This is a genomic window from Commensalibacter sp. Nvir, from assembly GCF_963921845.1.
Lineage (GTDB): Bacteria > Pseudomonadota > Alphaproteobacteria > Acetobacterales > Acetobacteraceae > Commensalibacter.
This window is the reverse complement of the sequence record NZ_CAWUGZ010000034.1, coordinates 1-47,145: the sequence shown is the minus strand read 5'-3', so window position 1 is coordinate 47,145 and position 47,145 is coordinate 1. Positions and strand designations below refer to the sequence as shown.

Annotated in this window: 39 protein-coding genes and 2 tRNA genes; 17 read left to right on the top strand and 24 right to left on the bottom strand. The window is 36.6% G+C overall.

What is annotated here, in order from left to right; genetic code table 11:
* Positions 1 to 115 precede the first annotated feature (115 nt).
* The 3 genes from AABE15_RS02690 (at position 116) to AABE15_RS02680 (ending at position 2,868) form a co-directional block, all read left to right on the top strand.
* Positions 116 to 835 (top strand): response regulator, encoded by a 720-nt coding sequence (locus AABE15_RS02690; RefSeq protein WP_338329739.1) that lies wholly within the window; start codon positions 116 to 118, stop codon positions 833 to 835.
* Positions 828 to 2,216 carry an ATP-binding protein gene (locus tag AABE15_RS02685; protein WP_338329738.1) on the top strand — a complete coding sequence of 463 codons (1,389 nt, stop codon included), beginning with the start codon at positions 828 to 830 and terminating at the stop codon, positions 2,214 to 2,216. The genes AABE15_RS02690 and AABE15_RS02685 overlap by 8 nt, the downstream gene beginning before the upstream one ends.
* Before the next feature lie 73 nt (positions 2,217 to 2,289).
* Positions 2,290 to 2,868 carry a YqaA family protein gene (locus tag AABE15_RS02680; protein ID WP_338329737.1) on the top strand — a complete coding sequence of 193 codons (579 nt, stop codon included), beginning with the start codon at positions 2,290 to 2,292 and terminating at the stop codon, positions 2,866 to 2,868.
* Between the two features lie 48 nt (positions 2,869 to 2,916).
* Here AABE15_RS02680 and AABE15_RS02675 read toward each other — a convergent pair whose 3' ends face one another.
* Genes AABE15_RS02675 through AABE15_RS02665 form a run of 3 tightly spaced genes read right to left on the bottom strand, consistent with a single transcriptional unit; the run spans position 2,917 to position 6,181 of the window.
* Positions 2,917 to 3,474, bottom strand: a complete 558-nt coding sequence (locus AABE15_RS02675) for a hypothetical protein (RefSeq protein WP_338329736.1) — start codon at positions 3,472 to 3,474, stop codon at positions 2,917 to 2,919.
* Positions 3,475 to 3,524: 50 nt separating this feature from the next.
* Positions 3,525 to 4,421: a 4-(cytidine 5'-diphospho)-2-C-methyl-D-erythritol kinase gene (locus AABE15_RS02670; RefSeq protein WP_338329735.1), complete on the bottom strand. Its 897-nt coding sequence runs from the start codon at positions 4,419 to 4,421 to the stop codon at positions 3,525 to 3,527.
* On the bottom strand, positions 4,421 to 6,181 hold the full coding sequence (locus AABE15_RS02665; protein WP_338329734.1) for a tetratricopeptide repeat protein: 1,761 nt from the start codon (positions 6,179 to 6,181) through the stop codon (positions 4,421 to 4,423). The genes AABE15_RS02670 and AABE15_RS02665 overlap by 1 nt, the downstream gene beginning before the upstream one ends.
* Before the next feature lie 59 nt (positions 6,182 to 6,240).
* Between AABE15_RS02665 and AABE15_RS02660 the strand changes: the two genes are divergently transcribed.
* Both AABE15_RS02660 and AABE15_RS02655 read left to right on the top strand, forming a co-directional pair.
* Positions 6,241 to 6,981, top strand: coding sequence for a uracil-DNA glycosylase (locus AABE15_RS02660; protein WP_338329733.1), 741 nt, complete (start codon positions 6,241 to 6,243; stop codon positions 6,979 to 6,981).
* 111 nt (positions 6,982 to 7,092) lie between these two features.
* Positions 7,093 to 8,952, top strand: coding sequence for a transglycosylase SLT domain-containing protein (locus AABE15_RS02655; protein ID WP_338329732.1), 1,860 nt, complete (start codon positions 7,093 to 7,095; stop codon positions 8,950 to 8,952).
* A 62-nt stretch (positions 8,953 to 9,014) separates the two neighbouring features.
* Here AABE15_RS02655 and AABE15_RS02650 read toward each other — a convergent pair whose 3' ends face one another.
* On the bottom strand, positions 9,015 to 10,307 hold the full coding sequence (locus AABE15_RS02650) for a hemolysin family protein (RefSeq protein ID WP_338329743.1): 1,293 nt from the start codon (positions 10,305 to 10,307) through the stop codon (positions 9,015 to 9,017).
* Between the two features lie 327 nt (positions 10,308 to 10,634).
* Positions 10,635 to 11,822, bottom strand: a complete 1,188-nt coding sequence (hpnH, locus tag AABE15_RS02645; RefSeq protein WP_338329731.1) for an adenosyl-hopene transferase HpnH — start codon at positions 11,820 to 11,822, stop codon at positions 10,635 to 10,637.
* Between the two features lie 399 nt (positions 11,823 to 12,221).
* Here hpnH and dxs point away from each other — a divergent pair, with 399 nt between their 5' ends.
* Genes dxs through hpnK form a run of 5 tightly spaced genes read left to right on the top strand, consistent with a single transcriptional unit; the run spans position 12,222 to position 18,475 of the window.
* Positions 12,222 to 14,234 (top strand): 1-deoxy-D-xylulose-5-phosphate synthase, encoded by a 2,013-nt coding sequence (gene dxs, locus AABE15_RS02640; protein ID WP_338329730.1) that lies wholly within the window; start codon positions 12,222 to 12,224, stop codon positions 14,232 to 14,234.
* 42 nt (positions 14,235 to 14,276) lie between these two features.
* Positions 14,277 to 14,933, top strand: a complete 657-nt coding sequence (locus AABE15_RS02635; protein WP_338329729.1) for an ABC transporter substrate-binding protein — start codon at positions 14,277 to 14,279, stop codon at positions 14,931 to 14,933.
* Between the two features lie 13 nt (positions 14,934 to 14,946).
* Positions 14,947 to 16,134 carry a bacteriohopanetetrol glucosamine biosynthesis glycosyltransferase HpnI gene (gene hpnI / locus AABE15_RS02630; protein ID WP_338329728.1) on the top strand — a complete coding sequence of 396 codons (1,188 nt, stop codon included), beginning with the start codon at positions 14,947 to 14,949 and terminating at the stop codon, positions 16,132 to 16,134.
* Between the two features lie 58 nt (positions 16,135 to 16,192).
* On the top strand, positions 16,193 to 17,623 hold the full coding sequence (gene hpnJ, locus AABE15_RS02625; RefSeq protein ID WP_338329727.1) for a hopanoid biosynthesis associated radical SAM protein HpnJ: 1,431 nt from the start codon (positions 16,193 to 16,195) through the stop codon (positions 17,621 to 17,623).
* Between the two features lie 6 nt (positions 17,624 to 17,629).
* A complete protein-coding gene (hpnK, locus tag AABE15_RS02620; protein ID WP_338329726.1) occupies positions 17,630 to 18,475 on the top strand; it encodes a hopanoid biosynthesis-associated protein HpnK in 846 nt (281 codons plus the stop codon).
* 4 nt (positions 18,476 to 18,479) lie between these two features.
* On the opposite strand, the gene trxA is transcribed toward hpnK, so the two are convergent.
* The 4 genes from trxA to tsaE are packed head-to-tail and all read right to left on the bottom strand — an operon-like array spanning position 18,480 to position 25,933.
* The gene (gene trxA / locus AABE15_RS02615) at positions 18,480 to 18,809 is read right to left on the bottom strand and encodes a thioredoxin TrxA (protein ID WP_338329725.1); all 330 of its coding nucleotides are present in this window, start codon (positions 18,807 to 18,809) and stop codon (positions 18,480 to 18,482) included.
* Positions 18,810 to 18,863: 54 nt separating this feature from the next.
* Positions 18,864 to 22,385, bottom strand: coding sequence for a double-strand break repair helicase AddA (gene addA / locus AABE15_RS02610; RefSeq protein ID WP_338329724.1), 3,522 nt, complete (start codon positions 22,383 to 22,385; stop codon positions 18,864 to 18,866).
* Between the two features lies 1 nt (position 22,386).
* Positions 22,387 to 25,437, bottom strand: coding sequence for a double-strand break repair protein AddB (gene addB, locus AABE15_RS02605; protein ID WP_338329723.1), 3,051 nt, complete (start codon positions 25,435 to 25,437; stop codon positions 22,387 to 22,389).
* A gap of 25 nt (positions 25,438 to 25,462) precedes the next feature.
* Positions 25,463 to 25,933, bottom strand: coding sequence for a tRNA (adenosine(37)-N6)-threonylcarbamoyltransferase complex ATPase subunit type 1 TsaE (tsaE, locus tag AABE15_RS02600; protein WP_338329742.1), 471 nt, complete (start codon positions 25,931 to 25,933; stop codon positions 25,463 to 25,465).
* Between the two features lie 195 nt (positions 25,934 to 26,128).
* On the opposite strand from tsaE, the gene AABE15_RS02595 reads away from it, so the two are divergent.
* Both AABE15_RS02595 and alr read left to right on the top strand, forming a co-directional pair.
* Entirely contained in the window at positions 26,129 to 27,145 is a 1,017-nt protein-coding gene (locus tag AABE15_RS02595; RefSeq protein WP_338329722.1) for an NAD(P)/FAD-dependent oxidoreductase, read from the top strand.
* Positions 27,146 to 27,167: 22 nt separating this feature from the next.
* Positions 27,168 to 28,298 carry an alanine racemase gene (gene alr / locus AABE15_RS02590; protein ID WP_338329721.1) on the top strand — a complete coding sequence of 377 codons (1,131 nt, stop codon included), beginning with the start codon at positions 27,168 to 27,170 and terminating at the stop codon, positions 28,296 to 28,298.
* Positions 28,299 to 28,394: 96 nt separating this feature from the next.
* Here alr and AABE15_RS02585 read toward each other — a convergent pair whose 3' ends face one another.
* From AABE15_RS02585 to AABE15_RS02575, 3 genes are all read right to left on the bottom strand, one after another.
* Entirely contained in the window at positions 28,395 to 28,697 is a 303-nt protein-coding gene (locus tag AABE15_RS02585; RefSeq protein WP_338329720.1) for a hypothetical protein, read from the bottom strand.
* Between the two features lie 300 nt (positions 28,698 to 28,997).
* Positions 28,998 to 30,821 carry a translational GTPase TypA gene (typA, locus tag AABE15_RS02580; RefSeq protein WP_338329719.1) on the bottom strand — a complete coding sequence of 608 codons (1,824 nt, stop codon included), beginning with the start codon at positions 30,819 to 30,821 and terminating at the stop codon, positions 28,998 to 29,000.
* A gap of 103 nt (positions 30,822 to 30,924) precedes the next feature.
* Positions 30,925 to 31,956, bottom strand: coding sequence for an adenosine kinase (locus AABE15_RS02575; protein ID WP_338329718.1), 1,032 nt, complete (start codon positions 31,954 to 31,956; stop codon positions 30,925 to 30,927).
* Positions 31,957 to 32,202: 246 nt separating this feature from the next.
* Here AABE15_RS02575 and AABE15_RS02570 point away from each other — a divergent pair, with 246 nt between their 5' ends.
* On the top strand, positions 32,203 to 32,736 hold the full coding sequence (locus AABE15_RS02570) for a polymer-forming cytoskeletal protein (RefSeq protein WP_338329717.1): 534 nt from the start codon (positions 32,203 to 32,205) through the stop codon (positions 32,734 to 32,736).
* A gap of 60 nt (positions 32,737 to 32,796) precedes the next feature.
* Here the strand turns inward: AABE15_RS02570 and AABE15_RS02565 are convergent, their stop codons facing one another.
* From AABE15_RS02565 to AABE15_RS02555, 3 genes are all read right to left on the bottom strand, one after another.
* Positions 32,797 to 33,318, bottom strand: a complete 522-nt coding sequence (locus AABE15_RS02565) for a GcrA family cell cycle regulator (RefSeq protein ID WP_338329741.1) — start codon at positions 33,316 to 33,318, stop codon at positions 32,797 to 32,799.
* Between the two features lie 71 nt (positions 33,319 to 33,389).
* Complete coding sequence (gene rnd, locus AABE15_RS02560) at positions 33,390 to 34,565, bottom strand: ribonuclease D (protein WP_338329716.1); 1,176 nt, start codon at positions 34,563 to 34,565, stop codon at positions 33,390 to 33,392.
* Between the two features lie 289 nt (positions 34,566 to 34,854).
* Complete coding sequence (locus tag AABE15_RS02555) at positions 34,855 to 35,682, bottom strand: glycosyltransferase (RefSeq protein ID WP_338329715.1); 828 nt, start codon at positions 35,680 to 35,682, stop codon at positions 34,855 to 34,857.
* Positions 35,683 to 35,785: 103 nt separating this feature from the next.
* Here AABE15_RS02555 and queF point away from each other — a divergent pair, with 103 nt between their 5' ends.
* Positions 35,786 to 36,253 carry a preQ(1) synthase gene (queF, locus tag AABE15_RS02550; protein ID WP_338329714.1) on the top strand — a complete coding sequence of 156 codons (468 nt, stop codon included), beginning with the start codon at positions 35,786 to 35,788 and terminating at the stop codon, positions 36,251 to 36,253.
* A 37-nt stretch (positions 36,254 to 36,290) separates the two neighbouring features.
* Here queF and atpC read toward each other — a convergent pair whose 3' ends face one another.
* From atpC to AABE15_RS02520, 6 genes are all read right to left on the bottom strand, one after another.
* On the bottom strand, positions 36,291 to 36,698 hold the full coding sequence (atpC, locus tag AABE15_RS02545; protein WP_338329713.1) for an ATP synthase F1 subunit epsilon: 408 nt from the start codon (positions 36,696 to 36,698) through the stop codon (positions 36,291 to 36,293).
* A gap of 21 nt (positions 36,699 to 36,719) precedes the next feature.
* A complete protein-coding gene (gene atpD / locus AABE15_RS02540) occupies positions 36,720 to 38,222 on the bottom strand; it encodes a F0F1 ATP synthase subunit beta (RefSeq protein WP_408870243.1) in 1,503 nt (500 codons plus the stop codon).
* 35 nt (positions 38,223 to 38,257) lie between these two features.
* Positions 38,258 to 39,178: a F0F1 ATP synthase subunit gamma gene (locus AABE15_RS02535; protein ID WP_338329712.1), complete on the bottom strand. Its 921-nt coding sequence runs from the start codon at positions 39,176 to 39,178 to the stop codon at positions 38,258 to 38,260.
* A 13-nt stretch (positions 39,179 to 39,191) separates the two neighbouring features.
* Positions 39,192 to 40,730 (bottom strand): F0F1 ATP synthase subunit alpha, encoded by a 1,539-nt coding sequence (gene atpA, locus AABE15_RS02530; RefSeq protein WP_338329711.1) that lies wholly within the window; start codon positions 40,728 to 40,730, stop codon positions 39,192 to 39,194.
* Positions 40,730 to 41,320, bottom strand: a complete 591-nt coding sequence (gene atpH, locus AABE15_RS02525; protein WP_338329710.1) for an ATP synthase F1 subunit delta — start codon at positions 41,318 to 41,320, stop codon at positions 40,730 to 40,732. The genes atpA and atpH overlap by 1 nt, the downstream gene beginning before the upstream one ends.
* Positions 41,321 to 41,958: 638 nt before the next feature.
* Positions 41,959 to 42,032 (bottom strand) — tRNA-Gly (locus tag AABE15_RS02520).
* Positions 42,033 to 42,241: 209 nt separating this feature from the next.
* On the opposite strand from AABE15_RS02520, the gene AABE15_RS02515 reads away from it, so the two are divergent.
* The 3 genes from AABE15_RS02515 to nusG all read left to right on the top strand — a co-directional run bounded on the left by AABE15_RS02515 (position 42,242) and on the right by nusG (position 43,162).
* Positions 42,242 to 42,318, top strand: a tRNA-Trp gene (locus tag AABE15_RS02515).
* A gap of 112 nt (positions 42,319 to 42,430) precedes the next feature.
* The gene (gene secE / locus AABE15_RS02510) at positions 42,431 to 42,625 is read left to right on the top strand and encodes a preprotein translocase subunit SecE (protein ID WP_338329709.1); all 195 of its coding nucleotides are present in this window, start codon (positions 42,431 to 42,433) and stop codon (positions 42,623 to 42,625) included.
* A 6-nt stretch (positions 42,626 to 42,631) separates the two neighbouring features.
* Positions 42,632 to 43,162, top strand: coding sequence for a transcription termination/antitermination protein NusG (gene nusG / locus AABE15_RS02505; protein WP_338329708.1), 531 nt, complete (start codon positions 42,632 to 42,634; stop codon positions 43,160 to 43,162).
* 53 nt (positions 43,163 to 43,215) lie between these two features.
* On the opposite strand, the gene AABE15_RS02500 is transcribed toward nusG, so the two are convergent.
* Genes AABE15_RS02500 through AABE15_RS02490 form a run of 3 tightly spaced genes read right to left on the bottom strand, consistent with a single transcriptional unit; the run spans position 43,216 to position 46,947 of the window.
* Entirely contained in the window at positions 43,216 to 43,845 is a 630-nt protein-coding gene (locus AABE15_RS02500; RefSeq protein WP_338329707.1) for an ABC-type transport auxiliary lipoprotein family protein, read from the bottom strand.
* A complete protein-coding gene (locus AABE15_RS02495; RefSeq protein WP_338329706.1) occupies positions 43,842 to 45,524 on the bottom strand; it encodes an MlaD family protein in 1,683 nt (560 codons plus the stop codon). Before AABE15_RS02495 ends, AABE15_RS02500 begins: the two co-directional genes overlap by 4 nt.
* 46 nt (positions 45,525 to 45,570) lie before the next feature.
* Positions 45,571 to 46,947: a paraquat-inducible protein A gene (locus tag AABE15_RS02490; RefSeq protein WP_338329705.1), complete on the bottom strand. Its 1,377-nt coding sequence runs from the start codon at positions 46,945 to 46,947 to the stop codon at positions 45,571 to 45,573.
* Positions 46,948 to 47,145 lie beyond the last annotated feature (198 nt).

The following is a 47,145-nucleotide window of genomic DNA, read 5'->3' as shown; positions in this document are numbered from 1 at the left end:
TTACTATTCTATGGCTTTTACAGTTATAAATCACGATACGCTATTTATTTCCTTTTTTTCTCAATTAAATTTGGGTAACACTATAAAAATAAACTCATTGTTATGAACGTTAGAAATGGAAAATTCTGCTCATTTACTCATCGTGGACGATGATCGTGAAATTGTTGACCTACTTTCTCAATTTTTAAAAAAACATGGCTTTCAAATTAGCTTTGCATACAACGGGCAAGAAACAAAACAGAAATGGAAAATTAATAAGTACGACTTGGTTATTTTAGATTTAATGTTGCCCAAGGAAAATGGTTTGCAAATTGCACATTGGTTAAGACAACAAGCGGATATACCTATCATTATGTTAACAGCTATGGGCGAGGAAGCCGATCGTATTATTGGCCTAGAACTCGGAGCAGACGATTACTTGGCCAAACCTTTTAATCCTAGAGAACTTTTAGCAAGAATTCATGCCGTATTGCATCGATCTAAACGAAGAAATACAATAGAAATAAGTAAGACAAAACAAATTATGCAATTTGGCGAATGGAAGTTAAACCCAATTAACAGACAGTTAATTCATAAAAATTATAGTGAAGTTCCACTAACAGGCAAAGAATATAATTTATTACTAGCCCTCCTTCAAAATGCACCCAATATCGTCACTAGAGAAAAATTATCGATTATTTTATATGGTCACGAACTTTCACCGTTAGATCGTACTATTGATGTTACGCTGAGTCGCTTAAGGCGAAAATTACAAGATGATGGTAGACAGTCTCAAATTATCAAAACAGTACATCGGGGAGGTTATTTACTAGCACTGCCCGTACACTATGTATAAAACATTTACTAAGTTTTATAAGAAAATATGCCCACATTCCTTAGCCACTAAAACAGCCCTTTTGCTAATGGTAGGAATAGGGTTGGTTGAGGCTTGTGGCCTGATGATTCATACTATGGATCGTTTAAATTTTGATCGAATAACCCAGGAACAAGAAGCCATTAACCGGGCTACTGCAATTTATAGAGACATATCTGAAGTAGATAGCAAAGACCGCGCAGATGAAATTGCTGATCTTGATCCTATACACGGATTTACTATTTTCTTATCTTCTAAACCTGATTTACAAAAAGTGGGCCCTCAATCGGCAAAGCTAGAACAAACCATCACTCACTTGTTAACAACCATATTATTTCCCCCTGAACTTCGTCCCCTTAAAATTATTGCCGCGTTTGATAAATACACACTTAAAAGTGCTGTTGCATTTCAATTACCAGATGATAAAAAATGGCTAAATATTTCTTATACACTATTATCACCTAACCCTTTTAAAACAGCTACTTTTCCTATCGCTTTTTTTGTCATGGCTACTGCTACGAGCCTGATAACATTATGGGGCGTTAAGCGTTTAATCGCTCCTGTAGGCACCTTAGCAGCTGCAGCTGAGCGATTAGGACAGGATGTCAACTCTCCTCCGTTGCCAGAAAGTGGACCTTTAGAAGTCGCCCGTGCTGCACGCGCTTTCAACGATATGGCTCATCGAATTAATCGTTTTATTAACGATCGAACTCAACTTTTACTAGCTATAGGACATGATTTAAGAACACCTATTACCCGGTTAAAATTAAGATCTGAATTTATTGATGATATTCATCTTAAAAACAAGTTCATCGAAGATCTTGATGAACTTGAAAAAATGATTAATGCTACCCTTGCTTTCGGACGTGATTCGGCAAAACAAGAACCCATCATAACCCTAGAATTAACAACATTATTAAAAACTTTAATACGTGAATTAAAAGAAACTCATCCTGACAAGTCAAATACCATTAAACTTAACCCATATACGTCTAAAGTTATGATCAAAGCTAGACCAATTAATCTTAAACGGGCCTTGCAGAACTTAATGGAAAATGCTTTGTATTATGCAGGCAATGTTACAGTAACTTTAAGAATCGATTACACTCATCCCACCAAAATAAACCATAATAAAAGAATTCTCATATTCATTGAGGATGATGGACCTGGTCTTGACGAACAATATTTAAACTATGTATTTGAACCTTTTGTTCGCATGGAAACAAGTAGAAATAGAGCTACAGGGGGAACGGGCTTAGGATTATCCATCACGAAAAGTATCTTGCGCGGTCAAGGGGGAGACGTAATTCTTGAAAACCGTCATACAGGAGGTTTACGTGCCAAAGTAATTTTACCTAACTAATACTTTATTAGGTAAACTGATTAAATTTTACTTAAATTTAGTTTAATAGTCATTTTTTGAATTGATTTATCTCATGCTTCATCGTTTATATACTCGTGCTATCTCCTTTGCTCAGAGCCAATTTGCACCATTGTGGTTGATTATCATCTCATTTTCAGAAGCAAGCTTTTTCCCAATACCCCCAGATATTTTATTGTGCCCTATGATTTTAGCCAAAAGAAAAAACGCTTGGTTATATGCTTTAATCTGTACTGTATCCAGCGTAATCGGCGGTATACTAGGATGGATCATAGGGGCCTTTTTATTGCACTTTTTAGCAATGCCGATTGTCCATTTTTACCACGCAGAACAGCAACTAACAGCTTTACAATCCAAATTTAATACCTACGGCGTCTGGATCATTTTAATCAAAGGTTTGACGCCTATTCCTTATAAATTTGTCACCATTGCCTCAGGGGCTGCTCACTTTCCAATGATACCTTTTATAGCCGCCAGTTTAGCCACCAGAGGAATACGTTTTTTTATAGAGGCGTTGTTACTATACTATTTTGGACCTAAAATCCAAAACTTTATTGAAAAGAGATTGGTCTGGGTCACAACTTTATTTTGCATAATTTTGCTCGGCGGAATTATCGCTTTCAAGTATTTATAAAAGTCCTCATAATTTTAGAAAGTAAATAAACCATTTTAACGGTTTAACTTAAGAATTTTTAAGTTTTGATCGAGAACTATGTATTTTTTTCTTGGCTTTTGTTTTTATACGAGTATGCACATCTGTTTCAGAGATCTTTTCTAATGGTTGTTCAGAACCAGAACGTGAATTAGATGTTGTCATAATATTACGATCATCTTTACGAGATGATACAACTTTTGAATCTGTGTTTTCGACAGAAGGTAATTTCTTTATTTCAATAATTTTTTGCACTGCTTCAAAATACTCTTTTATTTCTTTGTCACCTAGCATAAATCCAACTGGTCCATAAGCAGGATGTTGAAAAGCCAGCAACGTGCTATCATTCCCCTCACTGACTTGTACTGCCCATTTTACCTGTTTTGCAGGTACTAATTTAGCTCCCGCAATATCAGGAATTTTTTGCCCTTCTGCCATGGCCCACCGCATCGTACCTAAAACACGGATAAAATCCTCTAGTTCTTTTTGAGAAAGTTCTATTTTTTTAGTTTCTAGTCCATCTGACAGAAAACCTAACGCAAGTTTCGTTTTATCTTCCGATATTTTAATATTTATATTTACGCTCATATTTTCCCCTTTTCGTATTAAGTAAAATCATAGCACTGTAAAAAATAATATTAAAGTTTAGAAAAAATATTTGTCCCCAAACCACCCCAGATCCACCACGAATATTGTTTGGCAAGTAATACTGACGCTCGATAAGCTTGTTCAGCGGTTTGAAATAAGGCAAAACAAGTAGCTCCAGATCCACTCATTCTTACCAAACGGCAATCGGGCAATTTTGATATAGCGGTGATGACTTCAAAGATTTTAGGACATATAGAGCACGCTGTTTCTTGCAAATCATTGTTGCACGAAGCAAGTCTAGTGACAAACGAATCAAAGTTCATACCCTCTATAGGGATCTTTACTTCCTGGGAAAATCGCTTTTTTCTCTTTCCAAACACGTCCGCTGTCGAAACATTTTCACCATGATTAACTAATAATATACCAAAATTAGGCAAATTGGATACAAAGCTTAATTTCTCACCAATTCCTTGCATGCGTTGAGGCACGGAATGTAAACATACAGGCACATCGGCCCCGAGTTCCAACGCTATTCCCATCAATTGATCTTTAGATATATTGATCTGCCAATAATTTTTTAACAAACGTAAAGTAGCTGCAGCATCCGATGATCCTCCTCCGATACCAGAAGCAATAGGCAAATTTTTTTGTAAACTTAACTGAACCGGCTTTAATAAATTACCGTTAAACTGTGCTAGCCGCTCAGCTGCTTTAATAACAAGATTATCACGGATGTCTTTATTTTGAAATTTTGTAGAAAAAAAACCATCAATTTTCAATGAAATCAATTTTTTTTGCGTAAGTGGTGCTGAAGTGACTGTAATTTTATCGTATTTATCAGGAAATATAATTAAGCTATCCAATAAATGATAACCGTTATTGTTTTTACCTGTAACGTGTAAGTATAAATTAACTTTTGCAAAAGCTTTTTCTTCCAAGCTCTTCATTATTCTTTATTTCCCTTTTTTTTCAAAAAATCTGCAAATTGACCTTTTTTTGATAAGGCTTCAAGAATAAGTTTTTTTTCTTCTGGTGTTGGTGAACAAGTCAAAGCAATATTCCATTGGTTAATAGCTTCTCTACGCCTTCCTGATTTCCAGTATGCAACACCAAGATGATAGTTTAATTCAGGATCCTGTGGAATTGACTCTGATGCGTGTTCCAATTGTTTTATAGCGCCTTTCGTGTCGCCATTTAACAACATAACCCAACCTAAACTATCCCTTATTGCCCCTTCGTCAGGGGAAATATCAACGGCCTTTTGCAACAAGCTTTGTGCTTCTACCAAATGTGTATTTTTTAACGCCCAAGAATAACCTAAATAATTTAATAACAGAGGTTCATTAGGGGCAAGCATAAGAGCTTTCTTTAAATCTTTTACTGCTTTATTCCATAATTTTAAATTTTCATAAGCAATCGCACGAGTAAATAACACGGGCCATAAAAATTTATCATTAATATTTGAAAGGCTCAAAACCTTAGAATAAGAAAAAATAGCTTCAACATATTTTTTCTGATCAAAATAAGTGTCCCCTAGAGATTGCCATACATCAGGCAAACGAGACTGTTCAGAAGCTATATCTTTTAATTGTATCTCTGCTTGAGTATATAATCCAAGTTGTTCGTTAAGCTGAGCAACCCTGAGTTGCATTAAGCTGTTTAATGGATCTTTATTTGCAATAGGTAGCAAAATATTTTTAGCTAACGAGAGCTGCTTTTCTTGAGACAAAACACCTGAAAGCATCAATTTTGCTGATGAAAGTGTTGGATCTAAGTTTATCGCTAACCTTAAAAATATTTGCTCTGTGTGCAAAGCAATTTTGTTTTCAAAAGAAGTTTTAAAATCAATATTTTTTTTCCCTAACAAATCTTGCTGTATTAACGAAGCAACGGCCACATAAATTTGAGCAATAGCTTGTTGGGCGTTTTTGACAGGTAATTGCAATAGACTGGTGCGCAAATCTTTCTCAGAAATAGATAAAAAAGGCAAATTATCAATTAAAACTCCAAGCAACTCATCGGCTTTACCCATTCTATGTGAACGAATTAACCAGTTCCCATACGCTTGCGTTAACAATAAATCAGGGCCAGGGAAATAAATAATAGCTTGTTCAAACTTATCACCTGCTTTTTTTTCCTCTTGCATTAAAGAATACATCAATGCTTGCTGTAAATAATACAGACCTGATAAAGGCATATTTTTGCCCTGCTGCTCTAACAAATTAATTGCTTTTTCATGGTCACCCAAACTAAAAATACACCAAGCTTGTAATAAGGGGTACGTCATCTGACTGAAGGAATCGGGAGGTGGGTTTGAAAAATAAATGAAAGCTTTGTTCCATTGGTTTTTTGTTAATGCATCATTTGCTAAAATTAATTTGGCAATAGGATCCTTTTCGGATGCGGCCAAGTGGATTGCAAGGTCATCCCCCGCAAGTACGCTATGATAGAAAGTAACCCAATGCAACTCGGGATTTGAAGGGTTTAATTTCATCACTTTGTTATACAATTGAGCAGCGATAGCATTATCATTTGTGCGCGCTGCATAAAACCCAGCTAAAAAATCTCCATACCCACCATTTTGATGAACAAACGGCACTATGGGCTCCGGATCATTACAACAATTTGAAGCATCTGCATTGGTTAAAAACGCTATCAATGTAAAAAACGATAAAAAAAAGATGCATAAAAAGCGTTGACGTTGCATAGTATACTAACTCTTCAATAGATAGGGTCTTTTATTAACAGATATGCTTGTAACCCGATATGAATAACACTTTATTTCTTTTACAACTTTATTCAGAATGGGGCATTAATGAAACACTTTCCCCTTTATGTACAAATCATTTGCAAAATGTAAAGCAAATAGCAAGAGACAAAAAAACAAAAAAAATATCTCTCTCAATTTCTGATGAGAAAAATATTCCCTTACAAGATATAAAAATTATTGAAGATTTAAAACAAATTATTCAAGCTTCAAAAAAAAATCCTCTCTATATGACGGCTATGAATACTGTTTTACCCGAAGGGAACCCCCAATCTCCGTTTTTTGTCATTGGTGAAGTCCCCGATGCAGAAGAAGACAGAAGTGGTCAGGTTTTTTCTGGTCAATCTGGAACCTGGTTAACACAAATGTTTGATAGCATTGGTATTAATATTAGCTCCTGCTTTCGTATGCCTCTTATTCCTTGGAGACCACCTGGAGGCCGTTCTCCTTCTAAGGAAGAACTTGCTTATTGCATGCCTTTTGTGTTTAAAGCCCTTGAAATTTGCAAACCTTCTCTCGTCATAAGCCTTGGACTTTTACCAGCACGTATATTAACCGGATCTACTTCTTCCATTGGACAATTGGCAGGGAATTGTTATGAATTTGCAATTCCTAATGTTGATATCCACCTGAAATTATTTTCTTTAAGACATCCTCTACAATTAAATACCAGCGTCAAAATAAAACAGCATACTTGGAAAAACTTGTTGCAACTTCGTAAATTGATCGAAAATCAATAACACAATCAAATAATTTTGATCAACTTAAATTAGGCTGTTTCAATATATTAATTAACAATTAATATTCATTAACCTTGATTTATTGTTTTTTTGATCTAAATAACATAGATTATGCAAGGGATCCAATTTATATCCCCCTTAGCTGTACGAGCCTTAGTGGCCGGTGCAACTTTATTTGCTGGTGTTTCCTTTTTCTCAGTAAAAGCACAAACGACCAAGCGAACAGATCAATATGAAGAGTCATCACTCGTGTCATCGACGTCTTCATCTACATCACTTGACGACAAAATTCGTTTTCCTAAGCCACTTAGTTTCGAGGACGAACAAAGAATACGTCATATCTTTGATCTGCAAAAACAAGGGGATTTCACGACTGCCCAATCTGAAACCGTTCAACTTTCGGATAATTTACTGCTGGGTGATATACTGGCTGAACGTTATTTGAACCCTCACTATACAGCTTCAAAAGGGCAACTTATCTTATGGCTTAAAAATTTTCCTAACTATGTAGAAGCTCCATTAATACTGAAAAAAATAAATCATCGTAACATTAATACGGATTTAAACTTTTCCTCTACGTCACAAGACCGTTTTTTTAAAGAATGCCAAAAAATTTCAATTACGCCTATATCACTGTCAAGCCCGTTTAAGAGAAATTCTAATCTTGATCGTAAAGTTCATATTGAAAGTAAAAGAGGTATTAAAGGCGCAAAGGCTGCTCTGTCGTTAATTAAATCTAGTCCTAAAATATCAGAGCTCTATGCTCTACAACTTGAAGCAGAAGTGGCTCAACAATTATTTTACGTACAAGAAAATCAACTTGCACTGGATATAGCTAAACAGTCTTTCATACACTCAAAAAACCGCATCGCTCTTTCTGGGTATATAGCGGGTCTGATTTGCTGGGAAAATAACGATAACGATCAAGCTTACGAATTTTTTTCAAAGGCCTCACGCGCAGATGTGACCTCTACAGAAATACAAACGGCAAGTTATTTCTGGGCAGCACGCACAAGAATTAAAGTAGGCGACGAAAAAAACTATAAACTTTGGTTAGAAAAGGCTGCAACCGCTCCTAGAACTTTTTATGGTATTCTTGCCCGTCATATTTTAGAAATTGATTTTCAAATACCTGAGAACAATTATAAAAAAATAAATACTTCCAAAACTTTAAGTGAGGAAGAATTACAAATAATTAACGATACTCCGTTTGGAAAACGTTTTTTTGCTCTACTTCAAGTTGGGGAAAGAAATAAAGCTGAAATAGTTCTTAGACAATTATATGAACAATCCGCACAGAACACTGCTTTTTCGCAAACCTTAAGGCAGCTTGCTCTGGCTGCAAATTTTCAACAATTAGCCAATCAATTTACGGTAATTTTACAAAAGAAAAACCAAGAAGCAGCTCATTATAAAACTTTACCTATTCCAAAACTAACCCCAAGAAATGGTTATAAAATCAATCCTGCCTTGGTCTATGCACTCACACGCTTGGAATCCAATTTTAACCAAAAAGCAACGTCTCATACGGGTGCGATGGGCCTAATGCAAATTATGCCAGTTACTGCACGCTATATTGCTAAAAAACAAAATAATTTGATTTTACCCCGGGTTAACGAACTTAAGAATCCGGCAATCAACTTAGAAATTGGCCAGTTGTATCTTATTCATTTATCTGGATTATACAATGAAAACAAAACCGAAATGTTTCCTAAAGGTGGAAGCTTACTTCATATGTTGGCCAGCTATAACGCAGGTCCTACTTTGATTTCTAAATGGATAGAAACGAACCATAATGCTCACGATCCTTTGCTATTTATGGAAACCATACCCCTTAAAGAAACAAAAAATTATTTACATAAAGCGATAACTTATCTATGGATTTACTCAGAGGAGCTGCACGTTCCTGCCCCCTCTTTACAGGCACTAGCAGATAATCAGTGGCCTAGTTTTGCAAGGGAATTAAATTAAAAAAAACAATTATGTTTTGCTATAAAACAAATTCAGTTAGTTTGATTCAAAAGGTTAAAAGTCTAGTTTTTGGCAACAGGTTGGCGACTAGTTTTAACCTTGGTAACGCGCCTCCCTTCCATTTCAAGGACTTCAAACAACCATCCAAAAAAAACAACTTTATCTCCTGCTGCCGGAACACGTTTTAATAATGTAAGTATTAACCCCGCAAGCGTATGATAACTCCCTGCAGCAGGAATATTTTCTAAATTAAGTTGGTCGATCACTTCATCTATAGGTGTAGTTCCATCCCAAACGTACTCGTCAACAATACCAGAATCTAAACGAGGGGCATCTACTGCAGCTTGGCTGATTTCTCCTACAATAGCTTTGAAAATATCAGAAACGGTTAATATACCTTCAAACGAGCCATATTCATCTAATACCAAGATAACCCCTAACGTATCCGACCTCAATCTCTCCAAAGCATCCAAAGCAGACATATTATCAGGCACAACTAAAGGGCGCTTTAGATAAGAGTCAATTGAAACATCTTCACCTTTTAGAACCATACCTAAAATATCGTTAATAGTAATAATACCAATGGGATTATCAATTTCCTTTTCACAGACAATTAATCGAGAATGAGGCGTGTCGAGTAAAATTTTGTAAAGATTATCTTTAGAAGCAAAACGATCAATCCAGTCAATTTCGTTGCGAGGTCTCATAACCGCTCGAACGGGTCTATCCGCCAAACGAAGTAAACGTTCAATCATATTACGCTCTTCAACCTCCAACACACCTGTTTGAGCGCCTTCAGCAATATATGCTCTTAACTCTTCTTCAGTAACTGAAACTCTAATTTTTTTATATCTACCTAATAGTTTCAATATATATCCTGAAAATTTCCCTAAAATCCACACACCTGGAGAAGCTATTTTAGAAAGTAAGTCGAAAATCCAAGCTAATCGAACCGCAATAATTTCTGGTTCTTGTAATGCTATTTGTTTTGGAACCAACTCACCAAATATAAGCATAAAAAAAGTAATCAATACAACTACGATAATAATAGATAAATTATCGGCAAATATACCTAAAAAAGGGATTTGTCTTAACCAACACCCCAGATATGATTCAACTTTAACCCCACCAAATGCTCCTTCTAAAATTGAAACCAATGTAATACCGATTTGTATAGTAGGAAGAAAACTTTGAGGGTTATCCATCAAACGCAATGCACGATCGGTTCCCCTAATTCCTTGACGTTGCATGGTGACTAGGCGTGTTTTACGACTGGATATTAACGCTAATTCCCCCATAGCAAGAATACCATTAAAAAAAATTAGACCTGCAATAAACAATATGGAAAACATAATTAAATATACTTCATAACAACTGAAACTAAAAAAATTTAAATAGAAACTAGTATAATAAAATATTAACAACAGAATCAAAAATAATCTACAAGTATTAGTAAATACTAATATTTCCCCAAGAATAAATAAATAGACAAAATTCTTTCCTTAATATTTTTGATTTTTTTAAAAATTTTCAGCACTTATACTCTGTTAAAAATCTATATATTCACAAAAAAACCCTTTTTTATAATTTTTATACCAATATAGTTTTATCGAAGGTCGCGATAAAAAAAAGCGCAAACTATTTAAAGAATGCGCTTTTAAAAAATACACTATTTTTTCCTATTAAAAGTTAACGGAAGCGCTTTCTTCCAGTTTAGTTTTGGTCACACGTCTGATAGCCAAAGAACGTTTATTCGGTGAATTTAATTTGATTTTTTCTAATAAATTTTCTACTTGTGCACCATAGACATAGTCAGCACGCCGTTGATGAGATAGATCAATTTCTGGGGCCATAGGCCCTTGAACTTTAGGACCTGTAAACGCAACTTTTGCAATATGCCATGGGCGCTGTACGGCATCTCTTACCGCCGTTGATTCATACCCAGAATGTACCATGCAGTTGGCACATTTTTCATAATTGCCCGTACCATATAAATCCCATTGAGTATCGTGCATAAGCTCAGCAAAAGTTGACGCATACCCTTCTCCCAAAAGATAACAAGGACGTTGCCAACCAAAAACTGTTCTTAATGGCTTTCCCCACGGAGTACATTGATATTGTTCATTACCAGCCAAGAAATTTAAAAACAATGGTGACTGAGTAAAACGCCACTTGTGACCCTTACCCAAACTAAAAATAGTACGAAATAACTGCTTTGTCTTTTTTCTATTCAAAAAATGCTCTTGATCAGGTGCACGTTCATAAGCATACCCTGGAGCAGTCATAATACCATCCACCCCCAATTCCATAACATAATCAAAAAAAGAAGCAACTTTTTCTGGATTAGCATTATCGTAAAGGGTACAATTTATTGACACGCGAAAACCTTTTGATTTCGCAATTTTTATCGCAAGAATTGCACGTTCATAAACACCTTCTTGACAAACAGAAGCATCATGCATGGATTGGTCACCATCGAGATGTATATCCCAAGAGAAAAAAGGAGAAGGATGATAATCGTCAATTTTCTTTTCCAATAGTAGGCCATTTGTACACAAATAAACGTAACGTTTACGAGCAATCAATCCTTGTACTATTTTAGGCATATCTTTATGAAGGAGCGGCTCTCCTCCGGCGACTGCAACAACAGGTGCACCACATTCTGCGTCTGCATCTAAACATTCTTGAACGCTTAACCGTTGATTTAAAATTTCAGCTGGATAGTCAATTTTACCACAACCGGAGCAGGCTAAGTTACAACGAAACAATGGTTCCAACATCAAAACCAGCGGGTATTTTTTACGGGCAGTCAGATGTTGTTTAACAACATAACTACCGACTCGAACCGCTTGCATTAAAGGGACAGCCATTTTACAGTACTCCTGAATCGTGCATTAAGAATAATTTAATAAACACAATAATGAATAAATTACTTCATAGAAAACAGCAAGAAATATACTTATTTTATAATAATATGCTATTTTTTGAATTGTAAATCTGGACTAAAATCATAGTTCTATTTAATACATTGTCTTAAAAGATAAAAATCGAAAAACTTATTTTTGCCTGATTATCATGACAATTTTGCCACAACCCTAGGAGGGTATCTTAAAAAACTGAAAAAAAACGAAACTAATTCCTCTATTTAAAGTAATTAGTATAAATGCAACTTTAAATCTATTATCAATATTCTCAATTAATGAATTTTTTTAACAACGAAATAGCAGAATTTATTATATCCCTGTGTAACCAAACGGATTAAATCGAACATGGATAAACAAACCACTATTACCCAGAATCCAAAAGATCTGTCTGATTCCAGAAAAACCGTACCAACGTATGGGCGTTTTCCTTTATTGGATCGTGTTCATCAGCCTGCAGATTTAAGAAATTTTTCAGTCGAACAACTTGAACAGCTTTCCCGCGAATTAAGAGCAGAAACTATAGACGCTGTTTCTACGACAGGCGGTCATTTGGGTGCCTCACTGGGTGTGGTGGAATTAACAGTCGCCATTCACGCTGTGTTTGATACACCAAACGATGCTTTAATTTGGGACGTAGGCCATCAAGCTTATCCTCATAAGATTTTAACAGGTAGAAGAGAGGCAATAAGAACCCTTAGACAACCAGGGGGTCTATCTGGCTTTACGAAACGATCTGAAAGTATGTATGACCCGTTCGGGGCTGCGCATTCTTCTACTTCAATTTCTGCGGGGCTCGGCATTGCTGTTGCAAATCAATACAAAGCCTTAAGAAATAAAAATTATAAAGAAAGAAACGTTATTGCTGTTATTGGAGATGGATCCATTTCGGCAGGTATGGCTTATGAAGCGATGAATAATGCCGCCGTCGCTGGACCCGGTGCTGAAAAACTAATTGTTATTCTAAATGATAATGAAATGTCAATTGCACGACCTGTTGGTTCTATGTCTGTTTATCTTTCACAGCTTCTTTCTTCGCGTCATTTTTTAGGGCTTAGAGATCTAGCTGCCCGTGTAGCAAGCAAGCTTCCAGAAAGTATAGAAAAAAAAGCAAGACGTGCTGAAGAATATGCCCGAGCCATGATGACGGGTGGCACACTATTTGAAGAGTTAGGATTTTATTATGTTGGACCTATTGACGGCCACAATCTGCAGCAACTTGTGCCCGTTTTAAGAAACTTGAGAGATGCTGAACATATCGGTCCCATCTTACTTCATGTTGTAACTCAGAAAGGGTATGGCTACAAACCTGCTGAGGATTCTGGAGACAAATATCATGCTGTCACCAAATTTAATGTTATTACTGGTGAACAAACAAAAGCACCACCAGGCCCCCCTTCATATACCTCTGTATTTAGTAGCGCTTTAATCCATTGTGCTAAAAAAGATGATAATATTGTCGCTATTACAGCGGCAATGCCATCCGGCACGGGTTTGGATAAATTTGAGGCTCAATTTCCTGATCGTTTCTTTGATGTAGGAATTGCGGAACAACATGCTGTCACTTTTGCCGCAGGACTGGCAACAGAGGGTATTCGACCTTTTTGTGCCATTTACTCAACCTTTCTCCAACGTGCCTATGACCAAGTCATGCATGATGTTGTTTTACAAAAGCTGCCTGTTAGATTCGCAATTGATCGCGCAGGTTTAGTAGGAGCTGACGGTGCCACCCATGCAGGAACATATGATATAGCCTATTTAGGTTGCCTTCCAGATATCGTCCTTATGGCGCCTAGTAACGAAGTTGAATTAATGCACATGACCGCTACTGCGGCCGCATTCGATGAAGGCCCCATTGCTTTTCGTTATCCAAGAGGTCCTGGTTTAGGACTTAAATTACCGGTAAAACCAGAACTTCTTACCATAGGTAAAGGACAGCTGATCAAAGAGTTGGGACAACAAACTCAAAATGAAAAAGGAGGGATAGCAATTTTATCCTTTGGCACCTGTTTGTCCGAATGTATCAAGGCAGCAAATATTCTAGAAGAAAAAGGATATGCCCCTACAATTGCTGATGCACGTTTTGCAAAACCATTAGATAGTGAACTTATTAACCAACTTGCCAGACATCATAAAGTTTTTATCACTATTGAAGAAGGTTCTCGTGGAGGTTTTGGATCATTTGTAATGGAACACTTGGCTAATAATGGATTATTGGATAATATTCGTTTTAGGCCTATGGTCATACCGGATTACTTTATTCACCATAATACACAAAAGGCTCAGTATGAAGAAGCCGGTCTTGATTATTCTTCTATCGTTAAAGTTGCTTTACGTGCCATTGGTGCCCATAAGTGCTAATCTTCACTTTGATAGTTATTAATTAATCATTGAGTAAAAAAAATGAAATTAACCCCTTATATATTGGCTTGTCTCTTAGCGACCACAATGATGACAGGATTGCAAGCTCAAGCTGCCCCCGATTATAAAACAGTTTCTCCTGCATCTTCTGTTGAAGCCAAAAGTGCCCCTAATTTTCCTGTCACAAACCTTTACCAGGCTCTTAATACAATTCAACAACCTAAAAGTGGAAGCTTTACCCAACGTATTGCTATTTTAAGTACAGCGCTTGAGCAAAGTTATGATTTTCCTACTATTCTGCAAAAAACAGTAGGGTATCGTTTCAATGGATTTTCGGAGCAACAAAAAAGTGAATTGTTAAAAGCATTCAAAAACTATACTGTTGCACGCTATCTTTCTAGCTTTGGCGCCAATGATGACAACATCTTTAAAATTTTACCTAAAAATAAACCTTCTACAGTTGGAAAAGGCATGATTGTCAGCACCGTTATCGTTTCAGATGGTGATTCTACCCCCATTGACTATTTAGTTCATCAAACGGATGAGGGTTGGAAAATTGTAGATGTGTTACTCAACGGCCATATCAGCCAAGTTGCCATCCAACATGGTGATTTTAACTCTACCCTCGTTAAAGGTGGGAGCCAAGCTCTTATTGATATGTTAAATCAAAAAACAAAATCCTTTTCCATAGAAAAATAACTACATTAACTTTATGATTTCACCTTTAATTAAGCTACGTAAAATTAATATACTTCTCTTTTTCCTAACATTTATGGGATGTATTTATACAATAATCAGTACTTATTTGGTTCATTCATTCAAAAAAAAAAATGATAACTATTTACCCATTAAGCAAAATACTTCTTTAGGTGTAACTTTATTTAAACCTCTTGCAGGATATGAACCTCTTTTGTACGAGGCCTTAAAAAGTTTCTGTGATCAGGATTATCCTAACTTACAAGTTATTTTTGGTTTGCAAGATCCTAATGACCCAGCAAAATTAGTCGTTGAAAAACTTAAAAAAAATTACCCTAATTTAGACATTAATATTGTTATAGACACTACCATACATGGATATAATCGTAAAATATCCAACCTCATTAATATGCTTCCTATAGCAAAATACGAAATTTTTATTATTTCGGATTCGGATACACATGCTCCACATAAAAATTATATTCAAGAGATGCTTTCGGAAATCTTAAAAGAAAAAATAGGACTGGTTACTTCTCTTTATAACGCTCTGCCCTCTTCTGCATCTTTTATACAAGCCTTGGGCAGTAGTTATATTGATCACCAATTTTTACCTGGTGTTTTACTATCAAGATGGTTTGGCCGACAAGACTGTCTTGGTGCAACTATAGCTATCCGTAGATCTACACTCAAAAATATAGGAGGGTTTAGAGTATTATTACCTTATGTAGCGGACGACGCGGCTATGGGAAAGCTGATAAAATCAAAAGGACTTGATATTGCTATTTCCCCCACTATTATTCAAACGACTGTAAGCGAAAAAAATTTACGTTCTCTTTACGACCATGAATTACGTTGGAACCGAACTATTTTTATATTGGAACCTCTAGGGTTCACGTTCTCTTTTATACAATTACCTTTATTTTGGTGCTCGTTAATCGTGTTATTTAACCCGTTAACCTGGGTATCATGGTTTTCTTTTTTATTCTGCTGGTTACTTAAAAATTTATGTTATAGAAGCATTAATAATAATTTAAAATTTGCTAATTACTTTACATTATTACTTTGTAGAGATTGGCTATCAGCAATCATCATGATAAAAAGCTTTTTTAAGAGTAATATAAAATGGCGTGGACACATTATGACTTTAGAAAATACCCCCGACTCTCCTATTACTAACGTCGTTAATAACCATCGTTTTAAGTAAATAATTAAATTGTATTAAAACTCTCGGTCAATACACCGAAAAAAGGATATTAGGAATTATGATGAAAACCCTGTTTTTACAACCTCCCTCCTTTGAAGGCTTTGATGGTGGAGCAGGTTCTCGTTATCAAGCTAAACGTGAAATCAAATCTTTCTGGTATCCAACATGGTTGGCACAACCCGCGGCCCTTATTCCAGGAAGCCGTCTTATTGATGCACCGCCTCAACGCATTACCATGGAACCTATTTTAGCGGATGTTAAAAACAGAGATCTGGTTATTATGCACACGTCTACGCCTTCTTTTCCTTCAGACATTGAAGTGGCAAAGATGCTTAAAAGCACAAACCCTAATATAAAAATAGGGATGGTGGGAGCTAAAGTAGCAGTGCAACCTCAAGAAAGCCTCGAAAAAAGCGACGTTATTGACTTCGTCGCGAGAAATGAATTCGACTTTACGTTAAAAGAAGTAGCTGAAGGAAAAGATTTCAAAGATATCGATGGAATTTCTTGGCGAGACTTGAATGGAAAAATTACTCATAATAAAGACAGAGCCATCATTGAAAATATGGATACTTTGTCTTTTGTAACAGAAGTATACAAAAGAGATTTACGTATCGAAGATTACTTTATAGGTTATTTAAAACATCCCTACCTTTCTTTGTATACCGGCCGCGGATGTAAATCGCATTGTACTTTTTGTTTATGGCCCCAGACAGTTGGTGGACATCGCTACCGTACCCGTAGTCCCGAACATGTTGCTGCAGAAATAAGACTTGCAATGCAATATTTTCCGCAAGTCAAAGAATATTTTTTTGATGACGATACATTTACTGATGATCTTCCTAGAGCAGAAGCAATTGCTAAAGAGTTAGGGAAACTTGGTGTAACTTGGTCCTGTAATGCAAAAGCAAACGTTCCACGCAATACATTAAAAGTACTAAAAGATAATGGATTACGTTTATTGTTAGTGGGTTACGAAAGTGGTAATCAGCAAATTTTACATAATATTAAAAAAGGGATGCGTATTGAAGTAGCTCGAGAATTTACAAAAAATTGTCATGAATTAGGTATTAAAATTCACGGGACCTTTATCTTAGGCCTACCAGGCGAAACAAAAGAAACTATTCAAGAAACTATCAAATTTGCCACTGAAATTAATCCCCATACCTTACAAGTTTCTTTAGCAGCACCCTATCCCGGTACTTTTTTATACAAGCAAGCCCTTGATAATGGTTGGCTGGATAAAAATAATGCCGAACTTATCGATGAACATGGTGTGCAAATTGCTCCTTTGCATTACCCTCATTTATCGCATACGGAAATATTTGATTCTGTGGAAACTTTTTACAAAAAATTCTATTTTCGTGCTCCTAAGATCGCTTCTATCGTAGGAGAAATGATCACAAGTCCACAAATGATGAAACGACGCCTAAGAGAAGGTGTTGAATTCTTCCAATTTTTACGTGACCGTCACATTACACAGAAATAAAAATTTGTGATAAGAAAAGTTTTATTTTCAGCAGACGACTTTGGACTTTCCAAAGAAGTTAATGAAGCTGTGGAAAGAGCTCATACCACAGGAATACTTAGTACAGCAAGCCTTATGATCACGGGTGATGCAGTAGAAGATGCTATTCAAAGAGCAAAAAGAATGCCAAATTTAAACGTTGGTCTTCATTTGGTTCTAGTGGAAGGCAATTCAGCTTTACCTCACAAAACTATTCCGGATTTAGTTAATGAAAAAAACTCATTTCCTTCTGATCCCGTTAAACTTGGTTTTAAATATTTTTTTGACTTTAAAATTCGTCATCAGCTAGCTGCGGAAATCGAAGCGCAAATAAATATTTTTCAGAAAACCGGTTTAAAATTGAGCCACATTGACGTCCATAAGCATATGCATTTACATCCAACCATCGGTCGACTGCTGATTGACATAGTAAAGCGCCTCGGCATAAACAATATACGTTTACCCAAAGAACCTATAAAAATTTTAAAACTAATAAAAAAGAAAAAAAACTACTTTTCTGGTCACTCTCTTTATTATTGGTCCAAAATATTAGAAAACCAACTAAAGCAGTCCAACATAAATTATTTTGACTGGTGTTTTGGTATTGACGAATGTGGTCATATGAATTTTAACATGGTGTCTTCTTTACTCAAAAATTTGCCACCTGGTCGTTCAGAAATATTTTTTCATCCCTCAACCAGCAACACAGGAATTTATCACCAATTTATGCCTAGCTATGAACCGATTGAGGAATTAAAAGCGCTTTGTAATCCAAAATTGCCAAAACTATTGAGGGAATTAAACATTAGCCCAATTTCTTGGGCTGATATTTAAAAAGTTACTTTAAAGCAGTGTCGATCCAAGCTTTCAATTTTTCTTTAGGTAACGCACCTACCTTTGTGGATGCCGGCTGTCCATTTTTAAACAAAATCATAGTAGGGATACCCCGAACACCATAAGTTGTTGGAGATTTTGGATTTTCTTCAACATTAAGCTTGGCAATTGTTAATTGATCTTTCATTTCTTGGGCTAACCCTTCTAAAACTGGAGCAACCATTTTACAAGGACCGCACCATTCTGCCCAAAAATCAACCAAGACAGGTTTATCTGATTTCAAAACAACTTGCTCAAATGTATCATCTGTAATAGCCACAGTAAATTCACCCATATTAAATCCTTTTCTAACAATTTCATCACTTACAATATACTCAATTTATACCATTCAAGAAACTTTATCTTTTTTAGAGGGTATATATTGAGATAATAGTTCCAATGGTAAAAACATAACCTTGGCCTCATCGGTCCAAATAATGAATGGTTTTATAATATGTGCTGGATAAATTTCTTTTAACAAAATCCAATAAGCTGCCATTTGCTTTAAATAAATAAGAGGTACTTGATCAACTGTTTTCGGTATTTTTCGGCCAGATTTAAAATCACACAATAAAATTTTATCTGATAAAATACGCATACGGTCAATTTGTCCCATAACCACAACACCATTCACAACCCCCGTCAAAGGCTGTTCAGACAGACTCTGATTATCGAATAAAGATTTTAATTCGGGCACGTTCATTATATTCATAACTTGGTGAATAATTTTTTCAATTTCATGATATGTATATTTATTTTTGAATTGGGTCAACCAACTCTGAGCTATTTGATACCTCTTGTCTGCTGAACAATCGGGTAAATATTGTAGAAGTTGATGAATTAAACGTCCTCGATAAAATGGATCTTTTCCATTTTTTACCTGCAAAGGAGACACCAATGAAGGTATTGAACCTAAATGTTCAGGTCGACTAGGTGCTAAAGAAGAAATAGTTTTACTTTCACTCATCAAATACTCAGGTATCCAACCGCGCTCTCTCCCCATCCATTTTGGTAAACAAATTGACTCAATAGTCCTTTTAGGATCAGAAATGACCATTTCCGTTTGATTTTCTTCGTTTTCTATCTTTTTTTCTATCCAGAAATGTTTTCCAACCCAATAATTTTCTGTGAATACGCACGACTGAGAAGAGAGTTCTTTAATAGCCTGCAATGTTAGTGTATACCATTGATGCGAATAATTATTATTATTTTTCGCGGATGATTGCGAACCACATATTAATAACCACTCACTTGCTCTGGTTAACGCCACATAGAGTAAACGATTACTTTCATCTTTTTCAAGATCATTGCGTTCCGCTTGACAACTATAATATTCAGGAATTCTAAAGTCACGATGAGGAATATAGAAAGGTATTTTGACTTTTATATCAGGGTCATTTTTCCACAAAACCCTTTGTCCCTCTTTCCTTTCGGAAAAACTATTCAGCGCATCGGGTAAAATAACGAGCCTTGCTTGCAACCCTTTAGCACCATGAACCGTCATTAATCTCACCATTCCAGAATTAGCTTCTGATTCATTTTTAACAGAACACTCCGATTGCTTTAACCAGTGTAAAAAACCTTGTAAAGAAGGTGCTTTGGTTGACTCATATTGTAGCGCTTTGGATAAAAGTTCATCGATCGCTTCGATAGCCTCGCTACCTAACCGTGAAATAAGATTTGTACGCCCTCTATGTTCTCCTAATATTTCAACAAGCAAACCATAAGGGGTGACATAATCAACACGAGAAAAAAGAGCAGATAGCATTTTCCAAGCATTTGACCACTCCTCTCGCTCTTCACTCCTCAACGATAACGTCTGCCACAAACTTTGTCCGCTATTTCTAGGAGCAGCAAGCTCCATCAAACTTTCTTCCTCTAATCCACCTAAGGGAGATTTCAATACACACGCAAGCGATAAATCGTCTTGAGGTAACAGCAAGACTTCACATAAAACCAATAAATCCTGAACAGCGAGTTGATCCAAAAGCAATGTTTTTACTAAATTCGCTAAAGGCACGTTATGTTTTTTTAATGAGCGAATAAGTGCTGTAGAGAAGGAAGTACGTTTCCTTACAAGAATTAAAATATCACCTGCTTGCAAAGGTTTGCCCCCGTAAGGCGGAGCGTTACCAATGTTAGATTTTAGCCAAATTGCTAATGTATCGGCTAATATCCACTCTGCATTTGGATTAAATTTATTTTCACGCTTTGGTTTCCACAAGTTATCTTTTGTAGCAACTTCTGACGAATCAATTTTAAGAATAGGCCAAATATCGACACGACCCGGTGCGTCTGTTTGGGCAGAAAGGTGTTTAAATTGATCATTTTCACAGAGCAATAAACCTGGCAATTTTTTTTCAGACCAACATACCTGATCAACGAAATCCAAAATAATTTGACTAGAACGAAACGATACCCTAAGTTGTGGATCTGCCCAAGATTGCTGAGCATTTTGCACTTTCGAGCGAAAATTATCGCGCGCTTTTAAAAACTCTTGCGGTTTTGCACCCTGAAAAGAATAAATAGATTGTTTAAAGTCCCCTACAGCAAAAATGGTGCGAATCACATCTTTATTGCTGCTTATACTTGAAAAAAAGTCACTGGACAATTCCAAGATAATTTTCCACTGTTCCGAAGAATTGTCTTGAACTTCATCAAGAAGAATATGATCAATACCACCATCCAATTTAAACAATATCCATGCAGAACCAGGATTTTCGAGCAACTTCAAAGTACAAGAAATCAAATCCTCATAATTCAGCACTCCATCGTTCTTTTTTACTTTATGATAATATTCCCAAATTGGTTTCACTATATGAAACAACGCAATTGTATAATCAAAAATTTCATAAGCATTTAGTTTGTAGTGAAAATTTTCGACATCTTTTGCATATTTTTCAAGGAAATCGACAATCGTTGAATCGTCTTCTTTGGTACCTTTAATAGACCTAGTTTTTTTTGTATCCGTTAAAAAAAACTTTATCCATTCAGCAATATGTTTTTCTTGGTCGAAACTATTTTTGTTTATCCAACCATTACATTTTAAGGAAAGCTGTTGAAGTTTTTCTCCTTTCGCACTTGAGGCTTTTTTAAGACATTCTTTTAATGCGTTATTACTGCAAATATCCTGACAAAAACGACGAATATAATCTTTTTTATCGCGATACTGTAATCCTAAATTCTTTTGTAAACATGCTTCAAAAATACCTTTATCCATTAACTCAAACACACAATGAACGTCATGAGCGTTTTTTTGAAGTTGTTGTAAGATTTCTAAAACATTTTTTTTCTCTATAACCGTGCTCAAACATTCTATGTTATGAGAAAAAACTTTGGTAATCCCTTTTTCTAGCGCTTGAGAAAAAACTAATTTATTCTCTACCTCATCAATAATTTTAAAGCGTGGGCTAATTTCAGCTTCTTTAGGAAATTTTTGCAAAAGGCACTGACAAAAAGCATGATTGGTTTCAATACGCATACCTCCTGGTAAATCGAGTACGCGAGCAAATAAGGCTCTGGCCTGTTTCTTGGTCTCTTTGTCAGCAATAACATTTAATTCTGTTAGGGCTTGCTCTAATTGAGCATCACTACGACCTACCCAATCGCTTAATCGTTGCTGTAATCGTATGATCATTTCAGTTGCAGCGGCTTTAGTGTATGTCAAGCATTGTATACGATCAGGCGATGTGCCTAAATAAAATTTTCCATCCTCAGTTCTATAAGGAAGCATTAATCTTAATAAACGGTCAACCAATAATTTGGTTTTTCCACTACCCGCAGACGCCGATACAAAAGAAGATCGATTTGGACAAGAAGCTATGCGTTGCTGCTCGTTCGCTTCTTTAATAGGTGTATAACATATACCCATTTCATCCTCGTCTCTTTCTTGAATTTTCCCATTCAGATACTCTCGCTAAATGAGCAAAGTCACCGTAATATATGATGTTAGTATTAAAATTCAAAAATTTATGAGAATGGGGACGAAATAAGTAGGGCTGACCGGGATCATGATAACTCTTTATAAGTTCCAACAAACAATCCCAGTAATAATCAATTAATTGTTGAATTTCTTCTTTTGAATTTTTCTTCTCTTTTGCTTCATTTGGCTTTAGGTTTTCATTGCTATCATCCCGCTTACCCTGAAGTTTCCAATAACTTAGGCATATATCGTATTGACAAACCAACTCTTCCCCAAAAGCCCCTCTTTGAAGCATCGCTGCCTCTAAAGGTAATTTCGGGAAATCACCGCATTTAATGTTATTTTGAGAAGGAATCTTCCCTGTTTTATAATCAATAATTTCAACAGCGCCCGTTGACTTTACCTCTATACGATCCGCAACATCTTGCAGCGTGAACGACAACTCTGTATCTTGATAAAAATCATAAATTCCCTCTTTTTTTACATAAATATGACCACTTTCCCCTGCTGAACGACGTTTGCATTCGGTTTCGTATATCCATTCGGCTAAACGTATAAGGCGTGGCCTCCACCATTGTTTTGTGATTAATGAAATATCTTTTCTAACATTGAGAACGTTCAACAGCGATTGTTTTACACTTTGAGGATCCATAAACTTATTTTCATAAACATTTTTAAGGCCTTCATGAACAATTTTACCAAAAAGACTAGCAGAAAGATCCGCTTGCAAATCAGGTATCTTTTTTAATTTCAAAATTTTTTGTGCATAAAGTTCGTAAGGATCTTTGATCCATTTTTCCACTTCTGCGATGGACATGGTTTTGGGGCGCCATTTCAAAGGAGGTTTTGGACAAGGTGGATCAATAGGTTTAATTTCCTCATGCGTATCTAATATAGTCGACCATTGTATAGAAGGATGTGGATCAATATGACTTGATCGCCGATATAACCATGCTTTTAACCGTGTCACCCAACGAGAAGGCACTGCCGGTGCGTTCTCTCTTTTTTGAGGAACACTCAGAATCACTTTAGGTATAGAACAACATAGTGCCAAAAAATCATAAGCAGAATATCCGACTTGACATTCAGGTAGAACGATATTCATTTTTTCACGCATGGGGCGACAAATCCACGGGCCTGAAACCATTGTTTCAGGCCATATTCCCTCTGACAATCCTCCTAATATAACCAAATCGACAGTTTGTAATCTTGCCTCAATCAGTCCCCAAATATTCACACGTGGGTGTAAAAAATTTAAAGTACGACCTCGTAACACACGTTGAGAATGAACAAATATATTATGATAAGAAGCGTTTAAAATACTCTCAAACTCTTGGAGGGTTAAATCAACTAAATTATTTGCCTCCACCATAAGATTTCGCAAATGCTCTGCCAAAGCATTGCCTTCTGCACCACTCCATAAAATTTCCTCACCATCTGTGTTGTGATTAGTAGTTAACGCTTCGGCAACGGTGACCAATACAGTAATCCATTGATCCATCGAACGTTTTTCTGGCTCATTTAACAATGGAGACATGAAATCATCCAATTGGTTGAGCATATTTTTAACCTCAAGTGCGTTGGACAAGTATTGCCGAGCTCCTTCACTTAAAGGTTCGCTCTTAGCTTGGTTAAGTTGAGAAATCTTTTGATTGGCTAATGATCTAATCTCGTCTAATCCAGAAGCACAAAATTGCCTTAAAACATTAATTTCCAAAAGCCTTGTATAATTTCGGCACAAATGCCTTGCATATCCACAACATACAAAAGGATGCTTTAATAAAGCTAGTAAAGAAATAGGGGTAAATTGTTCAAGAGATGCACGTAAAATCAAACCTAGCAAAATGGCAGCAGGAGTTTTATATAACGATTCTCCTGCACCGTCGTCAGCAAATATACCCCAACGACCCAGCTCTGCCACCACTCTGGTAGCCAGCCCCCTATCTGGTGTTACCAAAGCAATTTTTTTATAAGGGGTTTCCAACGCATCCCTTATAGCTAAAGCAATGGACACAGCCTCATGTTGTTGATCAAAAGGTTCGGATAAGTAACATCCTTTCAAATGGACTGGTATCGAATTATCAAACCATTGTTCCAATAATTCTGCGGGTAGTAATGACTGATGAAATGCATAAATCCTCTCTTGAGAGACTAAAGCTAAATTTGAATCTTCCCAGCATTGAAAATCTTTTCTAGAAATACCCAAGGATCTTAACATTTTTGCCATTTCTGCATAAGGGTGGGTTAACGGAAGGCTATTCCAAATATCTTCAGGTAGATCTTTCTGTAAATTAGAAATAATCAATTTCCCGTTTGGCAACTGTAAAACCGAATTCAATAAACCAACAATTTCAGAATTTGCAGTGGCAAATCCTATAGCCCAAATTGGTTCTGCCGTTATATTTTTATTCCAAAATTCTGCTTGCATTGTTAACAAAACCAACTTTCGAGCGACAGGGTTCATTAACGTATTATCTTTAAGCCATTGCGGCCAATAATGGGTAACAATGGTAAGAAATTTCAAAACCTCTTGCCAATGTTCAGCGTAATCCGCTTCAACCGCATTTGGCAAAGCATCTTTCAAAGCGCAACCAGACCACTCTGCCTCATCCATAAGTTCGCCCAATGAAGCAGCTAATTGCCAAACTTCACCCGCATATTGTTCAACTTGTGTAGCTTTATTCATTTGCTTAATCAAAACAGATAATAAAGCGGTTCTACGAATGGGATGAATAGCAGGGGGCAAAGCAAATTGGTGTTGGCCACTCAGTACCATGGCCGCTTCATCCAAATCACCTACAGGAACAATTTTTGGTAATAAAATAGATTTACCTTGCATCACTTTTAAAAAAGTTTCTACTAAAGTCTTCGCAGTTCGTCGATTAGGGACTAAGATTAGCCCTTTTTGTGATGCAATATTTTGAAGGCCAATCTCTTGAATCCAATGTTGTGCTACTAGTTCTAAAAATGGATTATTAAACGGTATGGTAATTAATTTCACATCATTAACCTATATTTTTCTTTCATCACTGGTTTATTTGAGGATTAAATAATAATTTTAGTCTTTCATCCCAATGCGATAAAATTGCTAAACGAGTCTTATCGGGTTTTATACTAAAATGAACATGCAAAGCATGTTTTGGCATTAAAGCTCCTAAACGTTCTGGCCATTCTACGATTACAATATTTTCTTGAGCCTCATCCCAATCTAATTCTAATAATTCCTCTTCACTTTTTAAACGCCACAAATCATAATGGTAAAGACAAAAATCTGGACTATCGTAAATTTGTACTAAAGTAAAAGAAGGGCTTGGCACCTCCATCCATTTATTTTTACAAGCCGATCGTATTAATGCACGTGCAAAAGATGTTTTTCCTACACCTAAAGGACCAAATAGCAAAATTGAATCGCCAGTTTTAATATTACTGGCAATTTTTTTAGCTAAATTTTCTGTATCTTCAAGAGTGGATAAGGGACAAACTGCTTTTAGATCCATCACTTAATTTTTCCTTATTGGCTTAGGAGTTTTTTTATAAGATAATAGTTTATTTTATTTAAATAAGATAAAAATCAACGTTTAACTTTATAGGTAAATCTTTTAAGTGCGTTTATCTTAAAGGATACTTCACCTTAAGTTTTAACTAGGATGATATACCCGTCACTTTTTAAACCACTACCAAGAGCAATAATTATGACAAAACTTTCCCTTAATACTGATATTGCTATTATAGGTGCAGGACCTGCAGGTTTATTTGCCGCTTTTGAATGCAATATGTTAAAAATGAATTGTGTGCTTATTGATGCACTTAGAAACGTAGGGGGTCAGTGCTCTGCTTTGTATCCAGAAAAACCTATTTTTGACATACCAGCTCACCCCTCAATTACTGCACAATCCTTAATCGATTCCCTTGAGAAACAAATAGAGCCTTTTAGTGTTCCTCGGTTATTATCCCAAACTGTTATTAAAATAGAGGGAGAAAAAAACAATTTTTTACTAACAACCCACACAGAGGATAGTATTCAAACAAAGGCAGTTTTTATTGCGGCAGGGGCAGGATCTTTTGGTCCAAACCGGCCTCCTTTAGAAAATATTGAGATTTTTGAAGAAGGAGGATGTATTCATTACTACGTACGTCACAGTGAACAATTTACAGGGCAAGATATTGTCATCGCAGGCGGGGGGGATTCAGCAGTAGATTGGGCATTAGCATTAAAAGATAAGGCAAAATCTATAACATTAATTCATCGGCGAGATCGTTTTCGAGCAACGCCCGAAAGTATACATCGTCTGGATTCCGCTGTCTTGGAGCAAAAAATTATAAAAGAAGTCCCTTTTCAACTTCACAAATTACATGGGGAAAAAGGAAAATTAAATTCTATCGATATCATTTCTTCAGATAAAACTATAAAATCATTGAAAGCGGATCATCTTCTAGCCTTTTTTGGCTTAACAAGTGATCTTACTCCCTTGTCTACTTCGGGTTTAGACATACAACAAAACCGAATACCTGTTACACCTGCAACATGTCAAACCAATATTGAAGGCATATATGCTATTGGCGATATTGCGTCGTATCCAGGAAAATTAAAGCTTATATTGCAAGGATTTAGTGAGGCAGCGTTGGCCTCTCATGCAGCTTATTCCGTCGTTTTTCCTAACACAGCTTTACATTTTGAGCATTCAACCTCTTTAGGAATATCTTCATAATCCCTTGGTCAAAAAAAGTAACATGCATACACAACATTCTAATCAAAAAAGAGATCTTTTTCGTGAAAGATCAGGCGCCGAACTGCATATAAATCTTAGTGCTATTATTGAAAATTACCTTTTTTTACAAAAAAAAGTAGAGTCGGCACGATGTTCTGCGGTTGTAAAAGCAGATGCTTATGGATTAGGAGCCGATCGTATTTCCAAGGCTTTAGCAAAAGCTGGCTGCAAAAATTTTTTTGTAGCCTATTTAGACGAGGGAATTGCATTAAGAAAAATTCTTAAAAAGGAATTTTCGATTTATGTTTTACATGGGTTAATCGGGAAACACGAAAAACTCTTTTTAGACTATAATCTTATACCTATTCTTAATACCAGTGAGCAAATTAAACAATGGTATCAATTTTGCCTTCAAAACAATGTTTTTTATGAAGCGGGTATTCAACTAGATTCAGGAATGTCTCGTTTTGGGCTTGATGAAAAAGAAATAAAAGATATTCCTCTTGCTGTTTGGGATGCCTTTAAGCCCAAACTTATTGTCAGCCACCTTGCTTGCGCGGATACACCTGAACATAAAGAAAATACCCAACAGTTGGAGCAATTTAAAAAACTTAAGAATTTTTTACCAAACGCTCCCAGCAGCTTGGCTGCTTCAAGTGGAATATTTTTAGGGAAAGCTTGGCATTTTGACATGGTAAGGCCTGGAGCAGCTTTATACGGAATAAATCCAACGCCTAGAGAAAAAAATCCAATGCGTTCAGTAGTCACTTTACTAGGAAAAATTATACAAATAAAAACAATACATCCTAAAACATTTGTAGGATATGGTGCCTCTTATAAAGCCAAACAAACTACAAAAATCGCTATTATTTCTGTAGGCTATGCAGATGGTTTTTTTCGATCGTTAAGTGAAAAATTATACCTTGTACACGAAAAATTTATGCATAAACCTTTGCCTATTATTGGCAGAATATCAATGGACTCTTTATTTGTAGACATATCATCTTTACCCAAAGACGCCACCAAAATCGGCGACAAAATTGAGTTGGTTGGATCTTTTAATACCCTTGATTCTATCGCACACGCAGCCAATACGATTGGTTACGAAATATTAACTTCTATGGACAATCGTTACTATCGTATTTATAAATAAATACGATAGTAACAAAACACTATCTACATTTTTAATAAAAAAAAATTATTTGTAGGAAAAAGTAAACCCTACTTTCTTCTACTATGCAACTAGCATTTAGTTAGCTTCAGGAGCTGACATTTCAGGTGAAGAGGTTTCAGAAGGTGAAGCTTTCTTTCCATGGTGACATTTTTTACTATGACAGCCTTTTTTTCCATGATGAGCTTTACCTGCGTGTGCTTTTTGTTCATGCTTTGTAACTGGAGCTTGTTGCCCTTCAGGAGCTGGGGCTGGAGTTGCTTCAGGGGCTGGGGCTGCAACTGGAGCTGGAGCTGAATTATTTTGCGCAAAAGCCGGAGCAGCAAAACCTAATAAAGCAACGGTTGATAAAACGGTAGAAAGACGAGAAAATAATTTCATTGTAATACACCAAATTTAAAATATAGAGTTAAGTACCTATCGAACATAAATCTTCGATATGAAACGAAGCTAGCATAATAATTTTACCATGTCATATAATAAAAAAATCACACGTTGCCGCTTTTTAGCACTTACGCCACAATTTGAACGTATTCGCTATAATAAAAAACCAATCCTTAAAAAATATTTCGTCTAAATGGAAAAAAATGGCGAAATAGTAACCATTTAATTGACGACCACATTAGAAAACATAGATTATTGCGAATAGAATCAAAATGGTCTTATTACAATTATTTACAATTAGTCTTCCTTTTTTTGTCGTGTATTTCGCTTGCGGTCATGCGGATTTAAATAAAACTTACGTATTCTTATGGCTGAAGGCGTTACCTCAACCAATTCATCGTCTTCTATATAAGCTATCGCTTGCTCTAAAGACATTCTTTTTGGCGGAGTAAGCAACAAAGCCTCGTCCTTTCCAGCCGCACGAATATTGGTTAATTTTTTTTCTCTAATAGGATTAACATCCAAATCATTTTCACGGGAATGTTCACCCAAAATCATACCAACATAAACCTTCTCTGAAGGGCCTATGAACAAAGTTCCTCTATCTTGCAGGGAAAAAAGCGAATATTGAACCGCAACGCCATCTTCGGCTGAAATCAAAGATCCATTACGACGGCCTGCAATTGGACCTGCCCAAGTACCATATCCGGAAAATAAGCGATTCATAATTCCTGTGCCACGCGTATCTGTAAGAAACTCACTATGATAACCAATTAATCCTCTAGAAGGTATTTTGAAGGTTAACCTTACTTTACCACCCCCAGACGGGGTCATGTCTTGCATTACCCCTTTTCTTACCGATAATTTTTCGACCACTACACCAGAGTAAGGCTCGTCAACATCAACAAGTACTTCTTCATAAGGTTCTTCTTTTTCATTTGTTTCTGGATTCAAGCGTGTCAAAACCTTTGGACGCCCAATCGTCAATTCAAAACCCTCTCGGCGCATCGTTTCTATCAAAACGCCTAATTGCAGCTCTCCTCTACCAGCCACTTCAAATGCATCGGTTTCAGAACTGTCTGTTACTCGTATGGCAACATTACCCTCGACTTCACGCATTAGCCGCTCTCTTATTTGACGAGAAGTTACTTTTTTTCCTTCCCTTCCCCCAAGCGGACCGTCGTTTATTCGAAATGTCATGGATAAAGTAGGAGGATCAATCGGCTCAGCATGAAGAGCTGTGGTAATTTCTGGAGAGGCAATCGTTTCAGAGACGGTTGCTTCCGATAAGCCTGCGATCGCTACGATATCTCCTGCATGAACTTCGTCAACAGGAACTCTTTCCAACCCTCGAAATGCTAATAATTTACTAATTCTACCTGTTTCCACAATAGAACCATCTGTACGAAGAACTCTAACGGGCATATTTACTTTAGCCGAACCTTGTTCGATACGTCCCGTTAGGATACGACCTAAAAAATTGTCATATTCTAAAATGCTTGTCACCATTGCAAATGGAGCATTCTTGTCAACTTTAGGACGGGGTACATGCTTTACAATGAGATCAAACAACTCAGACAAATCGTTTTTATGCCCCTCTATAGTGAAATCGGCCCAACCTTGACGACCCGAAGCATACAACATAGGAAAATCCAGCTGATCATCATCGGCCCCTTGCGCAGCAAAAAGGTCAAACACTTCACCATGCACTTCATCCGCACGAGCATCCGCCCGATCGACTTTATTCACTACAACAATAGGTCTTAATCCTCTACCTAATGCTTTGGCTACAACGAATTTAGTTTGAGGTAAGGCCCCTTCGGCAGCATCGACCAGAACCACTGCGCCATCAACCATTGACAATATGCGTTCAACTTCCCCACCAAAATCAGCATGCCCAGGTGTATCAATAATATTAATACGCACGTCTTTCCATACCACCGAAGTACATTTAGCAAGTATCGTTATACCCCTTTCCCGTTCGAGATCATTACTATCCATCGCTCTATCGACAACGTGTTGGTTTTCTCGAAACGTACCCGATTGTTGTAGCAATTGATCCACCAACGTCGTCTTGCCATGGTCAACATGAGCGATAATAGCAATGTTACGAATTTCCATAATATTCCGTTACTCCAATTTTAATTCTTTAGGTTGTAGTGTGATTCAGCAGATAAAAATATTAAAGCGACATTTTTAATTGAAATGTTACCTAATATCTCAATTAAAAATTCATAACTGCTTTTAATTCTGACAAAGGTCTTGCGCCAAAATGTGAAATAACTTCTGAAGCAACAATACTCCCTAAACGCCCACATTCGGCAAAAGTTTGATTAGTAGCCCATCCTGAAAGAAAACCAGCAACATAGGCATCTCCTGCACCTGTTGTATCTATAACAACGGTGGGTATACAATCCACTTCTATTCGCTCTGAAGCTGAAATAATAATACTTCCTCTATTTCCACACGTTACCACTACCACTGAAACCTCTTGGCTTGCTTGCCTCAATGCTTCTTCTAAATTTTCCGTTTCATACAATGCACATATTTCAACTTCGTTCGCGAACACCATATCGACATGTGTAGAAACAAAAGCTTTAAAATGTTCTAAATGGCGTTTTACACATAAAGGATCAGATAAGCTAAAAGCAACCATTTTTTTCGCTTTGTGCACAATATTAGCAGCCTGGTAAAACGCTTCTCTCGCCAAATCACCATCAAATAAATATCCCTCTAGAAGAGTGATTTTTGCAGCACTTATTATGTTTTCGTTTTCGGCTACATCTTCGGGTTTAAATTGCGTACAAGCTCCTAAATAGGTGTTCATAGTACGTTGTCCGTCAGGCGTAACAAAAATAATGGAACGTGCTGTATATAAATCAGGATACCGTTCAACTTTCAATGATTTAGAGGGGAAATAAACCCCTCCTTGACGTATATCTTCAGCAAAATGTTTACCCAAACTATCATTTGCAACTTTTCCCAAATAAGCAGTTTTAAGGCCCATTGAAGCTGCGACAAAACAACTATTGGCTACTGAACCACCACTCATTTCTTTTTCTGGTGTAATCAATCTTTCCAATTCTTGCGCACGATTAGAATCAATTAAGGTCATTGTACCCAGCGCCATATTCTGACTTTTAATAAAATCACAATCTACTTGAGCCAAAATATCGACAATAGCGTTTCCAATGCCTACAATATCAAATTCGACTGCTGCCTTTTCCTTTTGGTTAATAGTTTTAAAGCTTTTCATCTATAATTCCTTATGTTCCATCGCTTTGACCATAAATTAAACACCACCACTACTTGTTCTCTACTAAATTCAAATCTTTTGCTTGCAATGCAGTTGTCGATTTATATAAATCATAATAAACTGAACCGCAGTGAAAATTTGCTATTTTTCGCGCAAATTTCTACTTTTCATAGCTTTAGGAAAAATGTTTTGTTTTCCGTAATAACTAAACCCTATCTCAAGTCTATAATATAAGGTTAAACTTCAATGGCTAATAATCTCCCTTCAATATTGGAAAAAAAGTTAACTAATCGTAATACTCCCCTTTCTCAATCTGACAAAAAATATAACGTAGGCAATTTGGGTGTATCTTTTAGCGAAAAACAACATAAACGAATGCTCCTTGTTGGACAAGGCATACACATTAAAGGAACATTAGATGACATTGAAATACTTGTTGTAGAAGGCAATGTTGAAACTGAAATCTTAAAAACAAAACAGGTTATCATTCAAAGATCAGGGATTTTTCACGGCGAGATTGAAACCCAAGATATTGAAATAACTGGCGTTGTAGAAGGGAGCATCGTTGCTCAAGGTAATCTTACGGTTACTGAGACAGGAAAATTACTCGGCAAAGCGAAATGCAGACGATTAAAAGTCGAAGATGGTGGGCAAATTACAGGCCAGATCGAGATGATTACCACGGAAAAACTTAAACCTATAAATACAACGAATGTTTCTACTCTTTCACAAGATAAAATTAAAAATAGTGATTCTTTTTTAGATAAAAATTTGGCATAAATAAGGTAAAAGTTACACTTAATCCTATGCTTTATTCAAATAACTCTTACCTTACACAAATCAAGCAGCGTTATTTTTTCTATCTCTCAGCTTAACATAAGCAATTTGTATGTGCTCTAAACAATAAGGCTTACCCGGTATCGCTGGGGCTCCACAAAAATGAAAACCCTTTGTTCCAGGATCACCAATAGGCCAACAGCACTCCGTGTATGGACGTTTTTTTGGTGTTTCCTCTATAGCTACGAACTCAATCTTAGGTTTTTTAATTTTATCGGTTAGCCTATTTTTAAGATCATTTTTTTTTTCAGATCTTGCCTGTTTAATGTATTGGTCTTGTCCTGTTTTGCTAGGTTTAATTTCCTTTTCACTTGGTTTTGAATTTTGCTTTAGATCTGCTTCTTCTTTACTATTTTTTACTCGCGGCTTACGAATCGGCGAAGGTCTTCCTTCTAAACCCAAGCGATGTACTTTCCCGACCACTGCATTTTTCGTAACATTTAAATGACGCCCTATTTCAGCTGTAGATAAACCTTGCAACCACAGCTCACGTAGCCGGGCAACAGCTTTTTCATTCCACTCCATGATTTCCATTCCCTTTCCCTAAAGTTAACCCCCGTAGCTTCAAATTAAGTTTATACAAAATATAAACCTAATTAACATCTTATTAATTCAACTTTCTGCCCTTTAACTCCAAGAATCAAATGGCCTTCACATAAATCAAGCGCATCCTTCCCAAAAACATCGCGACGCCATCCTTCTAACATGACCAAATCACGAGAACCCAAGGCTAATTTTTCTATGTCTTTCGTACTTGCAACCAATTTTGGTGCTACTTTAAATTCCTCACATTTGGCTTGCAAAAGAACTTTTAATAAAGCAGTCAAGGCTTCAGGAGGCTTTTCAACAGAAGATTTTTCCAATGACGGCAAAGGTAGATCGCGTAAAGGTTTCACTTTAGTTTCTTTTATAATTTTTAATAACGATTGTCCTTCTTTACTTTCAATTAAGTTAGAGCTAACCCCTCTTATTCGACTGAGGGCCTTTTCTTGATCGGGCAAAGATGCTGCAATAGTAATTACGCTTTCATCTCTTAAAATATGTTGACGTGGTTTATTATACTGCTGGGCAACATTCTCTCTCCACTCTAACACAGCATACAAACATCCGAGTACTCTTCTATTATGCGTTCGAGGACATAAACGTTTCCACATTTTTTCAATTGATGGCGTGTATAAAAAAGGATCCATCAATATTTTCATTTCTGAATCAACCCAACTTAATCTATTCGTGCCTTGTAATTGCTTTAACAAAATTTGATAGACCTCACGAAGGTAGGTCACATCGGAGGACGCGTAATTTTGTTGTTCTACCGTTAGAGGTCTTATAGACCAATCGCTATATCGATGTGATTTATCAATTTTTACTTTTAAAAGGGATTCAACCAAAGTGTCATATCCAATTTGATTTCCAAACCCCGCAACCATTGATGCAATTTGCGTATCAAAAACAGGGGCTGGCAAAACCCCAAATAAATTCATAAAAATTTCTAAATCCTGAGCAGCCCCATGCAACACTTTCATAACGTTTTGTGACGTTAAAAGAGGCAAAAGCAAGGTCAAATCCAATTCATCCGCTAAGGTATCAATAAGATATGTCGCATTAGATCCTGCAATTTGCAAAAGACACAATTGCGGCCAATAGGTACGTTCACGAACAAATTCAGTGTCTAAAGTAATAAATTTTTCTTGTAAAAGAGCATTTACCGATAATTGAAGTGACGCATTGTCATTTATTAGTAAAGGTAAAGAAAATTGATGCAAACGGTTCATACACCTATAAATTCAATAATTTAAGCTAGATAAACGTAAAACTTTGTTCTTAAGATAATCAGAAAAAATTTTGAAGATGCTACCATATACTAACTTTATAGATAATTCTGCTATTTTACAGAAGTTAATGCATACGATCCCATAGTTTATCTATTTACAAGTTGCAACTAAACGAATCAACAATTAAATTAAATACAAGCCATTCTCAACACAAGATTTTGTAGATTAAGTTACTCAAAACATTAACACTTTTATGAAATATATTTTATTCTAAGCTAATGGTTTCGCTTCACGTTGCATACAACCAATCAGGCAATTGAAACATACGCCAATTCCCCTCAGCAGTCTTTTTATATTCTAGCTCTGCATGTTCGTATGCTCTTTTGGCTAAAGAATGAGATGCCAATTTTAGATCATCAAGACTCGAGCTTTTTTGCTCATTTTTGATAATTTTTTTGGTCAGTTTTTCCATTAGTGCAATGGATAAAGCTTGGGGACCTGTGCATTCCCATACACTAGTATAATTTCGTTTAATGGTTAAATTTTTTTGAATTACTTTTAACGTTGCTAGCATAAGCTCATGATAAGGTTTACAAACAATGAAACCATTATTTATACAGCATGGCGTTCCAATTGAATAAAACAAATAACAATCAAAATCTTGAAAATTAAAAATTTTTTCTAGAGGATTATAACAATTTATATCAATATCAACGTAGATTCCTCCCTTCTCGTACAAATAGCAAATCCGAAAAAAATCGGACAGCATGGTAGGATGAATACAACGTTTCTCATAAAGATTGGATAAATCCGTTCCATAATATTGTTTAATAAATTCTTTTCCTTTTTCAAAATCATATAAACTAACCTGATAGTCCTTATTATATGTTTTTATTTTTTTTATAGAATGACAAACATCATGAGGTACAAGTGTATTATGCCAAAACAATACAATGTGTTTAGGGATTGATGCTCTCATAACCACAGTTGAATCAGGTTGCATCTGTTCGTCGACCAGTGGTAAATATCGAGAATTTAAATATTCTTCTAATGTATGTAAAGGATAGGATAATTGCTTTACGCGACACGCCTTAACAATCTCTTCGTCAGTAAACATATTTTTAACTTAATAATTCCAGCGACATACTTTTTACAATGGCTCATTTTATTATAATATTATACTTTCCCCTACAGCTCTATTACAAAAAGTGATGATAAATATGAAAATAAAAGACGAATTAAACACGCAACTTACCCAGTTAGGGCATATAAGTTCTTTACCTAACTCTCCGCAAGAAGCCAAATTAGAACGAGTGCCTGCACCCTTTGAAGATTATCAGTATACAGTTCGATTCACAGCACCGGAATTTACATCCCTTTGCCCCATCACAAGTCAACCGGATTTCGCACATTTAATTATTGATTACATACCGAATAAATGGATCGTTGAAAGCAAGTCGTTAAAACTTTTTTTAGGGAGTTTTCGCAATCACGGCGCCTTTCATGAAGCATGTACCGTTGAGATTGGAACAACGCTAGTAAAACTCCTTCATCCTCATTGGCTGAGAATAGGTGGGTATTGGTTCCCTCGAGGAGGAATGCCTATTGACGTTTTTTGGCAAACGAACACTCCCCCTAAAAAAGTATGGATACCACCACAAGAAGTTCCTCCCTATCGCGGCAGATAAAATAAAAATGTTTTATTAGATTATAAAACTCTTTAATTTAAGAAGTGGCTAGCTCTTTCATTACCCTAGCCCCTTGTATTTGATCAATAAGATTACGTTGAGCTTCAGCATCTTTTCCAGAAGCAATCTCATCATATTGAGCCTGAAGACGAACCAAACGGTCGTTTGCTTGTTCTGCATCAATTTCATCAAGTTTTATAACTTTATTAACTAAAACAGTACATTGAGATTCTTTCATCTCTGCAAATCCATTTTCAATGAAAAGGCTTTGTATTACCGTATCTTTTTCATAAAGAGATATAATCCCGCCACGAAGCAGAAGGATTATTGGAGCCCGTCCCTCCATTGCAGCAATGTCACCTTCGAGACCAGGGATAACAGCCATATCGACTTTTTGTGACAGTACTACTTCTTTAGGACTGATAATTTCAATCTGTATCGACATCGCTGTCTTCCTATAAAAACTTTAATTTGCTTCTTGTCTCATTTTTTCGGCCTTAGCGACAGCCTCGTCAATAGTTCCTACCATATAAAAAGCCGATTCAGGTAAATCATCGTGCTTACCATCAACGATCTCTTTAAAAGAACGAACAGTATCTTTAACAGGAACCAATTTGCCAGACATACCCGTAAACACTTCAGCTACATGGAAAGGTTGAGAAAGAAAACGCTGTATACGTCGTGCACGAGCAACAACTTTTTTATCGTCTTCAGAAAGCTCATCCATACCTAAAATAGCAATAATGTCTTGCAAGGATTTATAATTTTGTAAAATACTCTGTACACTTCTGGCGACTTGATAATGTTCTTCTCCGACAATTCGTGGATCTAAAGAACGTGACGTCGAATCAAGAGGATCTACAGCTGGATAAATTCCTAACTCAGCAATAGACCGATTTAACACGGTCGTCGCATCCAAGTGGGCAAATGTCGTTGCTGGTGCAGGATCCGTTAAATCATCCGCTGGCACGTAAATGGCCTGAACAGAGGTAATTGATCCTTTTTTCGTTGAAGTAATACGCTCTTGCAACGCACCCATTTCTGTCGCCAACGTTGGTTGGTAACCGACCGCTGAAGGGATACGCCCCAAAAGAGCAGAAACTTCAGATCCAGCTTGCGTAAAACGAAATATATTATCGACAAAAAATAAAACGTCTTGACCTGCTTCGTCTCGAAAATATTCCGCTACGGTTAAACCAGACAATGCAACGCGAGCGCGAGCTCCAGGTGGTTCATTCATTTGTCCATAAACGAGGGCAACCTTAGAGCCTTCTGTATTGTTTCCATCAACTTTAATAACCCCCGCACCAATCATCTCATGATACAGATCGTTACCTTCTCTTGTACGTTCGCCTACACCTGCAAATACGGATACGCCACCATGACCCATTGCAATATTATTGATCAACTCTTGAATAAGCACAGTTTTACCGACGCCGGCACCACCAAATAAACCAATTTTACCCCCTCGCAAATAGGGACATAGTAAATCAACAACCTTAATTCCTGTTTCAAGAATCTCTGTTGCTACGCCTTGTTCTTCAAATGAAGGCGCGGCTCTATGAATGGGAAGGTATTTTTTTGCGTTTACAGGGCCTTTTTCATCAACCGGCTGACCAATAACATTTAATATGCGACCTAAGGTCTCGTTTCCTACAGGCATTTTAATCTGAGTACCCGTATCGACGACTTCCATACCACGAATCATACCATCTGTGGTATCCATAGCCACACAACGCACTTGGTTGTCACCGATTTCTTGCGCAACTTCCAAGACCAACGTACGATCCCCAATTTTGCAAGTTAGCGCATTAAGAATATAAGGGAGTTCACCAGTAAACTGGACGTCGACCACAGCCCCCTTTACTTCGGTAACAAATCCTACAGAATTGCTTTTTGATGCAACATGATTCGCCGCAGTTGAATCACTGGATGTTGCATTTTGAGTTTCCATTGCGGTCTCCGACATAATAAGGTCAGCTCCTAGCAAAATAATTATAATGATTAAGCAGCATTTGCACCCGATATAACTTCCGTAAGTTCATTGGTGATATTCGCTTGGCGCGTGCGATTGTAATAAAGACTTAATTTATCTATAGCTTTTGCAGCATTTCTTGTGGCACTGTCCATAGCTGCCATACGTGCACCTTGTTCACCTGCATTGGTTTCCAACATGGCTGCAAAAAGTTGCACTCTTAAGTTTTGTGGTAAAAGACGACGCATTACCTCTTCACCATCAGGTTCGAATGAATATTGCGCTTCTGACGGAGGGGGTTTATTGACCGCTAATTTTTCATCCAAAGTTTCAACCTTGTTTTCCTCAACCTCAAGTTGTAACGGAATAAGTTTTAACTCTGTTGGAACTTGAAGCATGACATTTTTAAACCGGTTATAAATAACCGTACACTCATCAAATCCTTGATCCCGCAGCAATGCTTCAATATAGAGGGCGATCTGCTCCGCAGTTTCAAAGGTCACATTTCCTAATCTATGGTCGCTCCCTTTAGGGCCCGTAACCAATTCTGGAAATTCACCTCGAAAATAAACGTAGGATTTAAACCCAATCGGACAGATTTTGACTTTTTTTCCTTGTTGCAACAAACGTTCAACCAAAACACGGGTCGCACGGTTTATATTACCATTAAACCCCCCTGCTAAGCCTCTGTCGCTACTCACAGGAATGATTAAATGGGTGTCTTGTTTTCCGTTACCAACCAACAATTCAGGTAAACCAGGACGTTCGCCTAGCGACTTTTTTAGATTTACCAAAATTTTAAGCATTGCCTGAGCATAAGGTTGCGCTTGACGCGAACGCCTCTCGGCTCGATGCATCTTTGCAGCGGCAACCATTTTCATCGCACTAGTAATTTTTTTGGTCGATTTGACACTGTTAATGCGTGCTCGTAATTCTTTTAAAGAGGCCATTACTTAATTCTCCTTAAGCTTGCTTAAACTTAAGAACAAATTCTTTCAAGAAAGAGGCCAACTTTTCATCACATTCTTGGGTTATCTGTCCAGCATCACGTATGCTATCAAGTATATCCGCTTTAGTCGAACGCATAACCTCTACAAATTGACGTTCGAAATTTCCTATTTTATCCAAAGGAATGTCATCCGTATAACCACGTGTGCCAGCATATAAAATGATAACTTCTTCTTCCATCGTATAAGGAGAATTTTGCGGTTGTTTCAACAATTCCGTTAGACGAGCGCCCCGTTCTAACAATTTTTTTGTTGAAGCATCCAGATCGGAAGCAAACTGAGCAAAGGCCTCCATCTCGCGATACTGAGCCAGTTCTAACTTAATACTACCAGCAACTTGCTTCATAGCTTTACTTTGAGCTGCAGAACCAACGCGAGAAACAGACGTTCCTACATTAACAGCAGGTCTTATACCGCGATAAAAAAGCTCCGTTTCTAAAAAGACTTGTCCATCCGTAATAGAAATAACATTCGTTGGAATATAAGCGGAAACATCCCCTGCTTGTGTTTCGATAACAGGTAAAGCCGTTAGAGAACCGCCACCATGCTCATCAGACATTTTAGCAGAACGTTCAAGCAACCGCGAGTGAAGATAAAACACATCACCAGGATAAGCTTCTCGTCCAGGTGGACGTCGTAATAAAAGCGACATTTGCCTATAAGCTACAGCCTGCTTAGACAGATCGTCATAACTAATTAGGGCGTGCATTCCATTGTCGCGGAAATATTCGCCCATAGCCGTCGCAGCATAAGGAGCAATATATTGCATAGGGGCTGCGTCAGAAGCCGTTGCAGCCACGACAATACAATAATCCATAACCCCTTGTTCTTCGAGCGTACGCACCACTTGTGCAACCGTTGAACGTTTTTGTCCAATAGCAACGTAGATACAATAGAGCGATTTTTTAGGATCATTAAGCGCATTTATTTTCTTTTGAGCAATCATGGAATCAATCAATATCGTTGATTTACCCGTCTGACGATCTCCAATAATAAGCTCTCTTTGACCACGCCCAATAGGAACCAACGCATCAATAGCTTTAATGCCTGTTAGCATTGATTCACAAACAGACTGCCGAGGCATGATCCCAGGCGCCTTCACATCAGCCAAGCGACGCTCAACGTCTTTTAAAGGACCTTTACCATCAATAGGATTACCCAAACCATCAACCACTCGGCCCAGCAACCCTTTTCCGACGGGTACATCAACCACACGATTTGTACGTGTTACCTCATCACCCTCACGAACTTGACTGTCGTTACCAAAGATAACCACACCGACATGATCACTGGATAAGTTTAAGGCCATGCCTGTGACGCTACCATTTGCGAAGGAAACAAGTTCCCCTGCCATAACGTTTTGCAGGCCATAAACCAATGCAATACCATCACCAACAGACAAAACAATTCCTGTTTCCTCAACGTTAGATTCTTGATCAAAGGACGCAATTTGCTTTTTAAGGATTTCCGAAATCTCTGCGGGACGGATTTCCATCACGCGGCTCCCTTCATAACATTATGTAGGCGATTCAAACGCGATTTGAGGCTAGCATCGTAAAACTTAGCCCCGATACGTATGACAAAGCCGCCTAGTAACTTTTTATCAATACGCTCTTGTAAATTAACTTTATTATATCCTGCTTCAGCTAAACGATCTTTCAAACGGGCTTTTTGAATATCCGTTAACGGATAAACTGTTGAGATTTCAGCAGTGACAATACCTCTACGCATATTGACTAAAGATATAAAAGACTGAAAAATAACCTTTAAACTAGAAAGACGGCGATTGCGAGCAACAACTCCAACAAAATTTTGAAATAATTGGCTGAACCCTGCTTCTCTCAAGCTGTTAACAAAAAATTCACAACTTTTTAATGTATCTAATGAAGGATTAATCAACAATTTTTGTAACCGATCATCTTCTTGAACCAATTCTAAAAAATTCTTAGCTTCAGCCATGGTCTCATTTAAAATTCGATTTTCTTCTGCTAATTCGTAAAGCGCTATTGCGTATCGACCTTTTAAATCACTTGTTGTAAATGCTGAAGACGCTGCGCTTGCAGCCATTGTTGCACCGGTAACCACTGAAATTACTCTTTCATATTGTAAAGATTAGGTTCAAAAGCTATTGTTTTGCTTTCATTCACCTTTTCAACAATCAAAACCATCGAATAACGATTCATTAAAGAAAATACTTCATACCAAATCAAATTCAAAACCCAAATTAAAAAATACTTCTTTGTTTCTTCATTATTAAATGTCGCGCAATAATTCTTTTACAACATACAAAAATGACAAGAACATATAGTATTGCTAAGAATTAAACAATTTTGCATAAAAAATTTTTGAGTTTACAAAACTTTAAACTTACAGGTTAATTCATATACCATATATTGCTAAATATTCTATAATTTATTTAAACTTTTATACCTTTATCCGCTATCGAACAACAATTTAGATCCTTAAACCTAAATACAGAAACTAGCAAAAATTAAATTGTTTTCCTTTTTGAGTTTTCAAAAAAACTTAGGACCAACTTTTTTATTGATTCAATCAACTGTTAAAGCAGGATATAAGGCAAATGTTTTCGAAATCAATCTTTGCTATTCGATAAAAATTCCTAAAACTAACTTTTAAATAGGTGATACAAAAAACTTTGAAACAAAACAAACAATTTCCCTATATTAGAAAACAGAGAATTATAAGCTTGACGGAATATAATATGGAGCGGGCGAAGGGAATCGAACCCTCCTCGGTAGCTTGGAAGGCTACTGCATTACCACTATGCTACGCCCGCTCAGAAAAGTTTCTTGTCAAATCTTTTAGCAACTTCCGCTTTAAAATCAAGCTTTATTTTGAAATATCTGTTTTTCGTTGAAAAATTGTAGAAAAAGTTTTTTTTACTTGACTTTTAATCCATTACAATGTTTTTTTCTCTAACTAATTTTAAATAATTAAACTTAATGATTATAGTTGATTCGTATCTAGAATTAGTTAAAAAAATACAGGGGTGTAGCTCAATTGGCTAGAGTGCCGGTCTCCAAAACCGGAGGTTGCGGGTTCGAGACCCTCCACCCCTGCCAATATTTGTTTCAACTATTTTACTTTCGTGATAGTGTAACTTTCACATTTGTTGTTAACCGCCCGATATATTATTTAAATATATTTGGCTATTTAATATAAGAAAGGTATTTCGTGTCGGTAAGTCCCACGAAATTTCTTCGCGATGTTCGTAGCGAAGCTAAGAAAGTAACATGGCCAACCCGCCGTGCTACCCTAGTCACAACGGCAGCTGTTCTTGCAATGGCTGCTGGAGCATCTATCTTTTTCTTTGTTGTTGATCAGGCAATAGGTTTCGGCGTACGAATGTTGTTCGGCTTGGGAGGTTAAAATTAAATGGTCAAAAGATGGTATGTCATACATGTCTATTCTGGATTTGAAAAAAAAATTGTTCAACAAATAAAGGAACAAGCCGAACAAAAAGGGCTTAGTGACCAAATTGAAGAAATATTAGTCCCCTTAGAAGAAGTGATCGAAGTCAAAAAAGGTCAGAAAATTCATACGGAACGTAAATTCTTCCCTGGTTATGTTCTTGTAAAAATGGAAATGACGGACGAGGCATGGCACCTTATTAAGAATACGCCAAAAGTGACTGGATTTCTTGGTAATAGAATGCGCCCTTCACCTATTTCCAATGCTGAGGCAGAGCAAATAATGAAGCAAAGCCAAGAAGGCATAGAGAGCCCCCGTCCATCCGTTAATTTTGAAATTGGAGAACAAATCAGAGTCTCTGATGGACCTTTCACCTCATTTAATGGTGTTGTCGAAGAGATAGATCTTGAAAAAGGACGTTTAAAGGTAAGTGTCTCAATTTTTGGACGTTCCACCCCTGTTGATCTTGAATACAATCAAGTTGAGAAAATTTGATTTTCTCCTTCAGTGGAAAATAAATATATTCACTGATTAATCCAGTTCAAGTCTTAAAATGATCCAATATTGACCAGTCCTTGTGCTGCTATGTCGGAAACTTTAGCTAAGAGTTGACTTAAAGTAATCACAAGCGCCTGACTAGAATGCGTATAAGGTTTTAATTCCAAATTTATATATTTAGAAATTGCCGTTTGTTGTTGGTCACGACGATACATAACCAGATTAGCTTCTAAAACAGCATTTCCTGATCTATTTTGGTTAAATTTAAAAATATCCATTTCGACGTAAGCTTGCGGTAATGTTGAAGTGGCTTGATTTTGCAAAAAAATTCTAGAATTTGGCAAACGCTGCACGAGATTAAGCATCACCGTGCGTCCTATCATATCAACCAAATTCTCTCCCCACGCGGATGAAACATACATGCTCATTTGACCTGCATACACTTCTTTTACAATTCGATCTTTATCAAGGAATCCAGCCAATGAAGAGTTTCTGACTTCAACAATACGAGGAGAAGAAAGATAGATTTTTCCTGGATAAGGCACCAACGTATAGTAATCAGGAGAAGCGTTTCCGCATGCTGCTAACGTCGATAAAACACAAAACCCCAAGGGTAAAGCCATTCCTCCTTTTAAAACGTAACGCCTAGATCGGTTTATACAGTTATTAACGCGGCTCACTGTTTTCTTCCTAAAATTAAAGCAGAGGGATGCTGTGTTATAAAATCACTCAAAAATCGCAAAGAACGCGACGTCTGATTTAATTCAACCATCAATTGCTGCAAATTTCTATGGAAATCGGTATCCCCTCCATAGCTCACTAAGAGGGCATTAGCATTTTTTAACGTATTTTGAATTTGATCATTAATTTCAGGCAGTTGTTCAAGGAAAGGTGTTGATCCTTTATTAAGCTTTTTGCTTAATTCACTTAAATTTTGCATCGAAATTCGTATTGATTTTATTGTATTTTTAACGTCAGGGCTCTTCATCTTTTGATCGGTATGCATCAACAATTGATCCAAATGATTTCCAATCTCTTCCAACGGCATCGCTGCTATTTTAGAGGTTACTGCTGACATTGAGTTTACAATACCATCCATCCCACCGGTCTGAGAGGGTATGACCAACATACCATCTTCTTTAGAAGGTGTAATAATTGTATCAGTCTTTACAAAATTAAGAGAAATTAAAGACGTACCTAAAAGAAAATTATCGTTATCTATAGAAGCTTTTAACCCGTTCGCAATCAATGCTTTTGTAGTGTCCCATAAGAAGCTAGCATCATAATTTTCGTGCAAAGAAAATACTCGCTCAGGTTGTATATCCATAATAATTTTTACTCTGGTTTTGTTGGCTTTGCGATTAACCTGTAAGGAAATATCTTGTACTGTACCTACTTGAAGACCAAAAAGGGTAATACGGCTTCCTTTAGATAAGCCTTTTACCGAAGAAGTTACATACGTTACCAATTTCACATTATCGCGAAAACGGGCACTTTCCGCGGCCTCTTTATCCGTGTAAAGTTTGAATTCTGTATTGACCGGCACAAAATTTGAATCATGGTTTAAATTTTGAGAATGATCCAAAACACCAAATGCAATCCCACCGGAAACGAGAGCCTGAATTGATTGCATCTCTATATTTAATCCCGAAGCACCAAAACCAATCTTGAGCCCTGAAACGTTCCAAAATGAACTGTTGCTATGCAAATAGCTATCGTAAGGCTTTTTTAAGAAAATATTCAATCGTATGGGCCCTATACCATTTGCAGGCATTTTATAATCAAGCACTTCACCCGCAACCGTATCACGATAAAAAATTGGAGTACCTTGTCCCAAAGAACCTAATTTATCTGTTGCTAAAACAAAAGTAGTTCCAGGCTGATCAGAACGTACTCCTGGGGGAGATTCTAAACCGACGAAATGTTCTTCTCGTTTTCCATTTTTGTAATCTCCTGGATCAAAAGCAATGTATGCGCCGCTAATTAAGGTTTCTAAACCAGAAATATTTGTGCCGCTGAAACGAGGACGCACAACCCAAAACCGTGCATTTTCAGTAATCATCGGAGCTGCTTTGCGCGTCATTTCGATCCACACCGTGACGTTATGCATATCTTTACTCAAAGAAACCCCTTTAACCGTCCCTAATACAACCGATTTATTTTTAATTTGAGTTTGACCGCTTATAATACCATCGGCAGTTTCAAAAGTTACGGAAATTGTTGGTCCTGCATTATAAAAGGATTTCCAGCCTAAATATACTGCAAAAATAGCCACGACTATAGGTATAATCCAAACAAGCGAGAATTTCACTTTATATGATTCTGCTTGAGGTTCCTCATAGTAATCATTTTCTGGCATAACGTAACGTTCTTTATATATTACAGCGATAACTAGTTGCTATTTACTAGACATTTTTTGATTTTTTGAAAACCATCCCATTTAAACCAGCATAATCCCACATCAACCTAGGATCAAAAACATCAGCAGCAAAAATCGTTAAAACAACAACAGCAGCAAACATTACAATACCCAAATCAGCTTTCACCGTTGCTAAAGAAGAAAATTTGATTAGTGCAATCAAAATAGAAATCATAAAAACATCTATCATTGACCAACGTCCAACCCAGCAAATAATTTGAAATAGTCTGGAACGTTCGAGTAGAAAACGTTTTGATTTGAACAAAGAAGCCCCTATCATGACACTTAATCCAGAGATCTTCAAGACGGGAACAAGAATGCTTGCAAAAAAAACTAATAAAGCTAAGGGTATCATTTGATTGTCCCACAGTTCGAGAACCCCTCCGAATATCCTGTGATTACTCTCTTTTCCCATCATCGTCGTATGCATTATAGGGTATAAATTTGCAGGTATATAAAAAATAAGTGCGGCTATAAGTAAAGACATTGACCGACTTAAACTATTGGGCTTACGCCTATGCAATTTTTTTCCACATCGAGGACATCTTTTTAGTAACGCTATCGCTTGGGAAGTATCTGCTAAAATAACTAATTGGCAACACTCACAAGAAACAAAAGCATTATTATTTTTAACTTCCAACCATTTTTTTCCTTGAGAATTAATATCTAGCTCGGAGTAAAATTTTTTATTACTTAAGGAACAACGTGACCAAAATTCTGCAAAATCTACACAGCCATCCGTTACAGCCATCGTAATCATTAATAAAACGATTGCGTATAACGATATTTGTAACTCAACATGAGCCATATCAATCAATTTTGTATAGGCAACAAATACACCTAATATATAAACCTCTATCATAGACCAAGGTCGCAAAGTTTGATAACTCATTAACAGTTTAGGGAAAAAACTCGGCAACTTCTTTTTTCGAGAAAAATACAAAATTAACACCATCAATCCTATAACAAGCATAGGAAAAAAAGTGACCACTAAACCGACAAGAATACCTACTGCATTCCATCCTTGGTTTATAAATTCAACAGTCCCTTTAAACACACCAAGTTGATTTGTACGTCCATATAAATCAATTGATAGTAAAGGAAAAGAAATCATTACAATATATAAAATAACGGAACTTATTGTAAAAGCGAAAGGGAATGACCATTTTTTAGAAAGGGGATGGCGTAATAACTCTTTATGGCAACGACAACAAGACATCTTTTCACCCTGCTGAATAATTGGTCTTATTTGTAATAATCCACAGGACGGACATTCTATAAGTCTTCGAGCTATGAAATAAGTAAAAAACTTTTTTTTATTCTCTAATAAAATAGTTTTCTCTCCCATTTTCTGGCTGTTCATTCCCTTTATTTATTAACTTATCAACCACGGTGAAACGATTAACCTTTTTCGCTTCTTTAACAACTTTAACCTTTTTTATAAAATTATCTTTAGTCAAAAACAACTCTACTTTTTATTTAAATTTTACAAATTAGTAAGAACATTCAAATGTATTTTTACATATTTGCTTTGAATTAATATTCAGTAAAACCATTTGTT

Coding starts and splice junctions, on each gene's coding strand:
- AABE15_RS02690 (WP_338329739.1), top strand. CDS start 116: ATGGAAAATTCTGCTCATTTACTCATCGTGGACGATGATCGTGAAATT.
- AABE15_RS02685 (WP_338329738.1), top strand. CDS start 828: ATGTATAAAACATTTACTAAGTTTTATAAGAAAATATGCCCACATTCC.
- AABE15_RS02680 (WP_338329737.1), top strand. CDS start 2,290: ATGCTTCATCGTTTATATACTCGTGCTATCTCCTTTGCTCAGAGCCAA.
- AABE15_RS02675 (WP_338329736.1), bottom strand. CDS start 3,474: ATGAGCGTAAATATAAATATTAAAATATCGGAAGATAAAACGAAACTT.
- AABE15_RS02670 (WP_338329735.1), bottom strand. CDS start 4,421: ATGAAGAGCTTGGAAGAAAAAGCTTTTGCAAAAGTTAATTTATACTTA.
- AABE15_RS02665 (WP_338329734.1), bottom strand. CDS start 6,181: ATGCAACGTCAACGCTTTTTATGCATCTTTTTTTTATCGTTTTTTACA.
- AABE15_RS02660 (WP_338329733.1), top strand. CDS start 6,241: ATGAATAACACTTTATTTCTTTTACAACTTTATTCAGAATGGGGCATT.
- AABE15_RS02655 (WP_338329732.1), top strand. CDS start 7,093: ATGCAAGGGATCCAATTTATATCCCCCTTAGCTGTACGAGCCTTAGTG.
- hpnH (WP_338329731.1), bottom strand. CDS start 11,822: ATGGCTGTCCCTTTAATGCAAGCGGTTCGAGTCGGTAGTTATGTTGTT.
- dxs (WP_338329730.1), top strand. CDS start 12,222: ATGGATAAACAAACCACTATTACCCAGAATCCAAAAGATCTGTCTGAT.
- AABE15_RS02635 (WP_338329729.1), top strand. CDS start 14,277: ATGAAATTAACCCCTTATATATTGGCTTGTCTCTTAGCGACCACAATG.
- hpnI (WP_338329728.1), top strand. CDS start 14,947: ATGATTTCACCTTTAATTAAGCTACGTAAAATTAATATACTTCTCTTT.
- hpnJ (WP_338329727.1), top strand. CDS start 16,193: ATGATGAAAACCCTGTTTTTACAACCTCCCTCCTTTGAAGGCTTTGAT.
- trxA (WP_338329725.1), bottom strand. CDS start 18,809: ATGGGTGAATTTACTGTGGCTATTACAGATGATACATTTGAGCAAGTT.
- addA (WP_338329724.1), bottom strand. CDS start 22,385: ATGGGTATATGTTATACACCTATTAAAGAAGCGAACGAGCAGCAACGC.
- tsaE (WP_338329742.1), bottom strand. CDS start 25,933: ATGGATCTAAAAGCAGTTTGTCCCTTATCCACTCTTGAAGATACAGAA.
- AABE15_RS02595 (WP_338329722.1), top strand. CDS start 26,129: ATGACAAAACTTTCCCTTAATACTGATATTGCTATTATAGGTGCAGGA.
- alr (WP_338329721.1), top strand. CDS start 27,168: ATGCATACACAACATTCTAATCAAAAAAGAGATCTTTTTCGTGAAAGA.
- AABE15_RS02585 (WP_338329720.1), bottom strand. CDS start 28,697: ATGAAATTATTTTCTCGTCTTTCTACCGTTTTATCAACCGTTGCTTTA.
- typA (WP_338329719.1), bottom strand. CDS start 30,821: ATGGAAATTCGTAACATTGCTATTATCGCTCATGTTGACCATGGCAAG.
- AABE15_RS02575 (WP_338329718.1), bottom strand. CDS start 31,956: ATGAAAAGCTTTAAAACTATTAACCAAAAGGAAAAGGCAGCAGTCGAA.
- AABE15_RS02570 (WP_338329717.1), top strand. CDS start 32,203: ATGGCTAATAATCTCCCTTCAATATTGGAAAAAAAGTTAACTAATCGT.
- AABE15_RS02565 (WP_338329741.1), bottom strand. CDS start 33,318: ATGGAGTGGAATGAAAAAGCTGTTGCCCGGCTACGTGAGCTGTGGTTG.
- rnd (WP_338329716.1), bottom strand. CDS start 34,565: ATGAACCGTTTGCATCAATTTTCTTTACCTTTACTAATAAATGACAAT.
- AABE15_RS02555 (WP_338329715.1), bottom strand. CDS start 35,682: ATGTTTACTGACGAAGAGATTGTTAAGGCGTGTCGCGTAAAGCAATTA.
- queF (WP_338329714.1), top strand. CDS start 35,786: ATGAAAATAAAAGACGAATTAAACACGCAACTTACCCAGTTAGGGCAT.
- atpC (WP_338329713.1), bottom strand. CDS start 36,698: ATGTCGATACAGATTGAAATTATCAGTCCTAAAGAAGTAGTACTGTCA.
- atpD (WP_408870243.1), bottom strand. CDS start 38,222: ATGTCGGAGACCGCAATGGAAACTCAAAATGCAACATCCAGTGATTCA.
- AABE15_RS02535 (WP_338329712.1), bottom strand. CDS start 39,178: ATGGCCTCTTTAAAAGAATTACGAGCACGCATTAACAGTGTCAAATCG.
- atpA (WP_338329711.1), bottom strand. CDS start 40,730: ATGGAAATCCGTCCCGCAGAGATTTCGGAAATCCTTAAAAAGCAAATT.
- nusG (WP_338329708.1), top strand. CDS start 42,632: ATGGTCAAAAGATGGTATGTCATACATGTCTATTCTGGATTTGAAAAA.
- AABE15_RS02495 (WP_338329706.1), bottom strand. CDS start 45,524: ATGCCAGAAAATGATTACTATGAGGAACCTCAAGCAGAATCATATAAA.
- AABE15_RS02490 (WP_338329705.1), bottom strand. CDS start 46,947: ATGAACAGCCAGAAAATGGGAGAGAAAACTATTTTATTAGAGAATAAA.